General features: G+C 68.0%; 43 protein-coding genes and 1 pseudogene (1 of these 44 cut by a window edge). 30 read left to right on the forward strand and 14 right to left on the reverse strand.

The window, feature by feature from the left end; genetic code table 11:
* Positions 1-12 precede the first annotated feature (12 nt).
* From H165_RS0104350 to H165_RS0104360, 3 genes are all read left to right on the forward strand, one after another.
* Positions 13-1176 (forward strand): GGDEF domain-containing protein, encoded by a 1164-nt coding sequence (locus tag H165_RS0104350; protein WP_017937690.1) that lies wholly within the window; start codon positions 13-15, stop codon positions 1174-1176.
* A 146-nt stretch (positions 1177-1322) separates the two neighbouring features.
* Positions 1323-1763 (forward strand): MarR family transcriptional regulator, encoded by a 441-nt coding sequence (locus H165_RS0104355; RefSeq protein WP_017937691.1) that lies wholly within the window; start codon positions 1323-1325, stop codon positions 1761-1763.
* 245 nt (positions 1764-2008) lie between these two features.
* Entirely contained in the window at positions 2009-4003 is a 1995-nt protein-coding gene (locus tag H165_RS0104360; protein ID WP_017937692.1) for a motility hub landmark protein FimV, read from the forward strand.
* Positions 4004-4079: 76 nt separating this feature from the next.
* Here the strand turns inward: H165_RS0104360 and metR are convergent, their stop codons facing one another.
* Positions 4080-4997: a transcriptional regulator MetR gene (gene metR / locus H165_RS0104365; RefSeq protein WP_017937693.1), complete on the reverse strand. Its 918-nt coding sequence runs from the start codon at positions 4995-4997 to the stop codon at positions 4080-4082.
* A gap of 185 nt (positions 4998-5182) precedes the next feature.
* Between metR and metE the strand changes: the two genes are divergently transcribed.
* A complete protein-coding gene (gene metE / locus H165_RS0104370; RefSeq protein ID WP_017937694.1) occupies positions 5183-7465 on the forward strand; it encodes a 5-methyltetrahydropteroyltriglutamate--homocysteine S-methyltransferase in 2283 nt (760 codons plus the stop codon).
* 405 nt (positions 7466-7870) lie between these two features.
* Positions 7871-10273 (forward strand): phosphoketolase family protein, encoded by a 2403-nt coding sequence (locus tag H165_RS0104375; RefSeq protein ID WP_017937695.1) that lies wholly within the window; start codon positions 7871-7873, stop codon positions 10271-10273.
* A gap of 16 nt (positions 10274-10289) precedes the next feature.
* On the opposite strand, the gene glpD is transcribed toward H165_RS0104375, so the two are convergent.
* Positions 10290-11828, reverse strand: coding sequence for a glycerol-3-phosphate dehydrogenase (gene glpD / locus H165_RS0104380; protein WP_017937696.1), 1539 nt, complete (start codon positions 11826-11828; stop codon positions 10290-10292).
* A 95-nt stretch (positions 11829-11923) separates the two neighbouring features.
* Positions 11924-12682, reverse strand: coding sequence for a DeoR/GlpR family DNA-binding transcription regulator (locus H165_RS0104385; RefSeq protein ID WP_017937697.1), 759 nt, complete (start codon positions 12680-12682; stop codon positions 11924-11926).
* An 85-nt stretch (positions 12683-12767) separates the two neighbouring features.
* On the opposite strand from H165_RS0104385, the gene ybaK reads away from it, so the two are divergent.
* The 5 genes from ybaK (at position 12768) to H165_RS0104410 (ending at position 17020) form a co-directional block, all read left to right on the forward strand.
* Positions 12768-13238, forward strand: coding sequence for a Cys-tRNA(Pro) deacylase (ybaK, locus tag H165_RS0104390; protein ID WP_017937698.1), 471 nt, complete (start codon positions 12768-12770; stop codon positions 13236-13238).
* A 102-nt stretch (positions 13239-13340) separates the two neighbouring features.
* On the forward strand, positions 13341-14828 hold the full coding sequence (gene glpK, locus H165_RS0104395; RefSeq protein WP_017937699.1) for a glycerol kinase GlpK: 1488 nt from the start codon (positions 13341-13343) through the stop codon (positions 14826-14828).
* 15 nt (positions 14829-14843) lie between these two features.
* Positions 14844-15632, forward strand: coding sequence for a substrate-binding periplasmic protein (locus H165_RS0104400; protein WP_017937700.1), 789 nt, complete (start codon positions 14844-14846; stop codon positions 15630-15632).
* Positions 15633-15672: 40 nt separating this feature from the next.
* Complete coding sequence (locus H165_RS19080) at positions 15673-15825, forward strand: PhzF family phenazine biosynthesis protein (RefSeq protein WP_017937701.1); 153 nt, start codon at positions 15673-15675, stop codon at positions 15823-15825.
* A 121-nt stretch (positions 15826-15946) separates the two neighbouring features.
* Positions 15947-17020: a GGDEF domain-containing protein gene (locus tag H165_RS0104410; protein WP_026146351.1), complete on the forward strand. Its 1074-nt coding sequence runs from the start codon at positions 15947-15949 to the stop codon at positions 17018-17020.
* A gap of 12 nt (positions 17021-17032) precedes the next feature.
* On the opposite strand, the gene H165_RS0104415 is transcribed toward H165_RS0104410, so the two are convergent.
* Entirely contained in the window at positions 17033-18154 is a 1122-nt protein-coding gene (locus H165_RS0104415) for an ABC transporter ATP-binding protein (RefSeq protein WP_017937703.1), read from the reverse strand.
* Complete coding sequence (gene argF / locus H165_RS0104420) at positions 18151-19071, reverse strand: ornithine carbamoyltransferase (RefSeq protein WP_026146352.1); 921 nt, start codon at positions 19069-19071, stop codon at positions 18151-18153. The genes H165_RS0104415 and argF overlap by 4 nt, the downstream gene beginning before the upstream one ends.
* Before the next feature lie 340 nt (positions 19072-19411).
* Between argF and H165_RS0104425 the strand changes: the two genes are divergently transcribed.
* On the forward strand, positions 19412-21520 hold the full coding sequence (locus H165_RS0104425; protein ID WP_017937705.1) for a molybdopterin oxidoreductase family protein: 2109 nt from the start codon (positions 19412-19414) through the stop codon (positions 21518-21520).
* An 89-nt stretch (positions 21521-21609) separates the two neighbouring features.
* A complete protein-coding gene (gene grxD, locus H165_RS0104430) occupies positions 21610-21942 on the forward strand; it encodes a Grx4 family monothiol glutaredoxin (protein WP_017937706.1) in 333 nt (110 codons plus the stop codon).
* Positions 21943-22008: 66 nt separating this feature from the next.
* Here grxD and bfr read toward each other — a convergent pair whose 3' ends face one another.
* Together bfr and H165_RS0104440 are read right to left on the reverse strand one after the other, a co-directional pair.
* Positions 22009-22479, reverse strand: a complete 471-nt coding sequence (bfr, locus tag H165_RS0104435; RefSeq protein WP_017937707.1) for a bacterioferritin — start codon at positions 22477-22479, stop codon at positions 22009-22011.
* Between the two features lie 209 nt (positions 22480-22688).
* Positions 22689-22907: a bacterioferritin-associated ferredoxin gene (locus H165_RS0104440; protein WP_017937708.1), complete on the reverse strand. Its 219-nt coding sequence runs from the start codon at positions 22905-22907 to the stop codon at positions 22689-22691.
* 403 nt (positions 22908-23310) lie between these two features.
* Here H165_RS0104440 and hppD point away from each other — a divergent pair, with 403 nt between their 5' ends.
* Both hppD and maiA read left to right on the forward strand, forming a co-directional pair.
* Positions 23311-24399, forward strand: a complete 1089-nt coding sequence (gene hppD, locus H165_RS0104445; protein WP_017937709.1) for a 4-hydroxyphenylpyruvate dioxygenase — start codon at positions 23311-23313, stop codon at positions 24397-24399.
* Positions 24400-24456: 57 nt separating this feature from the next.
* Positions 24457-25110 carry a maleylacetoacetate isomerase gene (maiA, locus tag H165_RS0104450; RefSeq protein ID WP_017937710.1) on the forward strand — a complete coding sequence of 218 codons (654 nt, stop codon included), beginning with the start codon at positions 24457-24459 and terminating at the stop codon, positions 25108-25110.
* Between the two features lie 58 nt (positions 25111-25168).
* On the opposite strand, the gene H165_RS0104455 is transcribed toward maiA, so the two are convergent.
* On the reverse strand, positions 25169-25636 hold the full coding sequence (locus H165_RS0104455) for an Lrp/AsnC family transcriptional regulator (RefSeq protein ID WP_017937711.1): 468 nt from the start codon (positions 25634-25636) through the stop codon (positions 25169-25171).
* Positions 25637-25836: 200 nt separating this feature from the next.
* Here H165_RS0104455 and H165_RS0104460 point away from each other — a divergent pair, with 200 nt between their 5' ends.
* From H165_RS0104460 to H165_RS0104470, 3 genes are all read left to right on the forward strand, one after another.
* The gene (locus tag H165_RS0104460; RefSeq protein WP_017937712.1) at positions 25837-29304 is read left to right on the forward strand and encodes an indolepyruvate ferredoxin oxidoreductase family protein; all 3468 of its coding nucleotides are present in this window, start codon (positions 25837-25839) and stop codon (positions 29302-29304) included.
* 93 nt (positions 29305-29397) lie between these two features.
* Positions 29398-30450, forward strand: coding sequence for a Glu/Leu/Phe/Val family dehydrogenase (locus H165_RS0104465; protein WP_017937713.1), 1053 nt, complete (start codon positions 29398-29400; stop codon positions 30448-30450).
* A 257-nt stretch (positions 30451-30707) separates the two neighbouring features.
* A complete protein-coding gene (locus tag H165_RS0104470; protein WP_017937714.1) occupies positions 30708-32117 on the forward strand; it encodes an amino acid permease in 1410 nt (469 codons plus the stop codon).
* A gap of 43 nt (positions 32118-32160) precedes the next feature.
* Here H165_RS0104470 and H165_RS0104475 read toward each other — a convergent pair whose 3' ends face one another.
* On the reverse strand, positions 32161-33201 hold the full coding sequence (locus H165_RS0104475) for a metal-dependent hydrolase (RefSeq protein ID WP_017937715.1): 1041 nt from the start codon (positions 33199-33201) through the stop codon (positions 32161-32163).
* Positions 33202-33323: 122 nt separating this feature from the next.
* On the opposite strand from H165_RS0104475, the gene arfB reads away from it, so the two are divergent.
* Positions 33324-33737, forward strand: a complete 414-nt coding sequence (arfB, locus tag H165_RS0104480) for an alternative ribosome rescue aminoacyl-tRNA hydrolase ArfB (RefSeq protein WP_017937716.1) — start codon at positions 33324-33326, stop codon at positions 33735-33737.
* Between the two features lie 24 nt (positions 33738-33761).
* Here the strand turns inward: arfB and H165_RS0104485 are convergent, their stop codons facing one another.
* Both H165_RS0104485 and phhA read right to left on the reverse strand, forming a co-directional pair.
* A complete protein-coding gene (locus H165_RS0104485; protein WP_017937717.1) occupies positions 33762-34115 on the reverse strand; it encodes a 4a-hydroxytetrahydrobiopterin dehydratase in 354 nt (117 codons plus the stop codon).
* 72 nt (positions 34116-34187) lie between these two features.
* Entirely contained in the window at positions 34188-34973 is a 786-nt protein-coding gene (gene phhA, locus H165_RS0104490) for a phenylalanine 4-monooxygenase (RefSeq protein ID WP_017937718.1), read from the reverse strand.
* A gap of 276 nt (positions 34974-35249) precedes the next feature.
* Between phhA and H165_RS0104495 the strand changes: the two genes are divergently transcribed.
* On the forward strand, positions 35250-36809 hold the full coding sequence (locus tag H165_RS0104495) for a sigma-54-dependent phenylalanine hydroxylase transcriptional regulator PhhR (RefSeq protein WP_017937719.1): 1560 nt from the start codon (positions 35250-35252) through the stop codon (positions 36807-36809).
* Between the two features lie 31 nt (positions 36810-36840).
* Here the strand turns inward: H165_RS0104495 and lon are convergent, their stop codons facing one another.
* Positions 36841-39237, reverse strand: coding sequence for an endopeptidase La (gene lon / locus H165_RS0104500; RefSeq protein ID WP_017937720.1), 2397 nt, complete (start codon positions 39235-39237; stop codon positions 36841-36843).
* A gap of 154 nt (positions 39238-39391) precedes the next feature.
* On the opposite strand from lon, the gene H165_RS0104505 reads away from it, so the two are divergent.
* From H165_RS0104505 to putP, 4 genes are all read left to right on the forward strand, one after another.
* Positions 39392-40144: a helix-turn-helix domain-containing protein gene (locus H165_RS0104505; RefSeq protein ID WP_017937721.1), complete on the forward strand. Its 753-nt coding sequence runs from the start codon at positions 39392-39394 to the stop codon at positions 40142-40144.
* Between the two features lie 162 nt (positions 40145-40306).
* A complete protein-coding gene (locus H165_RS0104510; RefSeq protein WP_017937722.1) occupies positions 40307-42370 on the forward strand; it encodes a TonB-dependent receptor in 2064 nt (687 codons plus the stop codon).
* 230 nt (positions 42371-42600) lie between these two features.
* A complete protein-coding gene (putA, locus tag H165_RS0104515) occupies positions 42601-45768 on the forward strand; it encodes a bifunctional proline dehydrogenase/L-glutamate gamma-semialdehyde dehydrogenase PutA (protein WP_017937723.1) in 3168 nt (1055 codons plus the stop codon).
* Between the two features lie 222 nt (positions 45769-45990).
* A complete protein-coding gene (putP, locus tag H165_RS0104520; RefSeq protein WP_026146353.1) occupies positions 45991-47481 on the forward strand; it encodes a sodium/proline symporter PutP in 1491 nt (496 codons plus the stop codon).
* A 135-nt stretch (positions 47482-47616) separates the two neighbouring features.
* Here putP and H165_RS0104525 read toward each other — a convergent pair.
* Positions 47617-47795, reverse strand: a pseudogene (locus H165_RS0104525) (LysR family transcriptional regulator); the annotation flags it as partial.
* 44 nt (positions 47796-47839) lie between these two features.
* Between H165_RS0104525 and H165_RS19565 the strand changes: the two are divergent.
* Positions 47840-47977, forward strand: coding sequence for a hypothetical protein (locus H165_RS19565; RefSeq protein WP_017937725.1), 138 nt, complete (start codon positions 47840-47842; stop codon positions 47975-47977).
* Between the two features lie 4 nt (positions 47978-47981).
* Here the strand turns inward: H165_RS19565 and H165_RS0104535 are convergent, their stop codons facing one another.
* Complete coding sequence (locus H165_RS0104535) at positions 47982-51092, reverse strand: transglycosylase domain-containing protein (RefSeq protein ID WP_017937726.1); 3111 nt, start codon at positions 51090-51092, stop codon at positions 47982-47984.
* Between the two features lie 191 nt (positions 51093-51283).
* Between H165_RS0104535 and H165_RS0104540 the strand changes: the two genes are divergently transcribed.
* The 6 genes from H165_RS0104540 to astA form a co-directional block, all read left to right on the forward strand.
* Positions 51284-51964, forward strand: coding sequence for a class I SAM-dependent methyltransferase (locus H165_RS0104540; protein WP_017937727.1), 681 nt, complete (start codon positions 51284-51286; stop codon positions 51962-51964).
* 278 nt (positions 51965-52242) lie between these two features.
* The gene (locus H165_RS0104545; RefSeq protein ID WP_017937728.1) at positions 52243-52677 is read left to right on the forward strand and encodes a VOC family protein; all 435 of its coding nucleotides are present in this window, start codon (positions 52243-52245) and stop codon (positions 52675-52677) included.
* A gap of 16 nt (positions 52678-52693) precedes the next feature.
* Positions 52694-53515 (forward strand): aldo/keto reductase, encoded by an 822-nt coding sequence (locus H165_RS0104550; protein WP_026146355.1) that lies wholly within the window; start codon positions 52694-52696, stop codon positions 53513-53515.
* Between the two features lie 554 nt (positions 53516-54069).
* Positions 54070-55287 carry an aspartate aminotransferase family protein gene (locus H165_RS0104555; protein WP_017937730.1) on the forward strand — a complete coding sequence of 406 codons (1218 nt, stop codon included), beginning with the start codon at positions 54070-54072 and terminating at the stop codon, positions 55285-55287.
* A gap of 189 nt (positions 55288-55476) precedes the next feature.
* Positions 55477-56496 carry an arginine/ornithine succinyltransferase subunit alpha gene (gene aruF / locus H165_RS0104560; protein ID WP_017937731.1) on the forward strand — a complete coding sequence of 340 codons (1020 nt, stop codon included), beginning with the start codon at positions 55477-55479 and terminating at the stop codon, positions 56494-56496.
* A gap of 61 nt (positions 56497-56557) precedes the next feature.
* Positions 56558-57405, forward strand: partial view of an arginine N-succinyltransferase gene (gene astA, locus H165_RS0104565; protein WP_017937732.1) — the 5' portion only. It continues 178 nt past the right edge of the window; only the first 848 of its 1026 coding nucleotides appear in the window; its start codon is at positions 56558-56560; its stop codon lies beyond the right edge, outside the window.

Genomic DNA, 57405 nt, shown 5'->3' on the forward strand with positions numbered 1-57405 from the left:
CGGAAGGGCAGCATGACAACACACCAGGCGTGGCTGGACGAGGCACGTTCCAACCCCTATGCCGAGCAGATCGCCGCCGGTTTCCGCTGGCTGCGTTTCGTTCCCGAGTTGGAGCGCGAATACCGCCACTACATGCAGGAGGACACCTTCGACCTGCGTCGCTTCGCGCTCTGTGCCGGTATGCTGGTGTGGCTGGGCTTCTCGGTGCTGGACTGCTTCCTGATGCCGGCCTCTCGCGAGCTGGCCTGGATGCTGGCGATCCGTGGCGGAGTGCTGGTCCTGCTGCTGGTCTGCGGCCTGCTGATCCTGATGCGCCGCCACCACTTCCTGCTGACCCCGCTGAGCCTCACCTGCATCCTTTCCGCCGGCCTGGGCGGCGCGGCGGTGGTGGCGGTCGCCCACCGGATCGATCCCACCTATCCTTACGAAGGGCTGCTGTTGATCTGCATGGCTGCCTATTTCCTCGCCGGCCTGCGTCTCAGCGAGTCCCTGACCAGCTCGATGGTGGTGCTCCTCGGCTACGTCGGCCTCGAGCTGCTGTCCCGGCAGGATCCGCTGCGGCTGTTCAACAACCTGTTCTTCCTGTCCTTTGGCAACCTCATGGGGCTGCTCGGCTGTTACCTGCTGGAATACAAGTCACGCCAGCACTTCCTGGTCAGCCGCCAGCTGCGCCTGCTGGCCGAGCGCGATGGACTCACCGGGCTGTACAACAGGCGCAGCTTCGACCGCCAGCTCGAGCGCCTGTGGCGTCAGGCGCAGCGCGAGGGCGTGTCCGTGGCGCTGCTGCTCTGCGACATCGACCACTTCAAGGCCTACAACGACCACTACGGCCATCAGGCCGGTGACGGCGTGCTGCGCCAGGTCGCGGCGGTGATCGGCACGGCGGCGCGGCGGCCGCTGGACATGGCGGTTCGCCTGGGGGGCGAGGAGTTCGCCGTGCTGCTCTACGACATCGACCTGGCCCAGGCGCTGGGGCGCGCCGAGGCGCTGCGGGCTAGGCTCGCCAAGCTGAAGCTGGCTCACGAACGCTCGCCGACCGCCGGGGTTGTCACCCTGTCCGTCGGCGCCGCCTGCCTGGCGCCCGGCGAGGGGAGTGACCGCAGCCAGCTGTATGCCCATGCCGACCGGGCCCTTTACGAGGCCAAGGCGTTCGGGCGCAACCAGGTGGTGGCCTAGGCGACATTTCCTTGTCGGAATGCGGCTCTGCAATGCGGCGAAACAGCGCAGTGTAGGGAAGGTGCTTGCCTGTGCGGCGGGGTTATGGTTAGTTGCCTAATAATTGTCCTGATTATCCGCTTCTGGCTCCTAACAAGAACGACCCTATGCTCCCGCAGATCGAGAAACACCGCTTTGCCATGCAGTTGTCCCAGCTGTCCCGCGCCTGGCGCGCCGAACTCGACCGGCGTCTGGTCGGACTGGGGCTATCCCAGGCCCGCTGGCTGGTGCTGCTGCATCTCTCCCGTTTCGCCGCGCCGCCGACCCAGCGCGAGCTAGCGCAGAGCGTCGGTGTTGAGGGCCCGACCCTGGCCCGTCTGCTGGACAGCCTGGAAGCCCAGGAGCTGGTCAGCCGCCTGGCGGTGGAAGAAGACCGCCGGGCCAAGAAGATCATTCTGCAGCCCAAGGCCAAGCCGCTGATCGACCGGATCGAGACCATCTCCACCCAGTTGCGCGAGGAACTCTTTTCCGGCATCGACCCGGACGATCTGGACTGCTGCCTGCGCGTCCATGCGCAGATCCTCGCCAACCTGTTGCGCCGGCAATAGAGCGTCAGACATTCGGCCAACTGTCGAATTGCCATCATTTTTTCGACGTTTTATTGACCTTTCTGCCCGGCAATCCGCTATATTGGGCTAATGGCATATTGATGTTCCTGTGCCATATTTTCAGTGGGTTTCCTTCATTAGAGTTGGCAGCCGGGCAGCAGGATGACTCCCGTCAATCACTTTCGATGCCTGTTAGGGATATCGTAGAAGGGAGTGATGCGCGAGCCGGTATGGCAGGAGGTTAGATGGCTCGGGTGCATCCCTTTCTATTCACACTCGCCTCGGGTGCCATGCTCTATTCGGGCGTGGCGTCGGCCCTGGGCTTGGGCGACATCAACCTGCGCTCGGCGCTGAACCAGCCGCTGAATGCGGAGATCCAGCTCCTCGAGCCTGGTGATCTGGAAAGTCATGAGGTGGTCGTCCGCCTGGCCTCGGCGGAGGTCTACCAGCGCGCCGGCGTGGAGCGCTTCGCCTTCCTCAACGACCTGCGTTTCGCCCCGGTCCTCAGCGGCGGCAGCGGCGTGATCCGGGTGTTCTCCAGCCAGCCGGTGCGCGAGCCCTACCTGAACTTCATCATCGAGGTGGTGCGTCCGGGCGGCAGTCTGGTGCGTGAGTACACCGTGCTGCTGGATCCGCCGGAGACCGCCGCCTACCACGCCGTAGCCGCCCGGCCGGTGGACGCCTCGCCCGGCTACGTGGCTCCTGCGCCCGTCGCGCCGCGTCGCGAGCTGCCGCCTACCACCCAGGGCCGGCAGTACCAGGTGCAGCGCGGCGACAGCCTGTGGAAGATCGCCCGCCGTCTGGCGCCGGAGAGCGGGGTGTCGCTGCAGCGTCTGATGGACGACATCCACGCCCTCAACCCGCAAGCCTTCGTCGGTGGCGACAGCCACCGGCTGATCGCTGGCGCCACCCTGCGCCTGCCGGATGCCGTGCGCCTGCCGGAGCCGGTCGAAGCACCCGTGGCCGCCGCTCCGGCAGCAGCTGGCGAGGCCTCTGCGCAGCCCGAAGCGCAGGCCCCGGCCGTCGCGGCCGCGCCGAGCCTCGAAGAGCTGAGCCGGACCGAGCAGCGCCTGGAAGCGGCGCTGGACCAGGAGATCGCCGAGAAGCTGCAGCTGCAGCAGGATCTCGCCGTGCTTCAGGACCAGCTGAGCCGCCTGGAAGAACAACTGCGCGGCAAGGACCAGCAGATCGCCGAGCTGGAGCGGCGCCTGGCGCAGCCGCAGGCCGCCGAGCCCGCCGTACAGGCTCCGGCCACGCCCTCGGCCGCGACCGGCGAGGCCGAGGCAGAGGCTTCGGCGGAAACCGCCGGCTCCGGCTGGCAGCCCTATGTCTGGGGCAGTCTCGCCGTGCTGCTGCTGGGCAGCCTGCTGTTCCTGCGCGGCCGTCGCCGCCGTCCCGAGCCGGTGCGGCCGGAACCGGTGGTGGTCGCCCCGGCGCCGAAGCGCGTCGCCCAGCCGGAGATCGTCCAGTCGCGGCAGCCTAGCGAAGCGGACGACCTCAACGGCATCGAGCTGTACCTGGCCTACGGCCGCTACACCGAGGCTCTGGACATGCTGCGCAGGCTGGCGCACCGCCAGCCGCAGAACCACGAGGTGCAGTTGCGCCTGCTCGATGTGCTGGGCCGTCTCGACGATGCCGCCGGCTTCGCCCGCCAGCTCGGCGTGCTGGTCAGCCTGGGCGTTGCCGCTGAGCTGGTCGAGCCGATCAAGGCCCGTTATTCGGGCCTGCTGGCGGCCGAAGCGCCGGCCGAGCCGCAACCGGCCGCGGCGCCGGACGCCAGCCTCGACGTAGCCGAGCCGGAACGCCTCGCGCCGGCCGAGGACTTCCAGCTCAACCTCGACGACCTGACCCTGAATGCCGACTGGGACCTGGTCAGCCCCTTCGAGACGGCCAGGCCCGCCCCGGCCGAGCAGCCGGTGGAGGAGTTCCGCTCCAACCTGCACGTGCTGCCGGAGGTCGAGGAGCTGTCCGCGGGCGGCACCTTCGACGAGCCGCTGGAGCTCAACGAGGACTTCCTCGATGCCTTCGACGCTCTGGACGAGGAGCCGCAGGCGCCGGCCCGCGAGGATCTGTCCCACCTGGAAAGCGAGCCCAGCAATGTGGTCAAGCTGAACCTGGCCATGGCCTACATCGAGCAGGGCAACCTGGAGGGTGCCTGCAACATCCTCAACGAGGTGATCAGCGAGGGCAGTCCGGAGGAACAGGACGAGGCGCGCGCCCTGCTGGCGCGGATCGCCTGAGCCTCGACCGCCGGAAACGAAGACGCCGTGCCTGAGCACGGCGTTTTCGTTTGGGGCCGGGGCCGAAAGCGCTCCTTCAGCGCGCCGCGCTGACCCCTTCCAGGGTGGCGAAGGAGGTGTCCTTGGCGGTGAGCAGAAAGTCGCGCATGAAGGGGGCGTCCAGCATGTCGGCGCGGATCGCCGCGTAGAGAGTGGCGTACAGCCCCTTGTCGCCGAGCCGCTTGGCGGTCACGTAGCCGCGCGAGCTGTACTCGTGCAGCGCCCAGTTGGGCAGGCAGCAGACGCCGCGGCCGCTGGCCACCAGCTGCATCATCATCACCGTCAGCTCGGCGGTGCGCACATGGGCCGGCTCCACGTCGGCCGGCTCGAGGAAGCGGGTGAAGATGTCCAGGCGGTCGCGTTCCACCGGGTAGGTGATCAGGGTCTCGCCGGCCAGATCCTCCGGCTCGACGCAGGCCTTGCCGGCCAGCGGGTGCTGGTTGGCTACGGCGAGTAGGGCCTCGTAGGTGAACAGCGGCACATAGGTGATGCCCGGCAGCTCGACGGGGTCGCTGGTCACCACCAGATCAAGATCGCCGCGGGCCAGGGCCGGCAGTGGGGCGAAGGAGAACCCCGAGGCCAGGTCCAGCTCCACTTCCGGCCAGGCGTCGCGGAACTGGTCGATGGTCGGCATCAGCCACTGGAAGCAGCTGTGGCATTCGATGGCCATGTGCAGGCGCCCAGCGGTGCCGCCGGCCAGCCGCGCCAGGTCGCGCTCGGCGGCACGCAGCTGGGGCAGGATGCTGTCGGCCAGCTGCAGCAGGCGTAGTCCGGCGCTGGTGAAGCGCACCGGCTTGGTCTTGCGGATGAACAGCGGCAGACCCAGGCGCTCTTCCAGCTCCTTGAACTGGTGGGAGAGGGCCGACTGGGTCAGGTGCAGGCGCTCGGCGGCCTCCACCAGGCTGTCGGCCTCGCGCAGGGCATGCAGGGTTTTCAGGTGGCGGATTTCCAGCATGGCGATTTCCGGGTCAGGCGCAGAACGGCTGAGAGACGGATAGGGCGGATTCTCTGCCCGTCCGGTCCCTCCGGCGTTGCGCAGCATTATGAAAATTTCTCTAGACTATCGCGAAAATATTGAGTTTGTCTCATGTGGTGTCGGGTGTCGAGAATGGCGGCCATTGCAGATTAAGGAGAAACGCCATGGCCATTGCCCACAACCTCGGATTCCCGCGCATCGGGCGCGATCGCGAACTGAAGAAGGCCCTTGAAGCCTACTGGAAGGGTGACCTCGACGAGACCGGCTTGCGCGCCGTAGGTCGCCAGCTGCGCGCCGCCCACTGGCAGCTGCAGAAGGACGCCGGCATCGAGCTGCTGCCGGTCGGCGATTTCGCCTGGTACGACCAGGTACTGACTCATTCGCTGACCTTCGGGGTGATCCCCGCACGCTTCCGCCCGCGCGACGGCAGGCCGACCCTGGACACTCTGTTCGCCATGGCCCGCGGGGTCGGAGCCGGCTGCTGCGGAGGCGCACACGCCCAGGAAATGACCAAGTGGTTCGACACCAACTACCACTATCTGGTCCCCGAGTTCACTGCCGACCAGCAATTCCTCCTGAGCTGGGAACAGTTGTTCGAGGAAGTCGACGAGGCTCTGGCCCTCGGCCATCGGGTCAAGCCGGTGCTGATCGGTCCGCTGACCTACCTGTGGCTGGGCAAGGCCAAGGGCGGCGAGTTCGACAAGCTGGACCTGCTCGAACGCCTGCTGCCGCTCTACGGGGAGATATTCCAGCGCCTGGCCGGGCAGGGCGTGGAGTGGGTGCAGATCGACGAGCCGATCCTGGTCCTCGACCTGCCGCAGGATTGGAAGAGCGCCTTCGAGCGTGCCTACAACATCCTCCAGCGCGACCCGCTGAAGAAGCTGCTGGCCACCTATTTCGGTGGTCTGGAGGACAACCTGGGGATCGCCGCCGGGCTGCCGGTGGACGGCCTGCACATCGACCTGGTGCGCGCCCCCGAGCAGTACCCGACCATCCTCGACCGCCTGCCGGCCTACAAGGTGCTGTCCCTCGGCGTGGTCAACGGCCGCAACGTCTGGCGCTGCGATCTGGACAAGGCCCTGGAAGTGCTGCGCCACGCCCAGGAGCGGCTCGGTGAGCGCCTCTGGGTGGCGCCCTCCTGCTCGCTGCTGCACTGCCCGGTGGACCTGGCCCGCGAGGACCGGCTGGACGCCGAGCTGAAGAGCTGGCTGGCCTTCGCCGTGCAAAAGTGCGGCGAGGTGGCTGCCCTGGTCGCCGAATTGAACGCCCCGGGCAGCGCCGCCTCGGCCCTGGCCGAGAGTCGTGCGGTGCAGGCCAGCCGCGCCCGTTCGCCGCGCATCCACAGGCCCGAGGTGCAGGCCCGCCTGGCGGCGATCCGTGCCGAGGACAGCCGCCGCGGCTCGCCCTTCGCCGAGCGCATCGGCAGGCAGCGCGCGCGTCTGCAGCTGCCGGCGTTTCCCACCACCACCATCGGTTCCTTCCCGCAGACCCCGGCGATTCGTCTGGCCCGCCAGGCCTACCGGCAGGGCCGGCTTTCCGAGGCCGAATACGTCGAGGCCATGCAGGCAGAGATCCGCCACGCGGTGGAAGTCCAGGAACGCCTGGGTCTGGACGTGCTGGTGCATGGCGAGGCCGAGCGCAACGACATGGTCGAGTACTTCGCCGAGCAGCTCGACGGCTATCTCTTCACCCGCTTCGGCTGGGTGCAGAGCTACGGCTCGCGCTGCGTCAAGCCGGCGGTGATCTACGGCGACCTGAGCCGTCCGCGGCCGATGACCGTGGAGTGGATCCGCTACGCCCAGAGCCTCACCGACAAGCCGATGAAGGGCATGCTGACCGGTCCGGTGACCATGCTGATGTGGTCCTTCCCTCGCGAAGACGTACCCCGCGAGGTACAGGCGCGGCAGCTGGCCCTGGCCATCCGCGACGAGGTGCTGGACCTGGAGGCCGCCGGCGTTCGCATCATCCAGATCGACGAGGCAGCCTTCCGCGAGGGCCTGCCGCTGCGCCGCGCCGACTGGGGGCGCTATCTGGACTGGGCCACCGAGGCCTTCCGCCTGACCGCCAGCGGGGTGCGCGACGAAACGCAGATCCACACCCACATGTGCTACAGCGAGTTCAACGACGTGATCGAGGCGATCGCCGCCATGGACGCCGACGTCATCACCATCGAGACTTCGCGTTCGGACATGGAGCTGCTGGACGCCTTCGAGCGCTTCGCCTACCCGAACGAGATTGGCCCGGGCGTCTACGACATCCACTCGCCGCGGGTGCCGGGCAGTGAGGAAATGGTCGTCCTGCTGGAAAAGGCGGCGCGGCGCATTCCGGTGGAGCGGCTGTGGGTCAACCCGGACTGCGGGCTGAAGACTCGTGGCTGGGCGGAGACCGAGGCGGCGCTGCGCAACATGGTGGCGGCAGCCCACCAGCTGCGTGCCCGGCTGGCCTGAGGCACGGCCAGGGTTTCTTCCGCTTGCCCTAGCGGTAGGGGCGCCGCTTGAACAGCCAAGGGGTGGCCGGCAGTTGGATGTTCCTGGGGGGCCGAGAAGCTCCAGGGCCCGTGGCTGGGGTGGCGGATGCTGAATTCCTCCGGCGTCACGTGGATCTCGAACTCCGCCAGCAGCCAGGCCATGGCGACGGGGCAGCGGTCGTGGTCGCGCATGGAGGGCGGTGTGCCGGGAAACGGTTCTGATGGCAGTCTAATGGCAGTAGCCGGCGGGAAACCCGCGACTGCTTCAAGCTCCACGGCAGCGGCCCGGCGTCCCGGCTGCCGGCCGGCGGCGGGGCTTGATGCAGGTCAGTACCCCGGTGGCATCCCCGCCTAGACTGGTGGGCATCATTAGAAGGAGCTTGCCATGTCCCAGATATTCCCCAGCCTTGCCGAACTCGACGAACATGCCCGCCAGGAGCCGGCCTTCGCCGCCTGGCGCGGCGGCTACGGGGTGATCCAGCACACCCCGGAAACCCAGGCCGGCATCTACCGCATGGCCCACCAGCTGGTCCAGGCCGGGCTGCAGCCGGACCTGGGCAGCGTCTACGAGCTGCTGCGTGCCCTCGATCGCCTGGCTTCCGCCGGTCTCTGGCTGGTGGCGCACATGACCTATGCCCAGCGGGTGCGCCTGGACGGCGCCGAGCTGCAGCCCGAGGACTTCAAGGCGACTCCCGAGGGGCATACCGGCGGGGCGCTGAACATGGTCCCGGCCTATGCCGGCTATCTGACGCTGAACGCCCTGAGCCGGCAGACCCGCGGCTGGCTGATGGGGCAGGGACACTGCGTGGCGGCCATTGAGGCCCTCAACCTGCTGGTCGGCAACCTGCATGCTGAACAGGCTGCGCGCTACAGTGTCGACGACGAGGGGCTGAGCCGTCTGTGCGGCGACTTCTACGGCTATGCCCAGGCCGCCGACGGGCGCCCCGGGGTGCCGCTGGGCAGTCACGTCAACCCGCATACCGCCGGCGGCATCGCCGAGGGCGGCTACCTGGGCTTTGCCGAGCTGCAGTACGCCCACCTGCCGCTGCCCGGCGAGACCCTGGTGGCCTTCCTCTCCGACGGCGCCGCCGAGGAGCAGCGCGGCAGCGACTGGATTCCCCGCTGGTGGCGTGCCGAGGACTGCGGTACGGCGCTGCCGGTGATGATCGCCAACGGCCGGCGCATCGAGCAGCGCACCGAGCTGGGCACCCTGGAGGGCCTGGAGGGCTTCAAGCTGCACCTGCGCCGCTGCGGCTTCGACCCGATCAGCTTCGATGGCCGCGACCCGGCGGCCTTCGTCTGCACTCTCTGGGAGATGGAGCAGCGTCTGGCCCACCGCCTGCACGAGAAGGACAACGGCCTGCTGCGCTATCCGCTGCCGATTCCCTATGGCATCGCCGAGACCGTCAAGGGCTACGGCTTCTACGGCGCCGGCAGCAATGCCGCGCACAACCTGCCGCTGCCCGGCAATCCCCATCAGGATGCGGCGGCGCGGGAGGCCTTCAACCAGTCCGCCGCGCGCCTCTGGGTGGCGCCCGCCGAGCTGGAGGAGGCCCGCGCTCTGTTCGCCCGCCAGCGCGCCGGCCTGCTTCCCGAACGCGACAACCCGCTGGCCAGCCGGCGGCCCGTCGAGCCGCTGCTGCCGGAGTTGCACTGGCGCAACGATGACTGCTCGCCGATGAGCGCCCTGGATCGCTTCTTCGTCGATCTGGTGGCCGCCAACCCCAATCTGCGTCCGCGGGTCGGCAACCCCGACGAGCTGGCCAGCAACCGCCTGGGCGGCGTGCTGAAGGCCCTCAGGCACCGGGTCTGCGAGCCGGAGAGCGAGCTGGAGGCGCTGAACGGCAAGGTGATCACCGCCCTCAATGAGGAAGCGGTGGTCTCCGCCTGCCTGGCCAACCAGGCGGGCCTGAATCTGGTGGCCAGCTACGAAGCGTTCTGCGTGAAGATGCTCGGCGCGGTGCGCCAGACCTTGATCTTCGCCCGCCAGCAGAAGGAGGCGGGGCGTCCGGCCGGCTGGCTCGGTTGGCCGCTGGTGGCCACCTCGCACACCTGGGAGAACGGCAAGAACCAGCAGTCCCACCAGGACACCACCTTCTGCGAGGCGCTGCTCGGCGAGGCCAACGACATGGTCCGCGTGCTGTTCCCCGCCGACCACAACAGCCTGCTGGCGCTGCTGCCGGACATCTACCGGGCGCGCGGCCAACTGGCCTGCGTAGTGGCGCCGAAGCGCGAGCGCCCAGCGGTGTTCGATGCCGAGCAGGCGCTCCGCCTGGCGCGGGATGGCGCCATTCTGGTCGAGGCGCGCGGAGAGGGCGAGCCGCTGCTGCTGATCGCCAACGGCAGCTACCAGCTGCAGGAGATGCGCCGCGCCGGCGCTCGCCTGGCCGCCCGCGGGCATGCCTACCGACTGGTCTACCTGCAGGAGCCGGGGCGTTTCCGCTCGCCGCGCGACCGCTGGGAGGCCGAGGTGGTCGCCGAGCCTGGTCTGCGGGATGGTTTGTTCCCGGCCGGCGCCCGCCGCGTGCTGCTCACCCACATGCGCCCGGAAGTGGCTCGCGGACACCTCTGGCCGATCCTCCCGGATGCCCAGCGCTGCGCGGTGCTCGGTTACCTGAACCGCGGCGGCACCTTCGACGAGGCGGGCATGCTGTTCGCCAATGCCTCCAGCTGGGCCCACGTGCTGGTGGCCTGCGCCCAGCTGCTCAACGTGCCGTTGGACGATCTGCTGGATGAGGAGGAGTCCCTGGCGGTGCTCGGCAAGGGCGATCCGCGGCTGCTGCGCTGAGGGCCGGTCCGCTGCTTCAGACGATGCGCAGGCGCGCCCGCTGCGCACGCTCGCCGGCCAGGTAGCGGCGCAGCCGGGCCTGCTGCTCGGCATCCAGGAACAGGCCCAGCTTGCTGCGCCGCCAGAGGATGTCCTCGGCCTCCCGCGCCCATTCCTCGTGGCACAGGTAGTCCACTTCCCGGGCATAGAGTCCGCCGCCCAGGTGTTCGCCCAGGTCCTCCTCGCGGCCTACTCCCTCCAGCAGGCGCCAGCAGCGGCTGCCGTAGGCCTGGGCCCAGCGTAGCGCCAGCTCCGCCGGCAGCCAGGGATGCCGCTGGCAGAGGCTCTCGGCCAGCTGCCGGGGATCCTCTAGCTGCTCGCCGCCGGGTAGCGGCGTCTGGGCGGTCCAGGCCGGGCGCAGGCCGGGGAAGCTGGGAGCGAGCAGTTCCAGGGCGGCTTCGGCCAGCTTGCGGTAGGTGGTCAGCTTGCCGCCGAACACCGAGAGCAGCGGCGCCTCGCCGCCCGCGGCGTCGAGGACCAGGCGGTAGTCGCGGCTGAGCGCTGCCGGATCGCCCGTCTGTTCGTCGCCCAGCGGGCGCACCCCGGAGAAGCTGTGGCGAATGTCGGCACGGCTGGTCTGTTTGCGGAAATGGGCGTTGACCACCTGCAGCAGATAGTCGATCTCCTCCTCGCTGATCCGTACCCGGGCCGGGTCGCCCTGGAAGTCGCGGTCGGTGGTGCCGATCAGGCTGAAATGCTGCAGATAGGGAATCACGAAGACGATGCGGCGGTCCTCGTTCTGCAGGATGTAGGCCTCGTCGCCCGGATAGAGGCGTGGTACCAGTAGGTGGCTGCCCTGCACCAGGCGTAGGGGACAGGGTGAGGGCTGCTTCAGGACCTCCTCGAACAGCCGCGCCACCCAAGGCCCGGCGGCGTTGACCAGGACCCGGGCGCGGACCGAATAGAGACTGCCGTCGGCACGCTCCAGGTGCAGGTGCCAGAGCCCCTTGCGGCGCCGCGCGCTGACGCAGCGGGTGCGCGGATGGATGTGCGCGCCCTGTTCGCGGGCGGCCACGGCATTGAGCACCACCAGGCGGGCGTCATCCACCGCGCAGTCGGAATATGCGAAGCCGCGGCGGATCTCCGCCCTGAGCGGGCTGTCCGCGCCGAAGCGCAGGGCCTGCGAGGCGGGCAGGCGCTCGCGCCGGCCCAGGTGGTCGTAGAGGAACAGCCCGGCGCGGATCAGCCAGGCCGGGCGCAGGTGCGGACGATGCGGCAGCACGAAGCGCAGGGGGTGGACGAGGTGCGGTGCCTTGGCCAGCAGCACTTCGCGCTCGGCCAGGGCCTCGCGGACCAGGCGCAGCTCGCCGTGTTCGAGATAGCGCAGTCCGCCGTGGATCAACTTGCTGCTCGCCGAGGAGGTGTGCGCGGCCAGGTCGTGCTGTTCGCAAAGGAACACCGACAGACCGCGCCCGGCGGCGTCGGCGGCGATCCCCACGCCATTGATGCCGCCGCCGATGACCGCCAGGTCGTAGACCTCGGCAAGGGGCGCGGCGGGAGAGATTGCCTGGGACATGGCGCGAACCTCGCCGGTCGAAAGTGAATTGCAGCTTTTCGCTTTCGAAAATACTAGGCCTGCCCCAGGCGGCCTGCCAGCGCCCGGCGCGCTGCTCAGACCAAGTGCAGTTGCACGCCCCAGTCGCGCAGCCGGCGGGCCAGCGCGGCCGGAGGTGGGGCGTCGCTGTACAGCTGGTCGACCATCTGGATGGAGCCCAGGCGCACCAGCGCGTTGCGTCCGAACTTGCTGGAATCGGCGGCGAGTAGCACCTGCCGGGCGTTGCGGATGATCGCCTGGGAGACCCGCACCTCCTGGTAGTCGAAGTCCAGCAGACTGCCGTCCTCGTCGATGCCGCTGATGCCGATCAGGGCGAAGTCCACCCTGAACTGCTCGATGAAGTCCACCGTTGCCTGGCCCACCACGCCGCCATCGGCGCGCAACGTGCCGCCGGCGACCAGTACCTCGAAGTCCTCGCAGGCGCTGAGCTGGGCGGCGACGTGCAGGTTGTTGGTGATCACCTTGAGGCCGCGGTGGCCGAGCAGGGCGCGGGCGATGGCCTCGGTGGTGGTGCCGATGCTGATGAACAGTGAGGCCTGGTCGGGAATCCGCGCGGCTACGGCCTCGGCGATGCGCTGCTTCTCCTCGCGCATCTGCCCGGCGCGCATGGCGTAGGCGGTGTTGTGGATGCTCGAGGTCTCGCAGGCGGCTCCGCCGTGGGTGCGGCGCAGCAGCTGGCGCTCGGCCAGGCGGTTGATGTCGCGGCGAATAGTCTGCGGGGTGACGGCGAAGGCCTGGGCCAGCTCGTCGATGCTGACGTAGCCGCGTTCGCGGGCCAGTTCCAGGATGCGTTGCTGCCGGGGCGCGAGGGTCATGGAGGCGTCCTTCGAAAGGCTGTCGTCCGCGGGGATTTAGGGCTAAGGTAGTCGAAATCCTGCCGTCATATTTTCGTAATCGAACATGACCCCCGCCATCGATCTCCTGAAGAAAGCCAAGGCCGAATACCAGGTACATACCTACCAGCACGATCCCAAGACTCCTTCCTACGGCCTGGAAGCGGCGGAAAAGCTCGGCATCGACCCGGCACGGGTGTTCAAGACCCTGCTCGCGGCGAGCGACAAGGGCGAGCTGCTGGTGGCCGTGGTGCCGGTGGCCGGCAGCCTGGACCTCAAGGCCCTGGCCAAGGCCGCCGGGGCGAAGACCGCCGACATGGCCGATCCGGCCGCCGCGCAGCGCGCCACCGGCTACCTGGTCGGCGGCATCAGCCCGCTGGGGCAGAAGAAGCGCCTGCGCACCTTCATCGACGAGTCGGCGCGGAACTACCCTACCATCCACGTCAGCGGCGGGCGGCGCGGCCTGGAGGTGGAGCTGAGTGCCGAGACCCTGGCCCAGCACACCCAGGCCAGCTTCGCGGCCATCGGCCGACCCTGAGTGTACCCGCCGCCACCGTAAGCCGGGACCGGCGCCAGCCGTCCTGAAAACCCGGCCTGCCGGGCGTGCAGGCCAGGGAGCAACAAGAACAAGGATCACGCCATGAGCCAGTACCTGCTAGCCATAGATCAGGGCACCACCAGTTCCCGGGCCATCGTGTTCAGCGCCCTGGGCCTGCCGGTGGCCAGCGCCCAACAGGAGTTCAAGCAGTATTTCCCGCGCGATGGCTGGGTCGAGCACGACGGCGAGGAAATCTGGCTGACCACCCTCAAGGTCTGCCGCGAGGCGATCCGCCAGAGCGGCCTGAACGTCGCCGAGATCGCCGCCATCGGCATCACCAACCAGCGCGAGACCACCTTGGTGTGGGACGCCTGCAGCGGCGCCCCGATCCACCCGGCGATCGTCTGGCAGGACCGCCGCACCGCCGACTACTGCGCCGAGCTCAAGGCCGCCGGCCACGAGGCTAGGGTGGCGGCCAGGACCGGCCTGCTGATCGATCCCTATTTCTCCGCCACCAAGCTGCGCTGGATCCTCGACAACGTGCCCGGCGCCCGCGAACGCGCCGAGCGCGGCGAGCTGCGCTTCGGCACCGTGGACAGCTTCCTGCTCTGGCGCCTGACCGGCGGCCGGGTGCATCGCACAGACGCCAGCAATGCCTCGCGCACCCTGCTGTTCGACATCCACCGCCAGCAGTGGGACGACGAGCTGCTGGCGTTGTTCGACATCCCGCGCAGCCTGTTGCCAGAGGTGCTGGACTGCGCCGCCGAGTTTGGCGTCACCCGCGAGGACCTGCTCGGCGCGGCCATCCCGGTGCTCGGCATGGCTGGCGACCAGCAGGCTGCGCTGATCGGCCAGACCTGCTTCCGGCCGGGCATGGTGAAGAGCACCTACGGCACCGGTTGCTTCATGATCCAGAACACCGGCAGCCAGCCGGTGGTCTCGAAGAACCGCCTGCTGACCACCGTGGGCTATCGCCTGAACGGCCAGGTGACCTACGCGGTGGAGGGCAGCATCTTCGTCGCCGGCGCGGCGGTGCAGTGGCTGCGCGACGGCATCAAGCTGATCAGCCATGCCCGCGACACCGAGGCGCTGGCCGCGCAGACCGGCGACGCCTGCGGGGTCTACCTGGTGCCGGCCTTCACCGGCCTGGGCGCGCCCTACTGGGACCCCAAGGCGCGCGGAGCGATCTTCGGCCTGACTCGCGACACCGGCATCAAGGAGATCGTCACTGCCGGCCTGCAGTCGGTCTGCTACCAGACCCGGGATCTGCTCGAGGCCATGTGCCAGGACGGCGCCACGGCGCCCAGCGCGCTACGCGTCGACGGCGGAATGGTGGAGAACAACTGGCTGATGCAGTTCCTCGCCGACATCCTCGGCGTGCCGGTGGAACGCCCGGAGGTCACCGAGACCACCGCCCTCGGGGTCGCCTACCTGGCCGGCCTGCACCTCGGCCTCTACGCTGATCTGGACCAGATCGCCCGGCTTTGGCACCGTCAGAAGCGTTTCTCGCCGAGAATGGCCGACGGCCATCGGGAGAAGCTCTACGCCGGCTGGCTGGACGCGGTGCAACGGGTACGCAGCGGTACTTGAAGTGGAGTGTGAATCTTGGCGAGGGATCTGGATCTGCGGCGGTTCTTCCAGGGACTGGTGCTGCTCGGGGCGCTCGCCGCCTGGTCCCTGCAGACGCGCAGCGAGACCCTGGTGGTGGTCGGTGACCTCTGGTGCCCGATCAACTGCGAGCCCGACAGCGACCGGCCGGGGATCTTCATCGAGCTGGCCCAGGAGATCTTCGCCGAGTCCGGCATCCGCGTCGAATACCAGACGGTCAATTGGGCACGGGCCATCCATGCGGTGCGCAACGGCCGCGCCAATGCGCTGGTGGGCGCCGGCTACGAGGACGCGCCGGACCTGCTGTTCACCACGATCGCGCCGGGTGTCTCGCGCATGTGCTTCTACGCCCGGCCGGGCAGCAGCTGGCATTTCCGCGGCATCGACTCGCTGGACGAGGTCAGCATCGGGGTGATCAACGGCTACAGCTACGACAAGACCCTCGACGGCTACATCCGGCGCCACGCCAAGAACGGCCAGCGGGTGCAGATCGCCTCCGGCGACCAGGCGCTGGGGCTCAACGTCTCCAAGGTACTGCACGGCCGCATCGACGTGATGCTGGAGAACAGCTGGGTGATGGCCAACCAGCTGGCCCGGAGTCGTGCGCCGATCCCGGAGCTGATCGAGGTTGGCTGCCGGGAGCCGGACGTGCCCATCTACCTGGCCTTCTCGCCGGTGCTGGAGCGTAGCCGCGAGCACCTGGCGCTCTTCGGGGACGGCCTGCGCCGCTATCGCCAGAACGGCCGACTCAAGGCCCTGATGGCCCGCTACGGGGTCAGCGAGTGAGCGTTCGCCTGCGCCTGGAACGCTACCGGACGAGGCAGTGATGCAGCGCATCGCCACCGAGCGCAACCTGGTGGAGACCACCTTCTTGGTGAAGGACGGGGAGCGCCGGCATATCCACCGGTTCACCCCGACCAGCGAGGTGCCGCTGTGCGAGCATGCCCGTTCGGTGGCCAGCGGCAGCCTCTGGCTCTAGCCGCGCAGCAGAGCGGATCGACGCTCTGTGGCCTGGATCCCATCCCGGCGCGCGGTGCGTCCAGCAGATGCGGGGGGCTGGCTATACTGCCCCGCGCACGACAGCCAATCAGGGACTTCGGATGACGGCACCGACTCGCGACCAACTCCTGCGTTTGCGCCGCACGCTGCTGGCCTGCATCGCCTCTCTGCTCCACCTGCTTGTCTGCTGGCTGGCCTATGGGGCCGGCTTCATGTCCATCAGCCTGGGTGGCATGGCGGTGCTGTCCTTCGTGGTGGTGGTCAGCGGCGTACTCTTCCTGCTGGCGATCTGGCTCAACCTCAACCTGCGTTTCTACGACCCGAGCATGACCATGGCACAGATGAGCTGGTCGATCGCCGTGGTTTTCGCCAGCGCCTATTTCTTCGACGGCCTGCGGCCCCTGGTACTGATGATGGTGCTGGTGGTGATGATGTTCGGCGCCTTCCAACTGGGTCTGGCGGGCTTCCTGCGCATCGGTCTGTTCGTGGTGGCCTGCTACGCTCTGCTGATGTTCGCCCTGTACCGCCGCGGCGCGCCGCTGGAGCTGCGCGTCGAGCTGCTCCAGGCGCTGGTGTTCTTCATCCTGCTGCTCGGCGTGTCGCTGCTCGGCCTGGAGATGGGCAACCTGCGGAGTACCCTGCAGGCGCGCAACCGCGACCTGCATCAGGCAGTGGAACGGGTTCAGCAGTTGGCCATCACCGACGAACTGACCGGGCTCTACAACCGCCGCTTCGCCCGCGAGCTGCTGGCCCAGCAGAAGGCACTGGCCGACCGCGGGCAGTATGGCTTCGCGGTCTGCCTGGTCAACCTGGACTTGTTCAAGACGGTCAACGAGCGCTACGGCGCCGAGGGCTGCGACCAGGTGCTGCGCCAGGTGAGCGAGCTGTTGCGCCAGGCGGTACGCGACGTGGACTTCGTCGCCCGGCTGGGTGGCGAGGAGTTCCTGCTGCTGCTCTCGGGCACCGATGGGGCGGGCGCCGAACTGATGGTCGAGCGTCTACGCCACCGCCTGCGCGAGGCCAGCTGGCAGGGCTTCCCGGATCTGCAGCTGAGCGTCTCGGTGGGGATCAGCGCGTATCGGCCCGAGGAGTCCTGGGAGGACACCCTGCAGCGTGCCGATGCCGCGCTCTACAAGGCCAAGGCCGGCGGACGCGACCGGGTGGTGCTGCAGTAGGGGCGGGGCTGCCTACAAGCCCTGGCTGGCGGAGAGGTCCTGGTAGCGGCGCACCCCGGGCTCGCCGAGGCTGAGCTGGGCGGCAATGCTGCCCTGGGCGGGGAACGCCACCAGGTGGTCGGCGGCGATGCGGATGCCGACGTGCGCGCCGATCGGGTAGTCCAGGTGGCTGGGAAAGATGGATTCCAGCAGGGTGCCGGTGGGCAGCTGCAGGCGGTAGAGGGTCGCCGCGCCGAGGAAGGTGCGGTCGACGATCAGCGCCTGCAGGTCGCTGTCCGGGGCCGGCACTATGTCGTCCGGGCGCAACAGCACGTCCACCGCGCTGCCGGTCGGCCAGGTGTAGGCGCGGTTGCCGCGGATCGGTCCCAGTTCGGTCTGCACCGCCTCGGGGCTGAGCAACTGGCCGCGGATGAAGTAGCCCTGTCCGATGAAGCTGGCCACGAAGGGGGTCAGCGGCTCGTGGTAGAGGTTGTAGGGCGTGTCCCACTGCTCCAGATGGCCATTGTTGAACACCCCGATGTGGTCGCTCACCGCGAAGGCCTCCTCCTGGTCGTGGGTGACCAGGATGGCACTGGTGCCGCGCGCCTTGAGGATCTCCCGTACCTCGTGGCTGAGCCGCCGGCGCAGGTCGCCGTCGAGGTTGGAGAAGGGCTCGTCGAGCAGTAGCAGGCGCGGCTGCGGAGCCAGGGCGCGGGCCAGGGCGACGCGTTGCTGCTGGCCGCCGGACAGCTCGTGGGGGTAGCGGCGCGCCAGGTGGCCGAGCTTGACCAGCTCCAGCAGCTCGTCGGTGATGCGTTTGCGCTCGGGATGCTTGCGGATGCCGAAGGCCACGTTGTCGGCCACGGTCAGGTGCGGGAACAGCGCGTAGTCCTGGAACACCATGCCGATCCGGCGCTTCTCCGGAGCCAGGGTGTAGCCGGCCCGGGAAATCACTTCGCCGCCGAGCTGGATCTCGCCCTTCTGTACCGGCTCGAAGCCGGCGATGGCGCGCAGGGTGGTGGTCTTGCCGCAGCCCGAGGGGCCCAGCAGGCAGCCGATATCCCCACTGTTCAGGTGCAGGCTGAGGTTCTCGACGATCCGCTGGCGACCGTAGCCGCAGGACAGGTCGCGCAGGCTCAGCAGCAGCTCGCTCATGCGTGGTGGTAGGCCGGCTCGACGAGCATTTCCAGCAGGGCCTTCTGCGCGTGCAGGCGGTTCTCAGCCTGGTCCCAGGCGCAGGAGCGCGGGTCGTCGAGCAGGTCCTCGCTGATCTCCTCGCCGCGGTGGGCCGGCAGGCAGTGCAGGAAGATCACGTCCTCGGCGGCCTGGTCGAGCAGCTCGCGGGTCACTTGGTAGGGACGGAAGCTGGTCATGCGCTCGTCGGCCTCGTCTTCCTGGCCCATGGAGGCCCAGACGTCGGTGGTCACCAGGTGGGCGCCCTGGACCGCCTCGCGCGGGTCGCGTAGCAGGGTCACGCGATCGCCAGCCTGGGCGAGCAGGCTGGCGCTCGGCTCGTAGCCTTCCGGGCAGGCGACGCGCAGCTGGAAGTCGAACTGGATGGCCGCCTCGATGTAGCTGTTGCACATGTTGTTGCCGTCGCCGATCCAGGTCACCGTCTTGCCCTGGATGCTGCCACGGTGTTCCAGATAGGTCTGCATGTCGGCGAGCAGCTGGCAGGGGTGCCGGTCGTCGGACAGGCCGTTGATCACCGGCACCCGCGAATGGGCGGCGAACTCGGTGAGGGTAGCGTGGGCGAAGGTGCGGATCATCACCGCGTCGAGCATGCGCGACATGACGATGGCGCTGTCGGCGATCGGTTCGCCGCGGCCGAGCTGGGTATCGCGCGGCGACAGGAAGATGGCCTGGCCGCCGAGCTGGATCATGCCGGCCTCGAAGGACAGGCGGGTACGGGTGGACGCCTTCTCGAAGATCATCCCCAGTACCCGGTTCTTCAGAGGCTCGTAGAGCACGCCTCGGTTGCGCAGGTCCTTCAGCTCGATGCCGCGCCGGATCAGGCTGGTCAGCTCCTGCGGCGTGCAGTCCATTAGCGAGAGGAAGTGTCTTGCGCTCATGGTGAGTGTACCTACGACTTGTTATCTCAGTTTTGGGCCGAGGTACTGGCCGGCTTTCGCAAGAAAAAACGGACTGAACCTGCGGCGGGACCGCATGGAGCGGAAATCAGGGAAAGGCGCGATCTTATAAGGAAGTATCGCGTCGGGGCAAATTCTCTCCGCGCGGCCGGGAAAGCGTCAGGGGCGGCGGGGAGTGGCGCATCGCCGGGGCGATCCTTCCGTCTGATGGTGGTGGATTCACGTTCTGAAGCCGGTGGCGGATCCGCCGCCGCCGTTCCATAGTGCAGCTCACGCCCGGCCCGCTGCGTGCCGGCGCACCACAACAAGAAGAGGTGAGGCCATGACCAGAACCCTCCATCACCGTGCATGCCATCTCTGCGAGGCCATCTGCGGCCTGAGCATCGAGGTCGAGCGGCAGGCCGACGGCTCCCAGCGCATCCTGTCGATCAAGGGCGACGCCGAGGACCCCTTCAGCCGCGGGCACATTTGCCCCAAGGCGGTGGCCCTGCAGGACATTCAGGACGACCCCGACCGCCTGCGCCAGCCGCTGCGCCGCCACGGCGACAGCTGGCAGCCCATCGCCTGGGCTGAGGCCTTCGAGCTGGTGGCCGAGCGCCTGGCGGACATCCAGCGCCGCCATGGGGCGAACGCCGTGGCGGTCTACCAGGGCAACCCCAGCGTGCACAATTACGGGCTGATGACCCACAGCAACTACTTCCTCGGTCTGCTGAAGACCCGCAACCGCTACTCGGCCACCTCGGTGGATCAGCTGCCGCACCACCTGATCAGTCACCTGATGTACGGCCATGGCTTGCTGATCCCGATCCCGGACATCGACCACACCGACTTCATGCTGATCCTCGGCGCTAACCCGCTGGTCTCCAACGGCAGCATCATGACCGTGCCGGACGTGGCCCGGCGGCTCAAGGCGCTGCGCGCACGCGGCGGTCGACTGGTGGTGGTCGACCCGCGGCGCAGCGAGACGGCGGCGGTCGCCGACCGCCACCTGTTCATCCGCCCCGGCGAGGACGCGGCGCTGCTCCTGGGGATGCTGCACACCCTGTTCGCCGAGGGGCTGACCAGACCGACGCCGCTGCCGGTCAGCGGCCTCGACGCGGTGCGCGAGGCGATCGCGCCCTTCGATTCTGAGGCCATGAGCCGGCGCTGCGGCGTGTCGGCAGGGGAGATCCGCCAACTGGCCCGCGACTTCGCCGCCGCCGAGCGGGCGGTGTGCTACGGGCGCATGGGCATCTCCACCCAGCCGTTCGGCAGCCTCTGCCAGTGGCTGGTACAACTGATCAACCTGGTCACCGGCAATCTCGATCGTGAGGGCGGCGCGCTCTGCACCCTGCCGGCGGTGGACCTGGTGGCCAGCACTTCCGGCGGGCACTACGCGCGCTGGCGCAGCCGGGTCTCCGGGCTGCCCGAGTTCGCCGGCGAACTGCCGGTGGCGGCGCTCGCCGAGGAGATACTGACCCCCGGCGAAGGGCAGGTGCGTGCGCTGGTCAGCGTGGCCGGCAACCCGGTGCTGTCCACCCCCAACGGCCGGCAGCTGGAGCGGGCGTTGGCCGGGCTGGAGTTCATGGTCAGCATCGATTTCTACCACAACGAGACCACGCGCCACGCGGAGCTGATCCTTCCGCCCACGGCGCCGCTGGAGCACGACCACTACGACACCTCCTTCAACTTGCTGGCGGTGCGCAACGTTACCCGCTTCAACGAGGCGCTGTTGGACAAGCCGGAAGGCGCGCTGCACGACTGGGAAATCTTCGTCGCCCTGGCCCGCGCCTTCGCTTCGCGTACTGGCGCCGAGCTGAAGCCCACTCTGCCGCCGGAACAACTGATCGATCTCGGCCTGCGCCACGGTCCCTACGGCGAGAGGAGCGAGCACAGGCTGTCCCTTGCCGTGCTGCGCGAGCATCCCCACGGCCTCGACCTGGGCCCGCTGCGCCCGAACCTGGCCGGCCGCCTGAAAACCCCCGACGGCCGTGTGCAGGCCGCACCCGAGCCGTTGCTCGCCGACCTGCAGCGTTTTGCCACCCAGCCTGCGCCCGAGGCGGGTGCCCTGCTGCTGATCGGCCGCCGCCATCCGCGCAGCAACAACTCCTGGATGCACAACTACCGGCGCTTGGTGAAGGGCAAACCGCGTCACCAGCTGCTGATGCACCCGGAGGATCTGGCCCGGCGCGGCTTGGTTGACGGTCAGCGGGTGCGGGTGCGTTCGCGGGTCGGCGAGGTGGAGGTGGACGTGGCGGCCAGCGAGGAGATGATGCCGGGGGTGGTCAGCCTGCCCCACGGCTGGGGACATGACCGCGCTGGCGTGCGCCTGGCCATCGCCCGCGCCCAGCCGGGCGTCAGCGCCAACGACCTGACCGACGAGCGCCGCCTTGATGCACTGTCCGGCAACGCCGCGCTGAACGGCATCCCGGTGGAGGTGGAAGCGACCTGAGGAGAGACCGAGCGGGACGCTGGGCTTTGCTGTACAATCGCGTCATCAGGCCGGCCGTCAGGCCGGAGAGTTCAGTGCCGAGGTGCCCAATGGATATCATCGAAACCATCAAAGAGCAGATCGCCAACAACGCCATTCTGCTGTACATGAAAGGCTCGCCCAACGCTCCGCAGTGCGGCTTCTCCGCCCGTGCGGCGCAGGTGGTGATGGCGTGCGGCGAGAAGTTCGCCTACGTCGACATCCTGCAGAACCCGGAGATCCGCGCCAACCTGCCGAAGTACGCCAACTGGCCGACCTTCCCGCAGCTGTGGGTCAACGGCGAGCTGGTCGGCGGCAGCGATATCCTGGTGGAGATGTTCGAGAAGGGTGAACTGCAGACCCTGATCAAGGAAGCCGCGGCCAAGGCCAACGCCGCTTCCTGATTCCGCACCGGAAACGAAAAGCCCCGCAACCGCGGGGCTTTTTCTTGGGCGGCGGGCAACTGGCGCTCAGTCTTCCATCTGCGACTGCAGGTAGTTCTCCAGGCCCACCTTGTCGATCAGGTCCAGCTGGGTCTCCAGCCAGTCGATGTGCTCTTCCTCGGACTCCAGGATGTCCTCCAGCAGGTCGCGGCTGGCATAGTCGCCGACGCTCTCGCAGTAGGCGATGGCGGCCTTGAGGTCGGTAAGGGCGCTCAGCTCCAGCTTCAGATCGCAGGTGAGCATCTCCTTGGTGTTCTCGCCGATGTGCAGCTTGCCGAGGTCCTGCAGGTTGGGCACACCCTCCAGGAACAGGATGCGCTTGGTCAGCTTGTCGGCGTGCTTCATCTCGTCGATGGATTCGTGGTACTCGTGCTCGCCGAGTTTCTTCAGACCCCAGTCGTCGTACATGCGGGCGTGTAGGAAGTACTGGTTGATCGCGATCAGCTCGTTGCCGAGGACCTTGTTCAGGTGCTGGATGACCTTTTTGTCGCCTTTCATGTTCGCCTCCTGCCGCGAGCAAGGTTACGGGATCTTCCTGATTCTGGTCCCGGCCTCTTTTTCTGTCAAATGTAAGTCTTTGAAAGATAAAGAAAAATTAATCTGAATACGAATGCTTTAGTTCCGCGTCTCGGCGTTAACTGCTTGATCTGCGGGTACAAAAAAACCGGACGCGAGGTCCGGCTTTCCGTTAGGCGGGGGCTCCGTACTCAGGCCGCGGCGAACCCGGCGGGGTAGGCGAGGGAGGCCTGGCTGCTCTGTACCTCGCAGAGGGTCTCGCGCACCACCTGCTTGGCTAGGCAGGCGCATTTACCGCACTGGGTGCCGACACCGAGGTTCTCGCGGACTTCCCGGTAACTGCAGCAGCCTTCGTAGATTGCTTCGCGGATTTGACCGTCGGTGACACCGTGGCACAGGCAGACGTACATATGGAGTCTCACTGCTTGATCTGTTCAATGAGCAGGATATTAAGCGTAATGAGAATGCTTGTCAAAACCGCCGGGAAGCCCTTTTCAATCTCACTCAGGCCAGCTCGGACGGGGCCTGGCGGTCGGTCACGGGAGTGGCAGAGCGCTGCCGCCGGTCGGATGAGGCCGGCAAGCCCGCAGACCGGCTTGTAAGGAAATCGTTACGCAGCCAGGGGCCTGCAATGGCCCCTAACCGTTCTCGTGTGAGGTGTAAGGAAAAGCTGACGGGAAGCGGGCCGAACAAGGTCATCCGCCCCGGCAAACCGCCTTGAGCGCCCGCCACGGCTCGTTTGTGATCAAGGCATCCCTTTGCGTGCCACCCCCGGTGGCCGGCCGATCGATAACGACAAGATGAGGAGGCTGAATGAACGCCGTGGCCAAGATCGAGCAACACAACCCTATCGGCACCGACGGTTTCGAGTTCGTCGAGTTCACCGCGCCCACCCCGGAGGGCATCGAGCAGCTACGTCGCCTGTTCGTCGCCATGGGCTTCACCGAGACGGCCAAGCATCGTTCCAAGGAGGTCTGGCTGTTCCAGCAGCACGGCATCAACTTCGTGCTCAACGGCAGCCCCACTGGCCATGTCCACGAGTTCGCCCTGCAGCATGGCCCGAGTGCCTGCGCCATGGCCTTCCGGGTCAGGAACGCCGCTCAGGCCGCCGCCTATGTGGAGTCCCAGGGCGCCAGGCTGGTGGGCAGCCACGCCAACTTCGGCGAGTTGAACATCCCCTGCGTGGAGGGCATCGGCGGTTCGCTGCTCTACCTGGTCGACCGCTATGGCGACCGGACCATCTATGACGTGGACTTCGAGTTCATCCCCGGACGCTCGCCCAACGACAACGCGGTGGGCCTGCTGGAGATCGACCACCTGACTCACAACGTCAAGCGCGGGCAGATGGACGTCTGGGCGAAGTTCTACGAGCGTATCGCCAACTTCCGCGAGATCCGCTACTTCGACATCGAGGGTAAGCTCACCGGCCTGTACTCCCGGGCCATGACCGCGCCCTGCGGGAAGATCCGCATCCCGATCAACGAATCGGCCGACGACAAGTCGCAGATCGAGGAATTCATTCGCGAGTATCACGGCGAGGGCATCCAGCACATCGCCCTGGCCACCGACGACATCTACGCCACCGTGCGCCAGCTGCGTGCCAACGGCGTGGACTTCATGACCACCCCGGACACCTACTACGAAAAGGTGGACAGCCGCGTGCCGGGGCATGGCGAGCCGCTGGACCAGTTGCGCGAGCTGAACATCCTGATCGACGGCGCGCCGGGTGACGACGGCATCCTGCTGCAGATATTCACTGGCACGGTGATCGGTCCGATCTTCTTCGAGATCATTCAGCGCAAGGGCAACCAGGGCTTCGGCGAAGGCAATTTCAAGGCCCTGTTCGAGTCCATCGAGGAGGACCAACTGCGCCGTGGCGTGCTGGCGGCGGATGGGGAATAAACTGGAAGGCGACGGCCGGCGAGCGAGGGAAGGCGCCGGCCCCTTCAGGGAGTTCCTATGCTGATTCTCTATTCCTACTGGCGCTCCAGCGCCGCCTATCGCGTACGCATCGCGCTGAACCTCAAGGGCCTGGCCTACCGCCAGGTGCCGGTGCACCTGGTCAGGGACGGCGGCCAGCAGCACTCCGCCGACTACCGCGCCCTCAATCCCCAGGAGCTGGTGCCCCTGCTGGTGGACGAGGAGGCTGGCGGGGTACGCATCGCCCAGTCGCTGGCGATCCTCGAATACCTCGACGAGGTGTTCCCCGTGCCCTCGTTGCTGCCCGGTGAGCCGGAGCTGCGCGCCCAGGTGCGCGCCCTGGCCATGCACGTAGCCTGCGACATCCACCCGCTGAACAACCTGCGGGTGCTGCAGTACCTGTCCGCCGAGCTGGGCGTCGCCGAGGAGGCCAAGAACGCCTGGTACCGACACTGGGTAGAGCGCGGTCTGGCTGCAGTGGAGGAGGGGCTGGCGGCGTTCGGTGGCCGCCTGTCTCTGGGCCAGCGCCCCGGCTACCTGGAGGCCTGCCTGATTCCCCAGCTGTACAACGCGCGACGCTTCGGCTGCGAGTTGAGCGGCTTCCCCCGGCTGCTGGCGCTGGAGGACCGCTGTCTGGCCCTGGACGCCTTCAAGGCCGCTGCCCCCGAGGCTCAGCCCGACGCGGCGCTCTAGTTTCCTCTCCGGTTGGCGGGAGAGTGGGTTAGGGAAGGGCGATCCCAAGCTGCCTGGGTCAATCCAGCGGTAACTCGGTAGTTCTCTTCACCTCACTCATGGCGATATGGGAGTGCGCTTCCTGGACGTGCGGGCGCTGCAGCAGGTGGTCGCGCAGGAAGCGTTCGTAGCTGGCGATGTCGCGAGTCACCACCTTGAGCAGGTAATCCGAGCCGCCGGCCATGCTGTAGCACTCCAGCACTTCCGGGTAGCCCACCACCGCCTGTTCGAATTCCTCCAGGTTGCTGCGGCCGTGGGCCGAGAGCTTGATGTCGACGAACACCGTCATGCCTAGGCCGAGTTTCTTCGGATTGAGCAGGGCCACCTTGCGTTCGATCAGCCCTTCTTCCTGCATGCGGTGGATGCGCCGCCAGCAGGGCGACTGTGAGAGCTCCACCTTTTCGGCGATCTCGGCGGCGGAGAGGTCGGCGTCGTGCTGCAGCAGGCGGAGGATGCGGCGGTCGATGGGGCTTAGCTTGTCCTGCATGATTCTTTCTATTTTTATCTCATGAAAGGAGCGATCATGCGCAGTATTGCCGTTTGAGGCTGAAAAAAGAAAGAAAAAGTCGGAACCGCTCGGTCATAGTTTTGCCAGCCGAACCGTCGGGGTGATCCCCCGGCGGAAGCCCCGGGGCGGCGCCCATGAAGCGCCGCGACGCTCGCCACAAGAAAACAAGAGGAGCGACCATGTCTCTGGCCGAGATCCGCCTGGATGACAAGTACCGTGTAGCCACGGGCCAGTTCTACCTCACCGGCACCCAGGCGCTGACCCGCCTGCCCATGCTGCAGAAGCAGCGTGACGCCGCTTTCGGACTCAACACCGCCTGCTTCATCTCCGGCTATCGCGGCTCGCCCTTGGGCGGTCTCGACAAGAGCCTGTGGGAGGCCCGCGAGTTCCTGCAGCAGAACCACATCCACTTCCAGCCCGGAGTCAACGAGGAGCTGGGCGCCACCGCGGTGTGGGGCAGCCAGCAGGCCAACCTGTTCCCCGGCGCGCGCTACGACGGCGTGTTCTCCATGTGGTACGGCAAGGGCCCGGGCGTCGACCGTTGCGGAGACGTGTTCAAGCACGGCAACTCGGCCGGCGTCTCCAAACATGGTGGCGTGCTGCTGCTGGCCGGCGACGACCACGGCTGCAAGTCTTCGACCATCGCCCACCAGAGCGAACATGCCTTCATCGCCGCTTCCATCCCGGTGCTGAACCCGGCCAACGTCCAGGAGATCCTCGACTACGGGATCATCGGCTGGGAGCTGTCGCGCTACAGCGGCTGCTGGGTGGCGCTCAAGACCATCGCCGAGAACGTCGATTCCTCCGCTGTGGTGGAGGTGGACCCGCTGCGGGTGAAGATCCGCATTCCCGAGGACTTCCAGCTGCCCGAGGACGGCGTGCACATCCGCTGGCCGGACCCGCCGCTGGCCCAGGAGAAACGCCTCAACCAGTACAAGATCTACGCCGCGCGGGCCTTCGCCCTGGCCAACGACCTCAACCAGATCAAGCTGGATTCGCCCAACCCGCGCCTGGGCATCATCACCACCGGCAAGTCCTACCTGGACGTGCGCCAGGCCCTGAACGACCTGGGCCTGGACGAGGAGCTCTGCGCGCGCATTGGCCTGCGGGTGCTCAAGGTGGGTATGAGCTGGCCCCTGGAGCCGGTCTCGGTGCATCGCTTCGCCGAGGGCCTGGACGAGATCCTGGTGGTGGAGGAGAAGCGCAGCGTCATTGAGGACCAGCTCACCGGGCAGCTCTACAACTGGCCGGTGGACAAGCGTCCGAGGGTGGTCGGGGAGTTCGACGAACGGGGCAACTCTCTGCTGCCCAACCTGGCCGAGCTGACCCCGGCGATGATCGCCCGGGTGATCGCCAAACGCCTGGCGCCCATCTACACCAGCGCCACCATCGAGGAGCGCCTGGCCTTCCTGGATGCCAAGGAGAAGGCCCTGGCTGCGCCCAAGCACCACACGGTGCGTACCCCGCACTTCTGCTCCGGCTGCCCGCACAACAGTTCCACCAAGGTGCCGGAAGGCAGCCGCGCTCTGGGCGGCATCGGCTGCCACTACATGACCCAGTGGATGGAACGCAGCACCGACACCTTCACCCAGATGGGCGGCGAGGGCGCCACCTGGATCGGTCAGGCTCCGTTCACCGACACCCCGCACGTGTTCCAGAACCTCGGCGACGGCACCTACTTCCATTCCGGCCACCTGGCCCTGCGCGCGGCGGTGGCCGCCGGGGTGAACATCACCTACAAGATCCTCTACAACGACGCGGTGGCCATGACCGGCGGCCAGCCGATCGACGGCGAGCTGCGCATCGACCAGCTCAGCTGGCAGGTCTACGCCGAGGGCGTCCGGCGCATCGCCCTGGTCAGTGACGAGCCGGATAAGTACCCGGACCGCACCCGCTTCGCGCCCATCGTCACCTTCCATCACCGCCGCGAGCTGGACGCCGTGCAGCGCGAGCTGCGCGAGTTCAAGGGGGTTTCGGTGATCCTCTACGACCAGACCTGCGCCACCGAGAAACGCCGCCGGCGCAAGCGCGGCAAGCTGGCCGACCCGGCCAAGCGCGCCTTCATCAACCCGGCGGTATGCGAGGGCTGCGGCGACTGCAGCGTGCAGTCCAACTGCCTGTCGGTGCTGCCCCTGGAGACCGAGCTGGGGCGCAAGCGGCAGATCGACCAGAACGCCTGCAACAAGGACTTCTCCTGCGTCGAGGGCTTCTGCCCGAGCTTCGTCACCGTGCACGGCGGCCGCCTGCGCAAGCCCGAGGCGCTCGGCGCTCGGGCGCTGTTCGAGGTCCTCCCGGAGCCGCGCAAGCCGGATCTGGCGCGGCCCTGGAACATCCTCCTGCCCGGCGTAGGCGGCAGCGGGGTGACCACCGTGGGCGCACTGCTGGGCATGGCCGCGCACCTAGAAGGCAAGGGCTGCACGGTGCTCGACCAGGCCGGCCTGGCGCAGAAGTTCGGTCCGGTGATCAGCCACATCCGCATCGCGGCGAAGCAGGAGGACATCTACGCGGTGCGCATCGCCGCTGGGGAGGCCGACCTGATGCTCGGCTGCGACCTGGTGGTGGCCGCCAGCGAGGAGGCCCTGGCCAAGCTCAACGAGCGCATCGCTCACGCGGTGGTCAACAGCCACGAGGCGCCGACCGCCGAATTCACCCGCAACCCGGACGCCCGGGTGCCCGGCGCGGCCATGCGTGAGGCGATCGTCGAGGCGGTGGGCGAGACCAAGACCCACTTCGTCGACGCCACCCGGCTGGCCACCGCGCTGCTCGGCGACAGCATCGCCAGCAACCTGTTCATGCTCGGCTTCGCCTATCAGAAAGGTCTGGTGCCGGTTTCGGCCGAGGCCATCGACAAGGCCATCGAACTGAACGGCGTGGCCGTGGAACTCAACCAGCAGGCCTTCCTCTGGGGGCGCCGCGCCGCCTTCGACCCGGCCGCGGTGGAGAAGGTGGCCAAGCCCTCGACCCCGGAAGCGCCCTACTGCGAGAGTGTCGACGAACTGCTCGCCGATCGCATGGCGCGCCTCACCGCCTACCAGAACGCCGCCTACGCCGAGCGCTACCGGGCGCTGGTGGAGCGGGTGCGGAAGGTCGACCCGAGTGCCGACCAGGCTCTCAGCAAGGCCGTGGCGCGCTACTACTTCAAGCTGCTGGCCTACAAGGACGAGTACGAGGTGGCCCGGCTGTACAGCGAACCGAGTTTTCGCCAGCAGCTGGAGGCGCAGTTCGAGGGGGATTACCGGCTGCAGTTCCACCTGGCGCCGTCCTGGCTGGCCAGGCCCGACCCGCGCCTCGGCGTGCCGGTCAAGCGCAGCTACGGCCCCTGGATGCTCAAGGTCTTTGCCGTGCTGGCGCGCTTCAAGTTCCTGCGCGGCAGCGTTCTGGATCCCTTCGCGCGCAGCGCGGAGCGGCGTCTGGAGCGCGAGCTGATCGGCGAGTACGAGGAGTGGATCGAGCTGCTGCTCCGCCACCTGCGCGCGGACAACTACCGCACCGCGGTGGCCCTGGCCGAGCTGCCCGAGCGGATCCGCGGCTACGGCCACGTCAAGGAGCGCGCCGTGGCCAAGGCCCGCGAGCAGGCCGAACAGCTCAAGACCCGCCTGCAGGCCCGGGAGATCGCCGCGGTGCGGCTGTTCGAGCCGGCCGCCTAGCCACTCCCCTGTGTCCCGCTCCCTCTCCCGCACGCGGGAGAGGGGTGTCCGTGTCCCCGACCTTCCGCATCCAACGACAATACCGAGGAACCCATGTCCGTCTTCACCCATATCGATTTCGACAACCACGAGCAGGTGGTCTTCGGCCACGACTCCGCCAGCGGCCTCAGGGCGATCATCGCCATCCACGACAGCACCCTGGGCCCGGCCCTGGGCGGCTGCCGCATGTGGAGCTACGCCACCGACGAGGAGGCCCTGCGCGACGTGCTGCGCCTGTCCCGCGGCATGACCTACAAGTCGGCGCTGGCGCGCTTGCCGCTGGGCGGTGGCAAGGCGGTGATCATCGGCGATCCGCGCCGCGACAAGAGCGAGGCGCTGTTCCAGGCCATGGGCGACTTCGTCGACAGTCTCGGCGGGCGCTACATCACCGCCGCCGACTCCGGCACCGGGGTGGCGGAGATGCGCATCATGGCCCAGCGCACCCGCCACGTGGCCGGCGCCGGCCAGCGCGAGGCCCTGGACGGCAGCCTGCGTGACGGCGACCCGTCGCCGTCCACCGCCTACGGGGTATTCGTCGGCATCCGCGCCGCGGTGCGCCATCGCCTCGGCCGTGACGACCTGACCGGCCTGCGGGTCGCCATCCAGGGCGTCGGCCAGGTCGGCTTCAACCTGGCGCGCCTGCTCAAGGACGCCGGCGCCGAGCTGTGGGTGACCGACATCGTCGAGGCCAACGTGCGCCGCGCGGTGGAGCAGCTGGGCGCTCGTGCGGTGGACCAGCTGGAGATCTTCGGTCTCGACGTGGACGTCTTCGCTCCCTGCGCCCTGGGTGCGGTGATCAACCGGCACACCCTGGAGGCACTGCGCGCGCCCATCGTCGCCGGCGCCGCCAACAACCAGCTGGCCAGTCCCGAGCTGGCTGAGGACCTGCAGCGCCGCGGCTGCCTGTACGCCCCGGACTATGCGATCAACGCCGGTGGGATCATCGACGTGTTCTACGAGCGCTCCGGCGGCAGCCCCGCCGAGCTGAAGGCCCACATCGAGGGTATCGAGGCGACCCTGGAGGAGATCTTCCGTCGTTCGGCCAGCGAGGGGGCGACCACCACCGCCATCGCCGACCGTCTGGCCCGCGAGCGTCTCGGCCGCTGAGTTCCGCCGCCGTCCGCCCGGTGTCCCTCCCCGCCGGGGGAGGCGCACCGGGCTGCCTGCTGGTCGTGCCCCGGCCGGCCTTATATACTCCAGCGGTTTCCGTGACCCGACGCCCTCCGGGCGTTCCCATTCCGGCCACCCGCCATCGACTCCGCAGGTCCACGCACCCGCGGGCAAGATCCCGTCACGGAGTGGACCACAGGTGATCCCATGTCCCAGCCTCGTTCCCCGCGGCTCCAGACCCGGAGCGTTTTCTGATGTCCCACGCAGCCAACGGCCAGCTCAAGCGCGGCCTGAAGAACCGTCACATCCAGCTGATCGCCCTCGGCGGCGCCATCGGCACCGGCCTGTTCCTTGGCTCCGCCGGGGTGCTCAAGTCGGCCGGTCCGGCGATGATCCTCGGTTACGCCGTCGCCGGTTTCATCGCCTTCCTGATCATGCGCCAGCTCGGCGAGATGATCGTCGAGGAGCCGGTGGCCGGCTCCTTCAGCCACTTCGCCCACAAGTACTGGGGGGGCTATGCCGGCTTCCTGTCCGGCTGGAACTACTGGGTGCTCTACGTGCTGGTGGGCATGGCCGAGCTGACCGCGGTGGGCAAGTACATCCAGTTCTGGTGGCCGGAGATTCCCACCTGGGCCAGCGCGGCGGCCTTCTTCGTGCTGGTCAACGCCATCAACCTGGCCAACGTGCGGGTGTTCGGCGAGGCCGAGTTTTGGTTCGCGATCATCAAGGTGCTGGCGATCATCGGCATGATCCTGCTCGGTGGCTGGCTGCTGGTGAGCGGCGCCGGCGGTGAGCAGGCCACGATCGGCAACCTCTGGGAGCACGGCGGCTTCTTCCCCAACGGCTTGAGCGGCCTGGTGATGGCCATGGCCTTCATCATGTTCTCCTTCGGTGGCCTGGAGCTGGTGGGCATCACCGCGGCCGAGGCGGACCAGCCGAAAAAGGTGATCCCCAAGGCCATCAACCAGGTGGTCTACCGCATCCTGATCTTCTACGTCGGCGCCCTGGCGGTGCTGCTCTCCCTGTACCCCTGGGACTCGCTGCTGGAAAGCATCAACAGCGCCGGCGATCCCTACAGCGGCAGCCCCTTCGTCAAGGTCTTCGCCCTGCTGGGCAGTGACGTGGCGGCGGGCCTGCTCAACTTCGTGGTGCTCACCGCCGCGCTGTCGGTCTACAACAGCGGCGTGTACTGCAACAGCCGGATGCTCTACGGCCTGGCCGAGCAGGGCGATGCCCCCCGCGTGCTGATGAAGCTGAATCGCCGTGGCGTGCCAGTGGTGGGCATCGGTGTGTCGGCGCTGATCACCCTGCTGTGCGTGGTGGTCAACTACGTGGCCCCGGCCGAGGCGCTCGAGCTGCTGATGTCCCTGGTGGTGGCTTCCCTGGTGATCAACTGGGCGATGATCAGCCTGGCCCACCTGAAGTTCCGCAAGGCCATGCAGGCCCAGGGTGTGGAGCCGGCGTTCAAGACCTTCTGGTACCCGTTCAGCAACTACCTGTGCCTGGCCTGGGTGGCCTTCATTCTCATCGTGATGCTGCAGATCCCCGGCATCCACATCTCGGTGTACGCGATCCCGGTGTGGCTGTTGGTGATCTGGGCCTTCTACCGCCTGCGCCTGGCCCGCGGCGGCGCGCACACCGAGGCGCGGCCCTACGTCGAGTAGGGGCTTCACGTCGGGCCGGCGGCGCTCTGCCCCGGCCTGTCCCTTAGGGGCGCTGCAGTGCCTGCGCCCACTGCTCCAGGGGCACCGGCTGCTCCTCGTTCCAGATCCGCGCGAAGAGCTGCTGCAGCTGCGCCAGGTCGCCGCGCCGCGCCGGCAGCCGCTCGACCCGTTCGGCCAGCTGCCAGCGGCCCTCCTGCCAGCTCGCCATGGCGAAGCGGAAGGGGTGGAAGCCGGTCATGCCCAGGCGCAGGTCGGTGACGATCAACTGGTCGTCGATGCGGTCGTAGCGCAGGAAGCCCTGGGTGAACCACTGCAGGCGCTGGTGCTGGGGCGAGTCGCGCAACGCCGCGGCCAGCTGCGTGCCGCGGGGGATGCGTGAGAGGCGCGGCGGGGCACGGTCGAACCAGCTCACCAGGGCTTCGTGGTAGTCCTCGCCGTCCAGGGCGATCACCCGCCAGAGCAGCACGTTGAACGGTGCCGGGGCGACGAACAGCGCCTGGGGGCGGATCTGCGCGGCGGCCAGGGCCTGCTCGACGCGCTGCTCGGCCATCTGCCGACCGGCCACGCTGCAGGCGATGTACAGGCAGGACAGCGCCAGGGCCCAGGTCGGCAGCCGTGCCGGGCGGTCCTTCAGGCCCCGGGCCAGCCCCGCGCCAACCGCCACCAGCAGCGGCAGGGTATACAGCGGGTCGATGATGAACAGCGTCGACCAGGCCACCGGCGGCGTAGCCAGCGGCCAGAACAGCTGGGTGCCGTAGCTGGTGAAGGCGTCCAGCAGCGGATGGGTGATCAGCACCAGCCAGAGGGTCAGGGTCAGGCGCTGGGCCGAGTAGCCGGCCGTGGGATGCCGGCGGCGCACCAGCCAGGCGAGCAGCAGCGCCAGGCCGCTGAGCACCACCAGGGAATGGCTGAAGCCGCGGTGGTGGGTCATCCAGTCCACCGCGTCCGGGTAGTCGATCACCACGTCGAGGTCCGGCAGGGTGCCGAGCAGCGCGCCGTAGAGCAGCGCCTTGCGGCCCTGCCAGCGACCGAGCAGGGCGCCCTGGATGGTGGCGCCGAGCGCCATCTGGGTGATCGAGTCCATGTGCATTCCTTCTGGCCTGGGGGCACTAAGTTAACCCGAGGCCAGAGTCCGGCAAGCGGCAAATTTTCACCGGGAATGTCCGCCCCGGCGCTATCCTGGTCTTCCACCTCCAGGGGCAGAGCATGCTGCAGATCTCCAACAGCGTCGGTATTCCCGACGACGAAATCGAGCTGAGCTTCATCCGCGCCCAGGGCGCCGGCGGGCAGAACGTCAACAAGCTGTCCAGCGCCGTGCACCTGCGCTTCGACAGCCAGGCCTCGTCGCTGCCGGCGTTCTACAAGGAGCGCCTGCTGACGCTGCGCGACAGCCGCATCTCCGCCGACGGGGTGATCGTCATCAAGGCGCAGCGCTACCGTACCCAGGAGCAGAACCGCGCCGATGCCCTGGAGCGCCTGGTGGAACTGATCCGCCAGGCCGCGGTGGTGGAGAAGAAGCGCCGCCCGACCAAGCCCACCCGGGCCTCGCAGCGCCGCCGCCTGGACGGCAAGGCCCGGCGCGGGGCGATCAAGGCCGGCCGCGGGCGGGTGGACTACTAGGGAGGACTGCCGACCCGCTGCGGGCTACTTGCGTCCCTCGGCGCTGGCGGCCAGCAGGTCGGTGCGTGCGGCCATGATGAAGTCGTTGCGGTGCAAGCCCTTCAGCTCGTGGCTCCACCAAGTGACGGTGACCTTGCCCCATTCGGTGAGCAGGGCAGGGTGGTGGCCGACTTCCTCGGCGAGGGCGCCCACCGCATTGGTGAAGGCCAGGGCGTAGCGGAAGTTCTTGAAGCGGAACACCCGCTCCAGTTCCATGTGGCCGTCACGCACCTCGATGTGCCAGTCGGGGATCTCGCGGATCAGCTCGGCCAGCTCCTCCTCGCTGACGTGGGGCGCATCGGCGCGGCAGGCTTCGCATTGGGCTTGGGCAAGGCTCATGGCAGGTTCCTTGGTCTTTGGTGGCGAAAGTAGCTGGATGATCTCACTCCCGGGGACGCGGGGAGGATGATCCTAGGCCGCCTTGGGCGGGAATTTCGGGGCGTGCAGGCCGAGCCGCATGGCCTGGTGGACCAGACTCATGATGTCCTCGTGAGCCAGGGAGAACAGCCGCTCGAGGTCCGGCAGCACGAAGTACAGCGGTTGCAGGATGTCGATGCGATAGGGGGTGCGCATCGCCTCGAGCGGGTCGAAGGGCAGGTGCTCGGGCACATCGGACAGGCAGTAGAGGGTCTCCTTCGGTGAGGAGAGGATGCCGCCGCCGTAGATGCGCCGGCCCTGCGGGGTGTCGACCAGGCCGAATTCCACGGTCATCCAGTACAGGCGCGCCAGGTAGACGCGCTCCTCCTTGCTGGCGGCCAGGCCCAGGCGGCCGTAAGTGTGGGTGAATTCGGCGAACCAGGGGTTGGTCAGCAGCGGACAGTGGCCGAAGATCTCGTGGAAGATGTCCGGCTCCTGTAGGTAGTCCAGCTCTTCCCGGGTGCGGATGAAGGTGGCGACCGGGAACTGCTTGTCGGCCAGCAGCTCGAAGAAGGTCTGGAAGGGGATCAGCGCCGGCACCCGGGCGACGCGCCAGCCTGTGGTGCTTTCCAGTACGCGGTTGATCTCGGCGAGTTGCGGAATGCGCTCATGGGGCAGGGCGAGCTGCTCGATGCCGTCCAGGTATTCCTGGCAGGCACGCCCCTCGATCACCTGGAGCTGGCGCTCGATCAGGGTCTGCCAGACGCCGTGCTCGGCTTCGCTGTAGTGGATGAAGCCGGTTGCGTCGGGTTGCCGGGCCACGTACTGGGTCTGTTTCATCGCGCCTCCTCAAGCGGAGCCTTGTTGTTGTATTGAGGCCTTTGTAGCGCGTAGGCGCCCGGGCCGGCAGGTCGCCTGGCGGGAAGCAGGCCACGCGCGCCGGAGTTTTTCGTAAAGAAACCATTACGTCTTCGCCAAATGTTTGGAACATCGCCTTGGCGGGCGGAGGAATCGTCACGTAATCTTTACGGAAAATAATGACGCCGGACAGAAGGATCCCGCCGCCGCGGGGCAGGGCCTGGAGCCCCAGAGTCCGGTCCGAGCGTGAGGCCTTGCATGCGCATCAAAGTCCACTGCCAGAACCGCGTCGGCATCCTGCGCGACATCCTCAACCTGCTGGTCGATTACGGCATCAACGTCGCCCGTGGCGAGGTCGGGGGCGAGCAGGGCAACGCCATCTACCTGCACTGCCCGAACCTGATCAACCTGCAGTTCCAGGCCCTGCGGCCCAAGCTGGAGGCTATTCCCGGGGTGTTCGGCGTCAAGCGCGTCGGCCTGATGCCCAGCGAGCGTCGCCACCTGGAGCTCAATGCGCTGCTCGGCGCCCTGGATTTCCCGGTGCTGTCCATCGACATGGGCGGCTCGATCGTCGCGGCCAACCGTGCGGCGGCGCAACTGCTCGGCGTGCGCGTCGACGAGGTGCCGGGCATCCCGCTGGCGCGCTACGTGGAGGATTTCGACCTGCCCGAGCTGGTGCGCGCCAACAAGTCGCGGATCAACGGCCTGCGGGTCAAGGTCAAGGGCGACAGCTTCCTCGCCGACATCGCGCCGCTGCAGACCGAGCACGACGAGAGCGACGCGCTGGCCGGCGCGGTGCTCACCCTGCACCGCGCCGACCGAGTCGGCGAGCGCATCTACAACGTGCGCAAGCACGAGCTGCGTGGCTTCGACTCGATCTTCCAGAGCTCGAAGGTGATGGCCGCGGTGGTTCGCGAGGCCCGGCGCATGGCGCCGCTGGATGCGCCGCTGCTGATCGAGGGCGAGACCGGCACCGGCAAGGAGCTGCTGGCCCGCGCCTGCCACCTGGCCAGCCCGCGCGGCCAGGCGCCGTTCATGGCGCTCAACTGTGCCGGCCTGCCGGAGTCCATGGCCGAGACCGAGCTGTTCGGCTACGGCCCCGGCGCCTTCGAGGGCGCGCGCCCGGAAGGCAAGCTCGGCCTGCTGGAGCTGACCGCCGGCGGCACCCTGTTCCTCGACGGCGTCGGCGAGATGAGCCCGCGGCTGCAGGCCAAGCTGCTGCGCTTCCTGCAGGACGGCTGCTTCCGCCGGGTCGGCAGCGACGAGGAAGTGTACCTGGACGTGCGGGTGATCTGCGCCACCCAGGTGGACCTCTCCGAGCTGTGCGCCCGCGGCGAGTTCCGCCAGGACCTCTACCACCGCCTCAACGTCCTCTCGCTGCACATCCCGCCGCTGCGCGAGTGTCTGGACGGCCTGGAGCCGCTGGCCGAGCACTTCATTGACCAGGCCAGCCGGCTGATTGGCTGCCCGCTGCCGAAGCTGTCGCCGCAGGCCATGGACAAGCTGCGTCACTACCACTGGCCGGGCAACGTGCGCCAGTTGGAGAACGTGCTGTTCCAGGCGGTGTCGCTGTGCGAGGGCGGACTGGTCAGGCCGGAGCACATCCGCCTTCCGGACTACGGCGCGCCGCAGCCGCTGGGAGATTTTTCCCTGGACGGCAGCTTGGAGGAGATCCTCGGGCGCTTCGAGAAGGCGGTGCTGGAGCGGCTCTACGCCGAGCACCCGAGCAGCCGCCAGTTGGGCCGGCGGCTGGGGGTGTCGCACACCACCATCGCCAACAAGCTGCGCCAGTACGGGGTGGGGAAGGACAAGAGCTGAGGGGCCGGCATGCCGGCCCCGGTTCGGAGGGTCAGTCGAACAGCACCTTGACCACGTCGGCGAAGCGCCGCGCGAAGTGCACGGTCAGGCCTTCCTTGAGGTGCTCCGGCAGCTCCTGGAAGTCGCCGCGGTTGGCCTCCGGCAGGATCAGTTCGTGGATCTTCTGCCGCCGCGCGGCGATCACCTTCTCGCGCACTCCGCCGATCGCCAGCACCTGGCCGGTGAGGGTCAGCTCGCCGGTCATCGCCACGCCCTTCTTCGGCGCCTGGTTGCGGGCCAGGGAAAGCAGGGCGCTGGCCATGGTGATGCCGGCGCTGGGGCCGTCCTTGGGCGTGGCACCCTCGGGCACGTGGAGGTGCACGAAGGCCTGGTCGAAGAAGCTCGGGTCGCCCTTGAACTGCTTGAGGTGCGAGCTGACGTAGCTGTAGGCGATCTCCGCCGATTCCTTCATCACCTCGCCGAGCTGGCCGGTGAGCTTGAAGCCGCGGTTCAGGGTATGGATGCGGGTCGCCTCGATGGGCAGGGTGGCACCCCCCATGCTGGTCCAGGCCAGGCCGGTGACCACGCCGACCCCGGAGATCAGTTGCTCGGTGCGGAACACCGGCATGCCCAGGTAGCGTTCCAGGTCCTTGGCGCCGATCCGCACCTTGGCCTCGGGATCCTTGAGCAGCTGGATCACCGCCTTGCGGATCAGCTTGCCGATTTGCTTCTCCAGCTGGCGCACCCCGGCCTCGCGGGCATAGCCCTCGATCAGCGCCCGCAGTGCCGCGTCGCTGATGCTCAGGCGGTTCTTCGGCACGCCGGCCTTGGCCAGCTGCTTGGGCCACAGGTGGCGCTTGGCGATGGCCAGTTTCTCCTCGGCGATGTAGCCGGACAGGCGGATCACCTCCATGCGATCGAGCAGCGGGCCGGGGATCGAGTCCAGGGTGTTGGCGGTGCAGACGAACAGCACCTTGGACAGGTCCAGGCGCAGGTCCAGGTAGTGGTCGAGGAACTCGACGTTCTGCTCCGGATCCAGGGTCTCCAGCAGCGCCGAGGCGGGGTCGCCCTGGTAGCTGGCGCCCATCTTGTCGATCTCGTCGAGCATGATCACCGGGTTCATCACTTCGACTTCCTTCAGCGCCTGCACCAGCTTGCCGGGCAGGGCGCCGATGTAGGTGCGCCGGTGGCCCTTGATCTCCGCCTCGTCACGCATGCCGCCGACGCTGAAGCGGTAGAACGGCCGCCCCAGGGATTCGGCGATGGACTTGCCGATGCTGGTCTTGCCGACCCCGGGCGGGCCCACCAGGAGCAGGATGGAGCCGGCGATCTCGCCCTTGAAGGCGCCCACGGCAAGGAACTCGATGATGCGGTCCTTGACGTCCTCGAGACCGGCATGGTGCTTGTCGAGCACCTTGTGGGCGTAGTCCAGGTCCAGGCGGTCCTCGCCGTACACCCCCCAGGGCACCGAGGTGGCCCAGTCCAGATAGTTGCGGGTCACCGCGTATTCCGGGGAGCCGGTCTCGAGGATCGACAGCTTGTTGAGCTCCTCGTCGATGCGCTTCTGCGCCTGCGGCGGTAGGGTCTTGCCCTCCAGACGCGCGCGGAACTCGTCGGCGTCGGCACTCTTGTCGTCCTTGGTGATGCCCAGCTCCTGCTGGATGATCTTCAGCTGCTCCTTGAGGAAGAACTGCCGCTGATGCTCGCCGATCTTGCGGTTCACCTCGGCGGCCAGCTCGTTCTGCAGGCGCGCCACCTCCACTTCCTTGCGCAGCAGCGGCAGCACCTTCTCCATGCGCTTGAGCATGGGCACGGTGTCCAGCACCTCCTGCAGCTCGGCGCCGGGGGCGGTGGTCAGGGCCGCGGCGAAGTCGGTGAGCGGCGAGGGGTCGTTGGGGCTGAAGCGGTTCAGGTAGTTCTTCAGCTCCTCGCTGTACAGCGGATTGAGCGGTAGCAGCTCCTTGATGGCGTTGATCAGCGCCATGCCGTAGGCCTTGACCTCGTCGCTGTCCTCGATGGTGGTATGCGGGTAGGTGACTTCCACCAGGTAGGGCGGCTTGCGGCTCAGCCAGCCGCTGATGCGCACCCGGGACAGGCCCTGGGCGACGAACTGCAGCTTGCCGCCTTCCCGCGAGGCGTGGTGGATGCGCACCAGGGTGCCGTGCTGGGGCAGGGAGTCGGGGTCGAAGCTGGCGGCGTCGGTGAACGGGGTGTCGACGTAGAACAGCGCTAGGCACTTGTGGTCGGTGTTGGCCACCCGCTCCAGGGTTTCGGCCCAGGGATCCTCGTTGACGATCACCGGCAACACCTGAGCTGGGAAGAACGGGCGGTTGTGGATTGGGATGACGTAGATCCGTTCCGGCAGGGTCTGCGCATGCAGGGTCAGGCCGCGGGGATAGCGGGGGGCGTCTTCCTCGACGATTTCGGGGGTATGGTCCTGGTCGGTCATGAGGCAACCTTGGTTCTCTGCGTTACTGCATAGATGGGTTGGGCGCCGGGGATTTCAATCCCGCGGCGCTGATCCGGGGGCAGGCGCATCCGGCAGGGTTTGTGAAGTCGCGGACGGCTGGGGTAAAGTGCGCAAAATTTGACCAGGCCCCGCCATGCTCAGAGCCCGACTCATCCGCCTCGACGACCAGGCCCAGGAACACACCCACGACTACCACCAGCTGGTGATGTCGCTGGCCGGGCGCGCCGAGTTCGAGGTCAACGGCCGCGGCGGCGAGGTGTGCCGGATGCGCGCCTGCCTGGTGCCGGGGGATGCCGAGCACCAGTTCGCCGGCATGGGCGACAACCGCATGCTGATCCTCGACCTGGACGAGCGGGACACCCCGCCCGAGGATCTGGAGCTGCTCGGCCGACTGTTCGATTACCCGCGCTACCCGGCCCTGGATGCCGACTTCCAGCAGCTGCTCAGCTATGCCGGCAGCGAGCTGGAACGTTACGGCAGCGACCCGCAGCTGGCCCGCGCCCTCGGTGGCCTGCTGCTGCGCGCCCTGCACCTGCGCCTGTTCGGCGAGCAGCCGCGGCGCGTGCCGACCAGCCTGGACCTGGAGCGCCTGGACGCCTACATCGTCCAGCACCTGTCGCGACGCATCAGCGTCGCCGAGCTGGCCAGCGTGGTCTGCCTGAGTCCCAGCCACTTCCACGCCCAGTTCAAGGACAGCGTCGGCCTCACCCCCCACCAGTACCTGCTGAAGACCCGCCTCGACCACGCCTCCCGCCTGCTGCGCGAAACCCAGCTGCCGCTGGTGCGCATCGCCGAGGAGTGCGGCTTCTCCAGTCAGAGCGCGCTGACCACCAGCATGCGTCGCTATCTGGGGCTGACCCCCAAGCGACTGCGCCTGGATCGCTAACCCTTTGCGCCCCCATGGCAGAGCAGCCGCCAGGCTGAATGGCTTGAGTCGGGGATTATTTTGTTACAGTATAACATTGTGATTGTCCCGGCCGGACCGATCCGCTACTGCCAACCCGCGCATCGCAAGGATGCGCCACATCACAGGTTCGAGAGGTTTTTCATGAGGTTGATTCGTCATCCCCTGGGCTGGGCGGTCGCCGCGGCTCTGGCGCCGGCGGCGGCCGCGGCTGCCGAGAGTGCCCCGCTGGAGCTGCAGTCCAGCCTGATCAGCGCCAGCCCGCTGGTTCATCCGGCCGAGGAGCTGACTACCCCGGTGGCCGTGCTGGAAGGCGACGAACTGGTCCGGCGCCGCCAGGCCACCCTGGGCGGCAGTTTGGACTCCCTGCCCGGCGTGCGCGGCAGCTCCTTCGGCGCCGGCGCCAATCGCCCGGTGATCCGCGGGCTGGACGGTGCGCGGGTCAAGGTGCTGGCCGACGGGGCCGACGTGCTCGACGCATCCACCCTGAGCCCCGACCATGCGGTGACCAGCGAACCCCTGCTGGCCGAGCGCATCGAGGTGCTGAAGGGTCCGGCGACCCTGCTGTACGGCGGCGGGGCCATTGGCGGGGTGGTCAACGTGATCGACAAGCGGGTGCCCACCCGGGTCCCCGAGAAGGGCTATGAGGCCGAGCTGGAATGGCGCGGCAACAGCGTGGCCGACGAGAGCACCGGGCTGTTCGGCCTTACCGCCGGGGCCGGCAACTTTGCCCTGCGCGTCGAGGGGCTGAAGCGCGACGCCGACGAATACGAGATCCCCGGCGCCGAGGGCGAGCCCCGTTCGGACAAGCAGAGTGGCTCCTACAACGACACCCAGAGCGGCAGCTTGGGAGCCAGCTGGATCGGCGAGCGCGGCTATCTGGGCCTGGCTTTCAGCCGTCAGGAGAACCGCTACGGCCTGCTCGGCCATGCCCACGCCGACTGCCACACCCACGGCACGCGCTGGCACTGCGTGGACGAGCACGACCATGGCCATGGTCATGACGGTCACGTCGGTCATGATGAGCATGACCACGCGGACGAGGGCGTGCCCTACATCGACATGGAACAGAACCGCTGGGATCTGCGTGGCGAGCTGCATGATCCCTTCGCCGGCTTCGAGAGCGCCCGTCTGCGGGTCGGCTATAGCGACTACCAGCACCGCGAGATGGAAGCCGGGGAGGCGGCCACCCGCTTCGACAGCCAGGCCAGCGACGCCCGCCTGGAACTGACCCACCGGCCGCTGTTCGGCTGGCACGGGGTGCTCGGCGCGCAGACCAGCCGCCGCGACTTCGAGGCCCGTGGCGAGGAAGCCTATGTGCCGCCGACCCTGACCCGCAACCAGGCGCTCTTCCTCCTCGAGGAATACCGCCGCGGCGACTGGCGCTACGAGCTGGGCCTGCGCCACGAATGGCAGGACATCGACGCCGACGGCCAGGTCGATAGCAAGCACCGTGGCACCTCGCTATCCGCCGGCGCGGTCTGGACCTTCGCTCCCGACTATTCCCTGGGCTTCTCGCTGTCCCGCTCGCAGCGCCTGCCCACTGCCGAGGAGTTGTACGCCAAGGGGCCTCACGCCGCGACCCGCACCATCGAGCTCGGCAACCCCGAGCTGGACGAGGAAACCGCCCACAACGCAGAGCTGACCCTGCGCAAGTTCGCCGGGCGTACGACCTTCAGCCTCAGCCTGTTCCGCAACCAGGTGGAGGATTTCATCTACGCCGCCGACACCGGCATCAGACCGGGCTCCGGCTACCGGCAGATCGAGTACCGCCAGCAGGACGCGGTGCTCACCGGCGCCGAGGGCGAGCTGCGCTTCCAGGCCACGGAGAGTTTCGCCTTCGGCCTGTTCGGCGACCATGTGCGCGGCAAGCTGCGGGATGGCGGCGGCGACCTGCCGCGGATTCCCGCCGACCGCCTGGGTATGCGTCTGGAGCAGCGCTTCACCCCGGCCCTGGATGGCCAGCTGGAGTTCTACCGGGTGCTGCGCCAGGAGCACACCGCCGATTACGAGGCGGAGACCGGCGGCTACAACATGCTCGGCGCCAGCCTCGGTTACCACGGCAGCCTCGGACCGACCGACTACCTGGTCTATCTGCGCGGCGACAACCTACTGGACAGCAAGGCCCGCGAGCACACCTCCTTCCTCAAGGACGAGGTGCTGCTGCCCGGGCGCAACCTCACCCTGGGCGTGCGTCTGAGCTTCTGAAGCCCGGCCGCGCATCCGCTTGCCCGGCAGCGACCGTCGCGTCGCTGCCGGCCCCGCCCCGTAGTTTTTCGCAAAAATTCCAGAGCTTCCGGCAAGAAGCCGCCGACCGCCTGCCTCTAAATTCCGCCAACCCGGCGCAGGACGTTGCGTCAGAACCAATGCGCATTGGTTCGCTTGAGATTCCTGCGCTAGACCCATAAGACCAACAACTCCACAAGAGGATGGGCGTGATGTTTCAAGCCAGTCGCGTCTTGCAGGACGAGTTCCTTACCCGGATCTCCTCCCAAAAGGCGGCGGATTTCTTCCCCCTGATCAGCGCCAACTACAGCGTTGACGAAGCCGCCTATCTCGAAGAGCTGCTCCAGCTCGCCGACCCCGGCCCGGAGGGCATCGAGGCCATCCGCCGCGATGCCCGCGAGCTGATCGAACAGGTGCGCAGCCGTGACAACGCCGTCGACACCCTCGACGCCCTGCTGCGCCAGTACAGCCTCGATACCCAGGAAGGTCTGATGCTCATGTGCCTGGCCGAGGCTCTGCTGCGCGTGCCGGACGCCGCTACCGCCGACGCGCTGATCCGCGACAAGCTGAGCGCGGCCGAGTGGGAGCGGCACCTCGGCAAGAGCGACAACGTGCTGGTCAACTTCGCCGCCTGGGGGCTGGTGATGACCGGCAAGGTGGTGGACCCGGAAACCGTCGACGGCCGCCCGAAGAGCGTGCTCGGCAAGCTGATCCAGCGCTCCGGCGAGCCGGTGATCCGCGCCGCCATGAACCAGGCCATGAAGCTGATGGGCAAGCAGTTCGTGCTCGGCCGCAGCATCGCCGAGGCGCTGAAGAACGGCCGCGCGTACCGTGAGCGCGGCTATACCTACTCCTTCGACATGCTCGGCGAGGCGGCGTTGACCGCTGCGGACGCCGAGAAGTACATGGAGGACTACCGCCAGGCCATCGACGCGGTGGGGGCCGAGCCGCAGGTCGGTCCCGGCCCGCGGCCGTCGATCTCCATCAAGCTCTCCGCCCTGCACCCGCGCTATGAAGTGGCGCAGCGCGAGCGGGTGCTTTCCGAGCTGTTCGCCAACGTCCGCGAGCTGGCGATCCGCGCCCGCCAGCTGAACGTCGGCATCACCATCGACGCCGAGGAGGCCGACCGCCTGGAGCTGTCCCTGGAGCTGTTCGAGAAGCTGCTGCGCGACCCGGCGATCGCCGGCTGGGGCGAGTTCGGCCTGGTGGTGCAGGCCTATTCCAAGCGCTGTCTGCCGGTGCTGGTGTGGCTGACCCTGCTGGGCAAGGAGCTCGGCGAGCGCCTGCCGGTGCGTCTGGTCAAGGGCGCCTACTGGGACAGCGAGATCAAGCAGTGTCAGGTGCAGGGCCTGGACGGCTATCCGGTGTTTACCCGCAAGGAAGGCACCGACACCTCCTACCTGGCCTGCGCGCGCTTTTTGCTCTCGGACTTCACCCGCGGGGTGATCTATCCGCAGTTCGCCAGCCACAACGCCCACACCGTGAGTTGCATCCTGCGCATGGCCGGCGACCGCGAGTTCGAGTTCCAGCGCCTGCACGGCATGGGCGACGCCCTCTACGACACGGTGATCGAGAAGCACGGCAAGAACGTGCGCATCTACGCGCCGGTGGGTGCCCACAAGGACCTGCTGCCCTACCTGGTGCGCCGCCTGCTGGAGAACGGCGCCAACTCCTCGTTCGTCCACCAACTGGTCGACCCGCGCGTGCCGGTGGAGTCCCTGATCGACCATCCGGTGACCCAGCTGCGCAAGTTCAAATCCCTCGGCAACGACAAGATCCCGCTCCCCGCGCAGCTCTATGGCGCGATGCGGAAGAACTCCCAAGGCATCAACATGAACATCCAGAAACAGTGGAACGAACTGTCCGCCGCCTACCAGCCGCATCTTTCCCGCCAGTGGCAGGCCGCCCCGGTTATCGACGGCCGCAAGTTGGCCGGCGAGCCCCATGAGGTGCGCTGCCCGTTCGACCTCGAGCGGGTGGTCGGCAGTGCCCAGTTCGCCAGTGCCGAGCAGGCCCGCCAGGCCATCGCCGCTCTGTCCGCCGCCTGGCCGCGCTGGAACGCCACCCCGGTGGAGGAGCGCGCCGCCGTCCTCGAGCGCCTCGCCGACCTGCTGGAAGACAACCGCGCCGAGCTGATGGCGCTGTGCACCCTGGAAGCCGGCAAGACCCTGCAGGACGGCATCGACGAGGTCCGCGAGGCCGTCGACTTCTGCCGCTACTACGCTCAGCAGGCGCGCCTGCGCCTCGGCCGCGAGGAGCTGCACGGCCCCACCGGCGAGCGCAACGAGCTGTTCCATGAAGGCCGCGGCATCTTCGCTTGCGTCAGCCCCTGGAACTTCCCGCTGGCCATCTACCTGGGGCAGATCACCGCCGCTCTGGTGGCCGGCAACTGCGTGCTGGCCAAGCCCGCCGAGCAGACCAGCCTGATCGCCGCGCGCGCCCTGGAACTGATGTTCGAGGCCGGCCTGCCGCAGGACGTGATCGCCTTCCTGCCCGGCGACGGCGCCACCCTGGGCGGGGTTTTCTGCCGCGACGCGCGCATCGCCGGGGTGTGCTTCACAGGCTCCACCGAGACGGCGCGGATCATCAACCGTCAGCTGGCCGAGAAGGAGGGCCCGATCGCCACCCTGATCGCCGAGACCGGCGGGCAGAACGCCATGATCGTCGACTCTACCGCGTTGCCCGAGCAGGTGGTCAAGGATGCCCTGGCCTCCGCCTTCACCAGCGCCGGCCAGCGCTGCTCGGCATTGCGCGTGCTCTACGTGCAGGCCGACATCGCCGAGCGGATCATCGAGCTGCTCAAGGGCGCCATGGCCGAGCTGAAGGTCGGCCCCAGCCACCTGCGCGAGAGCGACGTCGGCCCGGTGATCGACGCCGAGGCCAAGGCCGCGCTGCAGGCGCACATCGACAGCCTCAAGGCGCAGGGCCGGCTGATCGCCGAGGCGCGCCTGCCGCAGGAGCTCAATGGCCACTTCGTGGCCCCGGTGGCCTTCGAGATCGCCAGCATCCAAGAACTGAAGAAGGAGAACTTCGGTCCGGTCCTGCATCTGGTGCGCTACCAAGCCGCCGACCTGGAGAAGGTGGTCGCCGAGATCAACTCCACCGGCTACGGCCTGACCCTTGGCGTGCACAGCCGCAACGAGGAGACCGCCAGGCGCATCGAGGCGCTGGCGCGGGTCGGCAACCTGTACGTCAACCGCAACCAGATCGGCGCCGTGGTCGGCGTCCAGCCGTTCGGCGGCTGCGGCCTGTCCGGTACCGGACCCAAGGCCGGCGGGCCCAGCTACCTGCTGCGCTTCGTCAACGAACGCACCACCTCGGTGAACACCACTGCGGTGGGCGGCAACGCTTCGCTGCTGTCCCTGCGCGAAGCGGAGTAAGGCGCGAACGGGCGGCGGCCGACGAGGTCGTCGCCCGTTCGCGTATCGACGAGGCCTTGCGCGTCGTCAACGGTCTGCCAGTCCGAGGGCTGTATTCGGGAGCAGGTGTTCCGGCCTCCTGGCACCGAACCGGCGAACGCCATGAGCGATCGTCAATCTGCCACTGCAGCGAGCACCCTTCGCTGCTGGATTAAAAAAAACAAACTACAGGGGAGCCCCCCAATGAGTGCAAGCAACCCAACAGTGATCACCTTTGTGGTCTACATTCTGGCGATGGTGCTGATCGGCTTCATCGCCTACCGTGCCACCAAGAACTTCTCCGACTACATCCTCGGCGGCCGTAGCCTCGGCAGTCTGGTGACCGCGTTGTCGGCCGGCGCCTCGGACATGAGCGGCTGGCTGCTGATGGGCCTGCCGGGGGCGATCTTCGTCGCCGGCATCTCGGAAAGCTGGATCGCCATCGGCCTGATCATCGGGGCCTACCTGAACTGGCTGTTCGTCGCCGGGCGCCTGCGTGTGCAGACCGAGCACAATGGTAACGCCCTGACCCTGCCCGACTACTTCACCAACCGCTTCGAGGACCGCAGCCGCCTGCTGCGCATCTTCTCGGCGCTGGTGATCCTGGTGTTCTTCACCATCTACTGTGCCTCCGGCATCGTCGCCGGCGCCCGCCTGTTCGAGAGCATCTTCGGCGTGGCCTACGAGTACGCGCTGTGGATCGGCGCCGCGGCCACCATCGTCTACGTGTTCATCGGCGGCTTCCTGGCGGTCAGCTGGACCGACACCGTGCAGGCCACCATGATGCTCTTCGCTCTGCTGATCACCCCGGTGTTCGTGATCCTCGCCATGGGCGACATGGACGTGGCCATGGCCACCATCGAGCAGGTGGATCCTTCGCATTTCGACATGTTCCGCAACCTGTCCTTCCTGGCCATCATCTCCCTGATGGCCTGGGGGCTGGGCTACTTCGGCCAGCCGCACATCCTGGTGCGCTTCATGGCCGCCGACTCGGTGAAGTCGATTCCCCGCGCGCGGCGCATCGGCATGAGCTGGATGATCCTCTGCCTGGGCGGCGCGGTGGCCGCCGGCTTCTTCGGCATCGCCTACTTCGGCAGCCACCCCGAGCTGGCCGGTCCGGTCAGCCAGAACGGCGAGCGGGTGTTCATCGAGCTGACCAAGATCCTCTTCAACCCCTGGATCGCCGGCATCGTCCTGTCCGGTGTCCTCGCCGCGGTGATGAGCACCCTGAGCTGCCAGCTGCTGGTCAGCTCCAGCGCCCTGACCGAGGACTTCTACAAGGCCTTCCTGCGCAAGGATGCCTCGCAGCGCGAGCTGGTCTGGGTGGGCCGTCTGATGGTGCTGCTGATCGCACTGGTGGCCATCGGAATCGCCTACAACCCGGACAGCAAGGTGCTTGGCCTGGTGGCCTACGCCTGGGCCGGCTTCGGCGCCTCCTTCGGTCCGGTGGTGATCCTCTCGGTGATGTGGAAGGGCATGACCCGCAACGGCGCCCTGGCCGGGATGATCACGGGCGCGGTGACCGTGGTGGTGTGGAAGGAGTTCATCGGCCTGGGCCTGTACGAGATCATCCCCGGCTTCATCCTCGCCACCCTGGCCATCCTGATCTTCAGCCGCGTCGGCCAGGGGCCGAGCCAGAGCATGCTGGAGAGCTTCGCCAAGGCCGAGAAGGAATACCAGGACGCGCACATCTGACGCCTTCAGCCCGGGCGGCGAGTTGGTCGCGCGCCGTCCGGGGTCGGGAGGAGGTCCGTTCATGCCCTCGTCCCGGGGCACACCTGCGACCCGATGTGCTTCGACCGGCCCCGTGGGCCGGTTTTTTTCATCCCTTCAGCCCAGCTCGTGGGCCAGCCATTCGCAGAATGCCCGCACCGGCGGATGACGCTCGCGCCCCGGCACGCAGAGCAGCGAGTAGCCGGCACCGGGCACGCCGATCTCCGGCCGGTACTGCACCAGCAGACCGCTGGCCAGGCTTTCGAGACCAGGATGGTGCCGGCCAGCGCCAGGCCTGTCAGTCCGGGCGTAGAGCCCGGTACTGGCGTCCAGGCGCAGGTTGATCTCCGGGGGGCTCGGCTTCATCGGTATCGAGGACGTCACGGCGATCGCCGTGGCGGACGAGGACGGCGGCGACCTTCGCCCGCTCTGCGCCTACGCCGAGCGCTCCCTGCTGGAGCTGGCAGGGTGTTTCTAGGCGCTCAGCCGGCCCGCATGGAAGGCCGGGGCCGGGTCGGGCGGCACAGGGTTTCGCGGCCCGGCTCCAGGTAGGGGCGCAGGATCGGTTCCATGCCCTTGAGTACCTGCACCGGCAACGCCGAGGTGAAGCGGAAGGCTTCCGCGGCGCGGCCCGGCACGAAGGCGGTGAGGGTGCCGTAGTGACGGTCGCCCAGGTAGAAGGCGAAGGTGGCGGTGCGGTTCATGGCCCGTGAGCTGAGCACGTGGCCGCCGCGGGTCACCGTCTCGATGCGGTTGTCGCCGGTGCCGGTCTTGCCGCCGACCACCAGCGGGGTGCCGTCGGCGAGCTGGAAGTTGCCGGCCAGACGCCGTGCGGTGCCGCTTTCCACCACCTGGCTGAGCACCCCGCGCAGGGCGGCGGCGACTTCCGGCCGCATGACCTGCTCGCCGCGCCCCGGGGCCATGCCCAGGCGCGTCTCGTAGGGGGTGTCGGCGGCGAAGTGCAGGCTGTCGATGCGCACCGTGGGCAGGCGCACCCCGTCGTTCTGGATGATGCCCATCAGCTCGGCCAGCGCCGCCGGACGGTCGCCGGAGCTGCCGATGGCGGTGGCCAGGGACGGCACCAGGTGGTCGAAGGGATAGCCCAGGCGCTGCCAGCGCCGGTGGATGTCGAGGAAGGCCTCCACCTCCAGCATGGTGCGGATGCGCACGTCGCGGGCGCTGCGGTGGCGGCTCTTGAACAGCCAGCCGTAGACTTCCTGGCGCTCGTAGTCGCTGGCCGCCACGGCATCCTTGAAGGTAGCCTGCGGGTTGTTCTGCAGGTAGCCGAGCAGCCACAGCTCCAGCGGGTGGACCCGGGCGATGTAGCCCTGGTCGGACAGGTCGAAGGCGCCGGGGCCGTACTTCACGTACAGCTCGTGGATGCGTTGCGGGCCGATCTTCTCGTGGGGCAGGTGGGCGTTGACGAAGGCTCCGAAGGTGGCCTCGTCGGCCTCTGGCATCAGGTAGCGGTGTACCGCGGCGAGCCGGGTGGCGGTGGGGCGCAGGCCGTCGAGGAAGGTCTCCAGGCGCTCGGCGGCGCTCTTGCCCTGGTACTTGTTCCAGAAGCGCCGCAGATAGACGATGCCTTCGCGGTCGGCGAAGCGTGCCAGGTATTCCTGGCGGCGCGGGTGGCTGTCGTCCCTGAGCAGCTCGGCGCTGTTGTACGGCGCCTGGTAGATGCTGTAGCGAACGATGTCGCGCATCAGACGGATGAACGGCAGGTTGATGGACTCGCGCAGCGCTTCGCGCAGGGTCGGCCGGCGGCCGTTGTCCTCGCGGCGGAAGTTGCTGAAGGTATGTAGGCCGCCGCCGGTGAAGAAGCGCTCGTAGGGGCTGGCCGAGTACTTGCGGTCCAGCGCGGCCTCGAGCATGGCCGGCAGGTCGCCGTGTGGGTGGGCGATCAGGTAGTCGATGGCCCAGCGGCTGATGAAGTCGTTGTCGGCCACTTCCACTTGGCGCAGCTCGGCGGACGTCCGTCCAGCATGGCGCTGGTGCAGTTCGGCGATGATCTCCAGGTAGGTGGCCAGCACCCGCAGCTTGGCGGTGGAGCCCAGCTCCAGCTTGCTGCCTTCGTTGATGTCGAAGGGCTGGCGGGTGCTGTCGGTCTGCACCCGCACCCGCGCGCCGTCGGCGGTGCGCTCGAAGAGGGTGAAGCTGTAGCGTACCTCGGCGGTCTTCTCCGGGGACAGCAGGCGCTCGCCGTACAGGCCGATCTGCTCGGCGAACTCCGGGTCGGCCAGGCGCCGCAGGTAGTCGGTGACCTGGCTCTGCAGCTCGGCGTTGAGGGTGGTGGTGGCCGAGAGGTCGAGGCGGTCGAGGTCGTAGAGTGGCAGACCGAGCAGCATCGACAGGCGGCTGCGCGCCACGCTGATGCCCTTGTTGATCTCCATCGGCTGCACCGCCGGCTGCTGCACCAGATCGCGGAAACGCAGCTCGGCGGCCAGCGCGGCGTCGCGCAGCGACGGGGCGATCACCCCGCCCTTGGCGAGCAGGCGCAGATGGCTGTCGGTCAGCGCGTTCAGCTCGGCGCGGCCGCGGGTCAGGTAATAGGAGGGGCGGCGCTGGGCGATGATCAGCGACAGCACCTGGCGCAGGGCCAGGCCGCGGGCCGCCAGGTTGGCGTCCGGGTGGGCGGGGGCGGCGAGGAGGGCGTTGACCTGCCGGAAATCGGCGCCGTACCAGATGCGCAGGCCGTCGGCCAGGCCGTGGACCTCGCCGTGCCCGGGCGCGGCGGAGAGCGGCACGCTGTTCAGGTAGTCGCGGATGATGTTGCGCCGCGCCTCCTGGGTGTCCGGGCCCTGCCGGTAGGCGCGCACGCTGGCCGAGGCCATCTGCATCAGCTTCTCGGTCGGCGTGGCGGTGCGGCCTTCCGGCGAGTGTCGGAACTTCTCCAGCTGGGTGGCCAGGGTGCTGCCGCCGGCGGACTGGCCGTCCAGGTCGAGGCGCTTGCCGATCTGTGTCCAGGCCGCCATGGCGAAGCGCGGCCAGTCCACCGCAGGGTTGGCGTGGGGCTGTTCGGGGTCCAGTAGATGGCGGTTCTCGATGAACAGCAGGCTGTCGACGATCAGCGGTGGGATGCTTTCGAAGCTCGGGTAGTACTGCTGCGGGTAGCGGAAGTCGTAGATCGGCTCGCCGCGGCAGTCGAGGATGCTCAGCCCGGCCTGGGTCTTCTCTTCGTAGGGCACGTGGAAACCGTGCTGGGCATAGTCGAGCAGAGGCGGGGAGAAGCGCACCTGCTGCTCGATCAGGTAGTCGCGGCGAGTCAGGCGCTCCAGCAGCTGAGGCATTAGGGCGTAGCCGAGGCGCAAATCGAAGGGCCCGGCCTCGGGAAAGCGAATCGCCGGGCTGGGGCCCTGCTCGAGCCGGTAGGTGAGGGTGCTGGCGTACTGGCTGATCTGTCGCGACTGCAGGCTGGCGGTGTGCAACTCGTGGGCAAGGAGCAGGCCGAGGAGGGCGAGGATCAGCAGCAGGACCAGCCAGAAATACGGGCGGAGAGGGCGACGGGGCTCGTGGAGGCGGGAATGATGAAGCTCAGGCGGGCTGCTGATGGGGACAGCCGTGTCAGGTGCATCCGTTTGCCATTGTGCGCCCATGTAAATCTTGGCCCTGGCTGTGGATTCGGTACTGCTGAATGTCAGCTTAGGCGGTGGCCCCGGCAGCGTCGAGTGCGCCGCCGGCGCTTGGTGCGTGGCGCCAGACTGGCCTAGACTGCCCGGAAGATCGTATTGTGCGCACTGCCTGCCCCGTCGAACCTTTGCCCCGTCCGGTCATGAGTCCCGCCATCATGCAGCACGATCATCGCGAACAGCTCAAGCGCAGCTGGCAGGCCAATGCCGACGCCTGGGCCGCTGCGGTGCGCGAGCGGCGCATCGAGAGCCGCCGGCTGGTCACCGATGCGGCCATTCTGCGCGCCATCCTGGCCCTCGCCCCAAGCCGGGTGCTGGACGTGGGCTGCGGCGAGGGCTGGCTGTGCCGTGGTCTGGCCGCCCACGGCATCGAGTCGGTGGGGGTGGACGCCTCGGCGCCGCTGATCGAGGTGGCCCGCGCGGCGGGCAAGGCGCAGTACCGGGTATGCGGCTATGCCGAGCTGGAGAGTCAGGCCGACCTGCTCGGCCGCTTCGAGCTGCTGGTGTGCAACTTCGCCTTGCTGGAGGAGCCCCTGGCGCCCATCCTGGAGAGCCTGCACAGCCTGCTGGTGCCGGGCGGAAAGCTGCTGATCCAGACCCTGCACCCGTGGAGCGCGCGCGGCGCGGGCCCCTACCAGGACGGCTGGCGGATCGAGACCTTCGAAGGCTTCGGCGAGGGCTTCCGCGAACCCATGCCGTGGTTCTTCCGCACCCTGGAGTCCTGGCTGGCGCTGCTCCACGAGACCGGCTGGCGCCTGCACTGGATGCAGGAGCCGCTGCACCCGGACAGCGAGCAGCCGGTGTCGCTGCTGCTGTTGCTCGATTCGGCGCGACGCTAGGGGCGCGCCACGGCGGGCCGGCGCCCGGTCCTTTCGGTCAGCGCGGGGGAGTCCCGGCGGCGGCCCCGGCGTTCCGGCAGGAGAGGCTCCCATGCGCTTTCCGCTCAACCTCGACGTCCCCGCCATCGCCTGGGCGAGACGCCCAGTGCCAGTCGGAGATCCTCGAGGAGCTCTGGGGAGCTGGCGCTGTTCGCCGATCCCTTCGGCCACGGCTTCTGCCTGTTGCAATGGCGCGGCCGTGACTACGACCAAGCAGTCTGAGTCAGGGGGCCACTGCCATGTCCAGCATCGCCACGAATACCCGTGTCAATCTGATTCCCTGCCTGCGCTACCGCGACGCGCCGGCGGCCATCGACTGGCTGTGCCGGGTCTTCGGCTTCGCCGAGCACTTGGTGGTGCCCGACGGCCAGGGCGGCATCCTGCATGCCGAGCTGGTCTGCGGCAACGGCATGATCATGCTCGGTTCCTCGCGGGACGAGGATTCGCCCTACGGCAAGCGCATGCGCTTGCCGCGCCAGGCTGGCGGCAACACCCAGAGCCTGTACATGGTGGTCGACGCGGTGGACGAGCTGTACGCCCGGGCCAAGACTGCCGGCGCCGAGATGATCGTGGAGATCAAGGATGAGGACTACGGCGGCCGCGGCTTCACCTGCCTGGACCCGGAGGGCCATGTGTGGAGCTTCGGCAGCTATGATCCCTGGCAGGTTGAGTGAATACGGAGAACGAAGGATGCGGATGACGGAACTGGCCGGCGTGCAGGTGCCGGTGATCGGCCAGGGCACCTGGCGCATGGGCGAGGAGCGCAGCGAGAGGCGCCGCGAGGTGGCGGCCCTGCAGCAGGGCATCGAGCTGGGCCTGACGCTGATCGACACCGCCGAGATGTACGGCGAGGGTGGCGCCGAGGAGGTGGTCGGCGAGGCCATCCGCGGGCGCCGCGAGCGGGTGTTCCTGGTCAGCAAGGTCTACCCGCACAACGCCGGCCGCCGCGGCCTGCCGACGGCCTGTGAGCGCAGCCTGCGCCGTCTGGGCACGGAGTGCATCGACCTTTACCTGCTGCACTGGCGCGGCGCCTACCCGCTCGAGGAGACGGTGGAGGCCTTCGAGCGCCTGCGCGAGCAGGGCAAGATCCGCCGCTGGGGAGTCTCCAACTTCGACGTGGACGACCTGGAGGAGCTGGGCGAGCCCGCCTGCGCCACCAACCAGGTGCTCTACAACCCTGAGGCGCGGGGCATAGAGTTCGACCTGCTGCCCTGGCAGCAGCGGCGCGGGATGCCGCTGATGGCCTACTGCCCGGTGGGCCAGGGCGGCCGCCTGCTGGGCAGTCCGGCACTGCGCGAGGTCGCCGCGCGGCATGCGGCGACGCCGGCCCAAGTGGCCCTGGCCTGGGCACTGCGTCAGCCCGGGGTGATCGTCATTCCCAAGGCGGTGGATGCGCTGCATCTGCGCCAGAACGCGGCAGCCGCCGCGCTACAGCTGAGCGACGAGGACCTGCGGCTGATCGATGCCGCCTATCCGCCACCGACCCGCAAGCGCTCGCTGCAGATGGTCTAGCCGTGAAGAACCCATGGAGGCTCGGAGTGTTCAGCCATGAGCATGTCCGACTGACGGCGTCGCCTGGAAATGGCTGGGGGCGTGGCGTCCGGTGGTCCCGCATGGTACGGACCATTCCCTCACCCGTGCACGGGCGAGGCTAGCTAGGTACGGCCAGAGGGGAGGGTGATCGGGAGCAGCCGCCGAGCCTCCCGATGCGCGCGGTCGCCTTTGGCTGGAATCACGGCTACGCCTGGCATCGAGCGTACCCATGGCATCGTCCGCTGCTGTCCACGCCCCTCGGTCGCGAGACACGACCTCTCGACTCCTCGCATCCGGTCGGGGCCGGCTGCGTCCGGCGCACGCATTTTTCTCGCCGGGCCTGCGCCAGCGCGGCCTGCAACGTTTAAACTGCGCCTTTCCGAAGCTTTCCGTCGCATTCCTGCAAGGCGCGGAGAAGCGCAGGTGGGCGCTGTAAGAAGTTGTCGCATCGCGGTAATGCCCGCCTCGGATCAGTCCCTACAATCCTTCAGTACTTGCCGCCACGGCAGTGCGCTATTTCCAGGAGAACTTCGATGTCCGTTCAGCACGAACCGGTGCAGCGCGCCGATTTCGACCAATACATGGTGCCCAACTATGCACCCGCCGCCTTCATTCCGGTGCGTGGCGAGGGCTCGCGCGTCTGGGACCAGAGCGGTCGAGAGCTGATCGACTTCGCCGGCGGCATCGCCGTGAACTCCCTGGGCCACGCGCATCCGGCGCTGGTCAAGGCACTCACCGAGCAGGCCGGCAAGATCTGGCACGTTTCCAACGTGTTCACCAACGAGCCGGCCCTGCGCTTGGCCAAGAAGCTGGTCGGCGCCACCTTCGCCGAGCGGGTGTTCCTCGCCAACTCCGGCGCCGAGGCCAACGAGGCGGCCTTCAAGCTGGCCCGCCGCTACGCCAACGACGTCTACGGTCCCGAGAAGTACGAGATCATCGCCGCCAGCAACAGTTTTCACGGCCGTACCCTGTTCACCGTCAACGTCGGCGGCCAGCCCAAGTATTCCGACGGCTTCGGGCCGAAGATCGAGGGCATCACCCACGTCCCCTACAACGACCTGGAGGCCCTCAAGGCGGTCATTTCCGCCAAGACCTGCGCGGTGGTCCTCGAGCCGGTACAGGGCGAGGGCGGCGTGTTGCCGGCCGATCAGGCCTACCTGGAGGGCGTGCGCGAGCTGTGCAACCAGCACAACGCGCTGCTGGTGTTCGACGAGGTGCAGAGTGGCATGGGCCGTACCGGCGAGCTGTTCGCCTACATGCACTACGGGGTGACTCCGGACATCCTGTCCAGCGCCAAGAGCCTGGGCGGTGGCTTCCCGATCGGCGCCATGATGACCACCAGCGAGATCGCCAAGCACCTGTCGGTGGGCACCCACGGCACCACCTACGGCGGCAACCCGCTGGCCTGCGCGGTGGCCGGGGCGGTGTTCGACGTGATCAACAGCCGCGAGGTGCTCGACGGGGTCAAGTCCAAGCACCAGCGCTTCAAGGCCCGCCTCCAGGAGATGGGCGCCAAGTACGGCATCTTCAGCGAGGTGCGCGGCCTCGGCCTGCTGATCGGCGCGCAGTTGAGCGAGACCTGGAAGGGCAAGGCCCGCGACGTGCTCAACGCCGCCGAGCAGGAGGCGCTGATGGTCCTTCAGGCCGGTCCGGACGTGGTGCGCTTCGCGCCCAGCCTGGTGATCCCGGACGCCGATATCGACGAGGGTCTCGAGCGTCTCGAGCGGGCTATCGTCAAGCTGACCCGGTAGTGATCGTGCCGCCCGCCCCGGAAAGGGGCGGGGCCTGCCGCCCGAGCGGGTTGGTAGGCTCCCGGGAGTAACCCACTTGTGAGTTACTCGCGGAATCCGAGTTCCGTATGTGCCGCGGTACCGCTCTCGAACCGTGGCTTTGGCCGGGCGACCGCGTTGTCCGGAAGTTTCTTCAGAAGGAGTGACAGCATGCTGGTGATGCGTCCCGCGCAAATGGCTGACCTGGCCGAAGTTCAGCGCCTTGCCGCAGACAGCCCGGTAGGCGTCACTTCGCTGCCCGACGACGCCGGGCGCCTGGGCGAGAAGATCGCCGCCTCGGAGGCCTCGTTCGCCGCCGAGGTCAGCTTCAACGGCGAGGAAAGCTACTTCTTCGTCCTCGAGGACACCGACACCGGGCGGCTGGCCGGCTGCTCGGCGATCGTCGCCTCGGCCGGCTACACCGAGCCCTTCTATAGCTTCCGCAACGAAACCTTCGTGCACGCTTCGCGGGAGCTGAAGATCCACAACAAGATCCACGCCCTCTCGCTGTGCCACGATCTGACCGGCAACAGCCTGCTGACCAGCTTTTACGTCGAGCGGCCGCTGGTGGACAGCGTCTACGCCGAGCTCAACTCGCGCGGGCGCCTGCTGTTCGTCGCCTGCCACCCGGAACGCTTCGCCGACGCGGTGGTGGTGGAGATCGTCGGCACCAGTGACGAGAACGGCGATTCGCCGTTCTGGGACGCTGTGGGGCGCAACTTCTTCGACATGAACTACGCCGAGGCCGAGCGCCTGTGCGGCCTGAAGAGCCGTACCTTCCTCGCCGAGCTGATGCCCCACTACCCGATCTACGTGCCGCTGCTGCCGGATGCTGCCCAGGAGGCCATGGGCCAGGTCCATCCCCGCGCGCAGATCACCTTCGACATCCTGATGCGCGAAGGCTTCGAGACCGACCACTACATCGACATCTTCGACGGCGGTCCGACCCTGCACGCGCGCACCTCGAGCATCCGCTCCATCGCCCAGAGCCGCGTGGTGCCGGTGCGCATCGACGATGGCGCCGGGCCTGGCGGCCGCCAGTACCTGGTGTGCAACGGCCAGCTGCAGGACTTCCGTGCGGTGGTCGCCGAGCTGGACTGGGTGCCCGGCCAGCCGGTCAGCCTGAGCCGCGAGGTGGCCGAGGCCCTGGGCGTCGGCGAGGGCTCCAGCATCCGGCTGGTGGCGGTTTGAAACAGGGGCGGCGAGCCCGTCCGCGCGCTTGCCGTCCGCTTTTAGCTGATCCGGAGGATCTATGATCGTTCGTCCCGTTCGCAGCGCCGACCTGCCGGCTCTGCTCGAGCTTGCCCGCAGCACGGGCGCCGGTCTGACCACCCTGCCGGCCAACGAGGAGCGCCTGACGCACCGGGTCGGCTGGGCCGAGAAGGCCTTCCGCGGCGAGGCCGAGCGGGCCGACGCCGACTATCTGTTCGTGCTGGAGACCGACGACGGCAAGGTGGTCGGCATCTCCGCGGTGGCTGGCGCCGTGGGCCTGCGCGAGCCCTGGTACAACTACCGGGTCGGTCTGGTGGTCAGCGCCTCCCAGGAGCTGAAGATCCACCGGCAGATTCCCACCCTGTTCCTGGCCAACGACCTGACCGGTAACTCCGAGCTGTGCTCGCTGTTCCTGCATGCCGAGCACCGCAGCGGGCTGAACGGCCGTCTGCTGTCCAAGGCGCGCTTCCTGTTCATCGCCGAGTTCCGCCACCTGTTCAGCGACAAGGTGATCGCCGAAATGCGCGGTATGTCCGACGAGAACGGCCAGTCGCCGTTCTGGGAAAGCCTCGGCCGGCACTTCTTCAAGATGGAGTTCAGCCAGGCGGACTACCTCACCGGGGTGGGCAACAAGTCGTTCATCGCCGAACTGATGCCTAAGTTCCCGCTCTACACCTGCTTCCTCTCGGAAGCCGCGCGCAACGTGATCGGCCGCGTGCATCCGGACACTGAGCCGGCGCTGGCCATGCTCAAGGCCGAGGGCTTCAGCTACCAGGGCTACGTCGACATCTTCGACGGCGGTCCGGCCATCGAGGCGGAAACCGACAAGATCCGCGCAGTGCGCGACAGCCAGGTGCTGGTCCTGGCGGTGGGTACCCCCGGCGAGGA

Origin of the sequence: Pseudomonas thermotolerans DSM 14292, assembly GCF_000364625.1 — a bacterium.
GTDB classification, from domain to species: domain Bacteria; phylum Pseudomonadota; class Gammaproteobacteria; order Pseudomonadales; family Pseudomonadaceae; genus Aquipseudomonas; species Aquipseudomonas thermotolerans.

Bases quoted from the DNA above. Each gene is read 5' to 3' on its own strand.
- H165_RS0104350 (WP_017937690.1), top strand. From the start codon at position 13: ATGACAACACACCAGGCGTGGCTGGACGAGGCACGTTCCAACCCCTAT.
- H165_RS0104355 (WP_017937691.1), top strand. From the start codon at position 1,323: ATGCTCCCGCAGATCGAGAAACACCGCTTTGCCATGCAGTTGTCCCAG.
- H165_RS0104360 (WP_017937692.1), top strand. From the start codon at position 2,009: ATGGCTCGGGTGCATCCCTTTCTATTCACACTCGCCTCGGGTGCCATG.
- metR (WP_017937693.1), bottom strand. From the start codon at position 4,997: ATGCTGGAAATCCGCCACCTGAAAACCCTGCATGCCCTGCGCGAGGCC.
- metE (WP_017937694.1), top strand. From the start codon at position 5,183: ATGGCCATTGCCCACAACCTCGGATTCCCGCGCATCGGGCGCGATCGC.
- H165_RS0104375 (WP_017937695.1), top strand. From the start codon at position 7,871: ATGTCCCAGATATTCCCCAGCCTTGCCGAACTCGACGAACATGCCCGC.
- glpD (WP_017937696.1), bottom strand. From the start codon at position 11,828: ATGTCCCAGGCAATCTCTCCCGCCGCGCCCCTTGCCGAGGTCTACGAC.
- H165_RS0104385 (WP_017937697.1), bottom strand. From the start codon at position 12,682: ATGACCCTCGCGCCCCGGCAGCAACGCATCCTGGAACTGGCCCGCGAA.
- ybaK (WP_017937698.1), top strand. From the start codon at position 12,768: ATGACCCCCGCCATCGATCTCCTGAAGAAAGCCAAGGCCGAATACCAG.
- glpK (WP_017937699.1), top strand. From the start codon at position 13,341: ATGAGCCAGTACCTGCTAGCCATAGATCAGGGCACCACCAGTTCCCGG.
- H165_RS19080 (WP_017937701.1), top strand. From the start codon at position 15,673: ATGCAGCGCATCGCCACCGAGCGCAACCTGGTGGAGACCACCTTCTTG.
- H165_RS0104410 (WP_026146351.1), top strand. From the start codon at position 15,947: ATGACGGCACCGACTCGCGACCAACTCCTGCGTTTGCGCCGCACGCTG.
- H165_RS0104415 (WP_017937703.1), bottom strand. From the start codon at position 18,154: ATGAGCGAGCTGCTGCTGAGCCTGCGCGACCTGTCCTGCGGCTACGGT.
- argF (WP_026146352.1), bottom strand. From the start codon at position 19,071: ATGAGCGCAAGACACTTCCTCTCGCTAATGGACTGCACGCCGCAGGAG.
- H165_RS0104425 (WP_017937705.1), top strand. From the start codon at position 19,412: ATGACCAGAACCCTCCATCACCGTGCATGCCATCTCTGCGAGGCCATC.
- grxD (WP_017937706.1), top strand. From the start codon at position 21,610: ATGGATATCATCGAAACCATCAAAGAGCAGATCGCCAACAACGCCATT.
- bfr (WP_017937707.1), bottom strand. From the start codon at position 22,479: ATGAAAGGCGACAAAAAGGTCATCCAGCACCTGAACAAGGTCCTCGGC.
- H165_RS0104440 (WP_017937708.1), bottom strand. From the start codon at position 22,907: ATGTACGTCTGCCTGTGCCACGGTGTCACCGACGGTCAAATCCGCGAA.
- hppD (WP_017937709.1), top strand. From the start codon at position 23,311: ATGAACGCCGTGGCCAAGATCGAGCAACACAACCCTATCGGCACCGAC.
- maiA (WP_017937710.1), top strand. From the start codon at position 24,457: ATGCTGATTCTCTATTCCTACTGGCGCTCCAGCGCCGCCTATCGCGTA.
- H165_RS0104455 (WP_017937711.1), bottom strand. From the start codon at position 25,636: ATGCAGGACAAGCTAAGCCCCATCGACCGCCGCATCCTCCGCCTGCTG.
- H165_RS0104460 (WP_017937712.1), top strand. From the start codon at position 25,837: ATGTCTCTGGCCGAGATCCGCCTGGATGACAAGTACCGTGTAGCCACG.
- H165_RS0104465 (WP_017937713.1), top strand. From the start codon at position 29,398: ATGTCCGTCTTCACCCATATCGATTTCGACAACCACGAGCAGGTGGTC.
- H165_RS0104470 (WP_017937714.1), top strand. From the start codon at position 30,708: ATGTCCCACGCAGCCAACGGCCAGCTCAAGCGCGGCCTGAAGAACCGT.
- H165_RS0104475 (WP_017937715.1), bottom strand. From the start codon at position 33,201: ATGGACTCGATCACCCAGATGGCGCTCGGCGCCACCATCCAGGGCGCC.
- arfB (WP_017937716.1), top strand. From the start codon at position 33,324: ATGCTGCAGATCTCCAACAGCGTCGGTATTCCCGACGACGAAATCGAG.
- H165_RS0104485 (WP_017937717.1), bottom strand. From the start codon at position 34,115: ATGAGCCTTGCCCAAGCCCAATGCGAAGCCTGCCGCGCCGATGCGCCC.
- phhA (WP_017937718.1), bottom strand. From the start codon at position 34,973: ATGAAACAGACCCAGTACGTGGCCCGGCAACCCGACGCAACCGGCTTC.
- H165_RS0104495 (WP_017937719.1), top strand. From the start codon at position 35,250: ATGCGCATCAAAGTCCACTGCCAGAACCGCGTCGGCATCCTGCGCGAC.
- lon (WP_017937720.1), bottom strand. From the start codon at position 39,237: ATGACCGACCAGGACCATACCCCCGAAATCGTCGAGGAAGACGCCCCC.
- H165_RS0104505 (WP_017937721.1), top strand. From the start codon at position 39,392: ATGCTCAGAGCCCGACTCATCCGCCTCGACGACCAGGCCCAGGAACAC.
- H165_RS0104510 (WP_017937722.1), top strand. From the start codon at position 40,307: ATGAGGTTGATTCGTCATCCCCTGGGCTGGGCGGTCGCCGCGGCTCTG.
- putA (WP_017937723.1), top strand. From the start codon at position 42,601: ATGTTTCAAGCCAGTCGCGTCTTGCAGGACGAGTTCCTTACCCGGATC.
- putP (WP_026146353.1), top strand. From the start codon at position 45,991: ATGAGTGCAAGCAACCCAACAGTGATCACCTTTGTGGTCTACATTCTG.
- H165_RS0104535 (WP_017937726.1), bottom strand. From the start codon at position 51,092: ATGGGCGCACAATGGCAAACGGATGCACCTGACACGGCTGTCCCCATC.
- H165_RS0104540 (WP_017937727.1), top strand. From the start codon at position 51,284: ATGCAGCACGATCATCGCGAACAGCTCAAGCGCAGCTGGCAGGCCAAT.
- H165_RS0104545 (WP_017937728.1), top strand. From the start codon at position 52,243: ATGTCCAGCATCGCCACGAATACCCGTGTCAATCTGATTCCCTGCCTG.
- H165_RS0104550 (WP_026146355.1), top strand. From the start codon at position 52,694: ATGCGGATGACGGAACTGGCCGGCGTGCAGGTGCCGGTGATCGGCCAG.
- H165_RS0104555 (WP_017937730.1), top strand. From the start codon at position 54,070: ATGTCCGTTCAGCACGAACCGGTGCAGCGCGCCGATTTCGACCAATAC.
- aruF (WP_017937731.1), top strand. From the start codon at position 55,477: ATGCTGGTGATGCGTCCCGCGCAAATGGCTGACCTGGCCGAAGTTCAG.